The following is a 57,089-nucleotide window of genomic DNA, read 5'->3' as shown; positions in this document are numbered from 1 at the left end:
CGAGCTAGTCCTCGATTAAAAATCATCTATCTAATTTTTATTTTTGAAATTTGCAAACTGTTTTACGCTTATTAATTTTCCTTTTCTCACTCTTTTTAATCTCTGATTATTCACGAATAAACCATGATTTTGAAGTGATAATTTATATTTTTCGGGTTTTGAACTTTCATGTTTATAATAGTTATTCTTAACCAGTGCCCTAACATCTTTATAAAAATAGCAAACTTGTTTTTCTGGTTTAATTTGTAAAAAAGTAGTTTTTTTCTGATATGTGCCTTCTTCTATTTTGAAAAAAGCTTTATCTTTAGGTGATTCAGGAATCATAGTTTTATTTAAGAGATAGTGTCCTGTCTGAGAAATATTGTAAACAAAATTATTGCCATTTTTGTTATAAATAAAAGTTCCAATATAAAAATATTTTTTCTTTTGATAAGCAACTATAACAAGTCCCACTACAACCATTGCAATAATGATAATTACAACTTTTTGAAGCATTGCCGAAAGTCCTCACCTTTTTTAACCTTTTGGATAAATGATTGTACAATTAAATTCCATCAGAATAAGTATCTGTTGATGTTGTTGGCTTTATATCTGTTACATCAAATATTTGCGTACCCTTTTTTGAGATATCAATTAAATCATTGGCAAAAGCGTCAACATCAGAATAATTTTTAAAAAGTGCTTCAAGCAAAGAACCTAGATTACATCCAGATACTACAGCTAAGCCAGATTTTTCCGTAGCCAGTGTAGCCGCCACTTTATATGGAGTTCCTCCAACCAAATCTGTAAATAAAAGTGTTTCTCCATCAAAAGTATTAATTGCTTTATCCAAATTTTCTTTTAGCTTTTCGTCACTCATGCCTGAAGAAAAATCAACAAATTGCCAATTGTCTGGAACCTTAACCAGCAGGTTAAGGGCTCCTTGAATTCCTGTTGCAAATGTTCCATGGCCAGTAACAACTACATTAATCCTATTCAAATCGAACTCTCCTAGATCATCTAATTACATCCATCCAATTGCAGCCATGCAAATTGAAAGTAAAAATGTTATAACGATTAACCAAATTGGATTAATGTTCTTCTTTAATAACCAATAAAGTAAGAAAACGAAAGCAAATGGCAGGAGATTAGGAAAGATTTTATCTAATAATTGCTTTTGTAAGTTAATTACAGTTCCACCAGCATGGATATTAATAGTTAAGGACATTTTTACGTAACTGGCAATTAAAGCACCAATAACTGTTAATCCTAGAATAGATGCTACGTGAGAAATAATTTTTGAATTATCTTGTATAACGTCAATAGCCTTAGTTCCCAAATTATAGCCCAAATGAGCCAATGGTATTCTAGACCAAAATAGGAATAAATAAACTAAGAAGAATATAATCGGCCCAAGAACATTACCGTCCTTAGCAATTGAAGCACTAATACCACCAACAATAGGCATTATTGTAAACCAAAAGATAGCATCACCTATACCTGCCATTGGACCAAATAAAGCATTTTTTAATCCTTTAATTGTTTCTCTATCAACATGATTTTCTTCCATCGTCAGAAGTAAACCCATCAAAATAGGATAAAGAGGCGGTGAACTATTGATGAACTCCATGTTATCTGTCATAACGGCTTTTAATCCTTTAGGATCATCTTTATAGATTTTTTCCCAATACGGTAATTGAGCCCACGTCCAACCTGGAGAGTGCATTCTTTCATAAGAAAATGAAGCTTGAACTAGGTTAGAACGAATACCTAGCATAGAGATTTCATGTTTAGTAAAAATACTGTTCTTACTCTCTTTCTTAGATGCCATCATTCATACCTCCATTTTGATAATTATTTGCATTATCTTTAATTCTTTCTTCCAGTTTAACTTGATCACGGTTATGATAAAATTCAATCATTGCAAAAACGGCTCCTACTAAAGCTACAGGAAGGACATTAGAGAATGGGATCATTGATGCAATTACAAAACCTAGAATCAGGTATGCTAGATATTGTCCTTTTAACATTACTTTCAATAGCATTGCAAATCCTACTGCCGGTAAGATGCCACCTGCTAACTCAAAGCCATGTGTCAACCAATGTGGCATTGAATTGACCAATATTTTCATAGGTCCTTGAGCAGCATAAGCACTTAAGAAAGCTACGATACCAAAAGTCAATGTGACAATAATTAATGGAATATAATTCAAACGCTTAAACGCTTTAGCATTTCCCTCTTCAGCATATTTATCAAATTTTGTTAAGAAAAGAGAAAAACTAGAATAGAAGAATAACAGGATATATTGCATTAACATCGCAAATGGTAAAGAAAGCCCAATTGCTGTACTTGGAGAAATTTTATTCATAGCAGCGATAACCACAGTCATGATACCGCAAAGAACAGTATTAGGTGGCTGAGTTCCACCAGCTGGTGTTAGCCCTGCAAAAGCAAGTTCAGTTAATCCACCTGCAATCACTCCTAATTGTAAGTTCCCTAAAATCGCACCAGTTATTGTACAAACAATAATCGGGCGAAAAATAAAGAATGCCTGTAACCAACAATCTAGACCAGCAATCATGGCCCAAATTGCAATCAGTATTCCTTGTGTCAAAGTAATAGTCATAATACTTCACGCCTTTCAAACTATTCCAACCAGCTAATTTTTCTTTAACAATTCAGCTGTAATTGGAATTTTTTTATCTCCTGGATAGTCTTCAATAAAGATATTTATCCCTAGTTTAGTAATTTCAAGTAAGTCATTTTTATCCTTATCATCTACATAAACTTTTTTAGTTATCTCTTCTTTCCCAGGCTGAAAATGCATATTACCTACATTTACTACCTTAATCGGAACTCCATTTTTAATTAACTTAAGTGCATCTTCAGGTGTCTTAACTACTATAAAAATATGCTGTCTATCAGCAGCTTGATTGATAATATCAATAGTATGCTGAATAGTAAAAAACCTTATGCCTACACCAGATGAATCAGCCGTAGTTGCCATTAATTTTTGCTGAAGCGAATTTTCTGCAGCTTGATCATTAGCCACTAAGATCAAGTTTGCCTTGACCGCTTTAGTCCACGTTACCCCTACTTGTCCATGTACAAGTCTGTTATCGATACGTGTAAAAACAATATTTGCCGCCATTTTAAAGCCTCCTTAATTTTATAAAATCACTGCTTTATTGTTTACAAATTCCTTTTCGCCTCCTACTTGTGCCTTTTTGTTTGAATGTGTTAGTTATTGTTCATTTATCTAGTTGCTATTATATGTATTCACTTAAAAAAATGCAAGCGCTTTTCGGAATTTTTTTCAGTAATTGCTGAAAAAAATTATTTATTAGCTTTAATTTTTTCTATCAGTAAATAGTTTAATTAAACTCATAACTAAAAAGCCATGACGTTCAAGTCATGGCCTTAATGTGCGATTAAAATTTTAATTCTTTATTTTTATATTATTTTCCCGTCTTAGTCGTGGTATACGCCTTCAGCCCACTTCTTATTTTCTTCATCAAAGAAGTGTACGTTATCCTTTTGATCAGGATTTGGTTTAGCAATACCATCGATTTTGGCAATTAAATTTTGTCTTTCCGGAGTAGACTCATATTTTGCATTTAAGAATGAGTCGACAATGTCAAAAATAAAGTCACGTCCTAAAACTATACCACCAAAGCCTAAAACATTGGCATTCAATTCACGTCGAGCATATTCAGCTTGAGCAACATCACCAACCATAGCTGCACGAACTCCCTCATTTTTATCTGCAGCAGTTGAGATACCGATACCAGTACCACAAAGGACAATACCTAAATCGGCACGACCATCGGCAACATCTTCAGCAACACGTTTACCGTAAATTGGATAGTGGGTTCTGGTATTATCATGAGTACCTTCATCAATAACCTGATATCCCTCTTCTTTTAAATGATCAGAAATAGCCATTTTGACAGAAGTAACGATATGATCATTTCCTAAAGCAATGACCATATGCTTATCATTTTTAGGATCAACAAATTCTGGCTGTGGTCTATCATTATCTAGCATTAGTAAGCCTCCTTAAATCATTTCTTCAAGCATATTTAAACGCACTTGATGGCGGCCACCAGCATATTCAGTATCCAAATAATGTTGCACGATTGAATAAGCCAGTTTTTCACCGACAATACCGCTACCTAAAGCAATAGCTTTTGCACCATTGTGCATAGCAGTCATGTGTGCAGTTCTTTCTTCATTAACATTTGCGGTAACCATGCCTTTAACCTTGTTTGACGCCATGGCAGACCCTACGCCGTATTCGTCAAACATGATGGCCTTTTTAATGCCATTGTCTAAGACTTCATGAGTTACCTTTAAACTAGATTCAACAAAATCCTCAGCAGGTTTTGGAGTAACATCCAAAACATCATAGTGATGTGTCTTCAGGTAATCTTTTACTTTTTCTTTTAAGGCAAAACCTGCCTTGTCACTACCAATGACAACCTTCATAGCCAAATCTCCTCTCAAAAAATTACTTATAAATAGTCGTAAATTGACTGTAATGCTTTTCCAACTCAGGCTCAATTCCCCGATTAGTAATTAAACCATCCACATTGCGCAAATCATAAAATTGGTGAAAATCACTATGATCCAATTTAGTATAATCAGCTGCCACAAATTTTATTTGTGAATGATTCAGTCCAATACCTTCGGTTTGACCTTCTTCTAAGTTAGCAGTTGTTAAAGAAGAATCTTTAATGCCATTAACACCAACAAAACCCACAGAAAATGACATAGTTTTTAGTTCATTATTGGCCAAAGCACCTACAAAAGCACCACTAATTCTTCGGTATGAGCCACCAACCATAATTAAATCGTAATCATTCATATTATTTTTGGCAGCTTCAAATACAGGCAATGAATTAGTAACAATCCTAAGATGCTTAACTTTTAAATTAGCAACCAGCAATTCTAAAGTTGTTCCAGGACCAACGTAAATTGAATCATTTTCATGAATCAAATTACAAGCCCTTTTTGCTACTTCATATTTTTCTTTACTATGGATTTCACGTTTTTGCTCATAACTTTTTTCAGTGCGAGTTTGATCAGATAATAATTGTGCACCACCATGGACACGTAGAATCTTACTTGCCTTGTGGAGCTCATTCAGATCTCGTCTGATCGTCATATCAGAAACTTTTAAAGCTTGTGCTAATTCGTCAACTGTGACAAATTTCTGTGTTTTTACAACTTGTAAAATAGTTTTCAGTCTTTCACTCTTTAACATTAGTAACCTACTTCTTAAACTAGATTATGCAACTAACTTAGTTCATTTTAATTATAGCTGTTCTCTTTTGTTTGTCAATGTTTGAAAGTGTTCGTTAACTAAATTTGAACCTAAATATTGCGTTGGGCCATATAAGTTGATAAATACAATCCACGGCTTTTTACCAAAAACAAAATTTTATTTATTAGGAAAAGCCCTATTAACTAAACCTAGTCTATATTTTATCAAGAAAAAATGCATCTTTTAGGTTGAAAAAGATGCATTTTCTTCTATATTAATCAGCAAAACTACTTTTTAATTGACTCAGCAATTTTTTCATACTTACGAACAGTGTCATAGTCACTATCTTTGGCTTTGACATATCCTTCATGAGAATAAACCCGCTCTATAACTTTTTTACCTTCTTTAGATTTACCAATGGCAATAAATGCATTAGCTAACTTTTCCCGGAAGGATTTAGACAAACTCGGGATGACAGAAATAGTGTCATTAGGAATTTCCGTTGTGTAATAAATTGGTACAACTTGGGACTTAATCTTAGGGTTGTCTTTAATAACATTATTACGGGCATCCTCAAAAACAAAGGCTGCATCAGTATCTTTATTTAAAACATTTAGAACCGCCTGATCATGTCCAGTTGTAGTAACCAGCTTACAGCTGCGAGGAACATCCAGTCCCTTTTGTTTTAATTCAGCAACTGGAAAAATATAACCGGACGTTGAGGTTGGGCTTTGAATGGAAATTTTCTTACCTTTAAGATCCCTCCAGCTCTTAATACCAGAATCTTTTCTAACTAAGATTTCAGAATGGAAAGTATGAACTAATTTTTTAGTCCAGTTGCCATCTGGTCTAGTCAAACCAAACCGCTCTGACTGTAATAAAACATCAGCTGCATGCTGTTTATGTGCTTGTACGTAGTCATCACCCGGTAAAAAACCGACATCGATTTTTTTAGATTTCATCGCTTCTACCAATGCATTGCCACTTGTTGAAACTGAAACGTGAACTGGAATACCCAGACGTTTTGACAGCATTTTTTCTAATGGCTTGGCCTTAGTTTCGAGCGTATTGGCAGAAACACTAGGTACGAACTGCACATTGAGAGATTTTGGCGTTCCACTATCAGCTTGCTTTTTAGTTGAGTTAGAGCACCCAGCAAGAAAAGCAGTACCCAAAACTGCAATAGCGCCTACTAAAAACTTTTTAAATTTTGGCATGATTTCCTCCTAAACTGGAAATATTGCAATCAAAAAGGCCCAGCATTCACGCGAAGTGATAATGCCAGGTCTGTTCATGATCATATTAAAAAACAGCAACAACTTATTGTTTAGATAAGAAAGCCGCACTTTCCCCATAACAAGTCGCTCATAATTTTGAGTTAATACATGCATATGGAGAAATCTGCCTCTCTTTCTTAGTCTAAGAAAATAATAGCACAATATTGAGAGTTATTACAGTAGTTTCATTATCAAAAATTGTTCTTTTATTCATTTTAATTTAGAAAGCGCTTTTACAAATAAATGAGAAACTAAAATTCATCAAAACCATCATCGTTATCTTTTTTCAGGTTTACATCAGTCTTTTTCTTTTTATCCTGATCAAAGAAAATATACATAATGGCGACCATAATAACTGCAAAGATAGCTACTCCAGTAGTAGAAATTTTACTATATGCCACTAGGAAGAAGCCCAAGAAAAAGAAAGCTACCACTTTTTTATTCATCATCATTTGCGCCAGCATTGCAAAGCCTAGTAACGGAAGTAACCCAGCTGCTATATTCATTCCAGTTTGCACAAATGGTGGAATGATGTTTAATAATTTTGCTACAGTTGATGAACCAAAATAAAAAGCTAGTGGGTTGAAAATAATTCCCGGCCAATTTTGTGCCCAGCCTGATAATAACATGTCTCGCGTTATCGCGCGCGTGTTTCCTTTATCCGCATCTTTATCGCAGCGGTGAATTAGCAGCAACATCACGGGTTGTCCAACAGCAGTATTTAACGCTAACATTACCGTAGCAATCGGAATTCCTAAAGTTAAAGCAGCAGCCGCATTTGCGTGCGACTCAATTGCTAAAGAAATCCCTAAAACAGTTCCAGCTATTAAATCAGGAGGATTATATGCTCCAATTGAGACAGCACCAATCATTGCAAGTTCAAGTGTTGCTCCCATGACAATGCCGTCTTGCAAATCTCCTAGAACCAGGCCAACCAAGGGACCTAAAATTATAGGTCTTTGTAAATAGCTGGTTCCTAACAACCATTCTGAATATCCTAGAAAATTAATCAAAAATATTAGTATTGTTTTTACAATCATTTTATCCACGCTTTTTTAAAAACTATCAAAATCATCTAGTGCATTCGTAGACGTTTCATCATTTAAATTATCAAAATTAACAATTCCCTCTTTAGCAGCCTCAATACTTTTATTTATAGCATCAGAAACATTTTTTTCATTAGAAGTTAAAAACTGCAGTAAAAAAGGTAAATTAATACCAGCTACCAAGTGCAATCTATCACTAGCAGCAACAATTTTTTGTAAATCAGTATTTACACTACCACCAACAATATCTGTTCCAAAAACTATGTCATCTTTACTATTATTAATAATTGTCTGAACGGCTTGAGGAAAATCTTTACATTCTGGTGTGTAGGCACATATTGCGAACAAATCCTTTTGCTTTCCCATAATAAATTCTGTGGACATCTTTAATCCTTTTGCAAAATATCCGTGTGTTGCAATCACAAATTTTGTCATAATTCCCTCCAAAAAATTGGTCTTATTGTCATACCAGTTTTGTATTTTACTATACCTATAAAAACCCGTCATATAAGCACCTAATCCTAAAAATATTTCTTCAGAATTGCTATCACTTCAATGTTAAGCTAATATTAAGTTATCTAACATTGACAAGAAAGAGCTATTAAAATGTTCAATATTATAAATAAAAGCGAACTAATTGCCAAAGACATCGAGTTCCAAATTTCAAATAAAATTTACGCTCATTATTTGCCTTCCGAAAGGAAGTTAGCAGATAAATATTCAGTTTCCCGAAATACAATTAGAGAGGCGCTGGAAATTTTAAAAAACAAAGGAGCCATTTCTTTAATTGTTAATGATTATGTTATTAATAAACCAAAAGAAGATTTAGACTGGCTAGAGTTTTTTGGCAAGAAAACTAATCATATTACTCGTAATTATATTGTTAAGAATGAAGTTTTTGAAGCTAACAAAAAGTTTGCTCAAAAACTCGAAGTTCCACTTGCTACACAAATCCACTTACTAGTTTATAAACGGACTGTGAATGAACAGCAAGATAATATAACTTTGTCAATTGATTATATATATGCTCCAGAAAAACTAGTTAAAAATTTACCTTTAAAACAATTACAAGAATATTCTTTTTGGAATTTACTTGCTAAAAAATATCGAGGCAAAAAACTAAAAGAGTACCAGAGTTTATCAATTGAATCAGTTAACTTTGAAGATGCTAATTTATTAGATATTCCCGTTAGAAGTAAAATTCTGCAGCGCTCATCCAAAATTTTTATTGACAACGAAGCTATTTACTTTGTATCAAAGAAAATTCCGTCCAATTCACTATTAATGTCAATAGATAACAATTTAAAGAAAGAAAAAGAACAATAATGAATAATCTTTATCATGCCCCTCTTTACATTCAAATAGAGGATTTACTCGAGAAAAAAATTCTTAGTAAAAAGTATTTACCTGGGTCTAAAATACCGAGTGAACGTGACTTAGCAAGACAATATGGTGTAAATCGCATGACTGTCAAAAAAGCTATAGATTCATTGAAAAAAAAAGGATTGCTTTATCGCAAACAAGGTAGCGGCACGTTTGTTACATCAGTAACTCCAGATAAAGAAAATGTATATTTTAATTTGTCTTTTACCGACAAAAATTCTAATTCAGGAATTTCTGAATTGTTAACCAAAAACGGCATTCACTTTTCTAATGAAGTTGTTGGAACCGATCTCATTACCGGCAACGCTTTTTTTAATGAAAAACTTAAATTAAATGACGAAAGTGGGGTCTTTGCCTTACATAGAATCCGAGAAATTAAAGAACAGCCTTTTGCTATAGAATATAACTACTTACCTGCTAAATTATTTCCGGATGCATCACAAGTCGATTTTAAGAATGTAAGTCTCTACGACTATATGGACTCTAAAAAACATAGACCTGTACATTTTTCCCAATTTATTCAAATTATTCCAGCTTTAACAAAAGAAGCCCGATTGTTAAAAATTAAAAAAGGAGACCTTCTTTATTACATCATTTATTATGGTTATGATGAGCAAGGTAATGCTGTTGAATATACGGAAAGTTATCTAATTTCAGAAGAATTAAATCTACAATTTACTCTTGGTGGTATTTTAGGTGAAAAAGAAACCTATTAAGTATAGCTACATAGACTTGCTAAAAAATCGTAAAAAGATTATGACTTTTTACGATTCTTTCTTTTGCTTTAATAATCAAATTGACGATAGTAGCGACGGAAATTAAGGTCATGACCAGTATATTGTTGATACCATGATGCTAAACGATCAGTTAAAAGCGATGTTATGATCATTGGCGAGCAAATTTGTCTAAAGTCATCATCAATTCCTTCGAATACAAAATCTTTAGTGTCAAAAACTTCAAAACTATTTGTATGCTTTGGCAAAAAGCGTTCTACTCGCTCGTCTAACGCGCGATACTCATCTTCTCCTTTAATTAGGTACACTGGTAAAGTATCATCAACTAATTCTAATGCACCATGGAAAAAGTCAGCTGAAGTAACAGGGCGTGTGCGAACCCATTGCATTTCTTCCAAAATACACATTGAAAACATGCATGTTTCACCCCACAGCATCCCTGACCCAACAGTCATAGTTAATGGGGCATTGTAATATTTACGTGCAATACTCTGAGCTCTTGGCTCAAATTCTTCTCTGAATCTTAATAGATTAGGATAAAGTTGCTTCATCTGATCTGCCCAACGGTCATAATCCTTATAGTAACCCCAATTTTGATAGATACGCAAAGTTAACATAAAGTACATCAAATAGGCATTTTCACATTCAGCTAGTGAACCATTAATTGATTCTTTTAACAATTTTCCTAATGCAGATTCTGGATTTTTGGTGAAACCATATACATCAATTCCTTTTTGATTGCAGTACTTCACTGCTGCTACAATTTCCTTAGTATCACCCGAATCCGAGGAAGTAAGAACCAAAGATTTATTTGTAAGATAATTAATATCCTTTTTAACTAATAATTCACCAGCGTTTTCCAAGTAAACTGGAAAATCAGACAAATGCCGCAGGTATTCTGCTACTGGATACCATTCCATCCACGTTCCACCGATACCAATCATTACAATATTCTGATAATCGTTCTGAGATAATTTATCAGCTAATTTTTCGATATTTTCTCTTTGAGAATATACGTCTTTACCATTTTGCAAATATTTTTCTACATCAAAATTTTTCATTATTGTCATTTTATTCTCCTTTTAAATCTAAGCTCCCAGAATCTTGAAGTATGCTGCCGCTATACTTACCACCAAAATAATAAACATAATTAGCAACGGATTAAGCTTCTTCTTGAGCATCCAATAAGTTACACCAAATAAAGCAAGAGTAGCAATTCCAGGAAAAATGCCATCTAGTAGAGACTGCACTGTTGATGCACTCTTACCAACACCAATCTTGGTAATGAAATTAACACTGACCATTTCTTGAGTCATTGCACCTACAACCATCATTCCGATCATTGAGGCATATTTGGTGATTTTATCCATCATTCCCGAATTTTCGACATTATTAATTACATTCGAGCCCAGACTATAGCCTAAAAATGTACCATAATATCTAATAATGTAATGTGGAACATTGAATACTAAGAAAAATAGTATGGGGCCTAAAATACTGCCTTTAAGGGCTAATGTTGTTCCGATACCTGTTGCCAAAACTCTGAGAGTACCCCAGAAAAACGAATCACCTATACCTGATAGTGGACCCATCAAGGCTAATTTAACCGCTGAAATAGAAGTCTCATCAAAATCTTCATTGCTAGCATTGGCTTCTTCCATTGCCACAGAAATTCCAAGTGGTAAAGTCACAATATATGGCGTCATATTGTATAATTCCAAGTTACGTTTTAAAGCATGAATGAATTTATCTTTTTGGGGATATAATTTTTTCAAAATAGGCATGATTGCCCAAGTAAAACCAACATTTCCCATTCGTTCATAATTCCAAGAATGTTCATAAGGAATACTGCGCCAAAATAATTTAACTAAATCGGATTTGTTTATTTTCTTATCATATTTAGGTTTAATATTAAAACTCATCGAAACCATCACCTTCCTGTTCTACACTTGGTTGAGCATCTTTACCCTTTTGACTCTTATCATCTCTATCAAAGAAAACGTACATTATGGCAGCCATTATTACTGCAAAAATAGCTACACCAGTAGTTGATATCTTGCTATAAGCTACTAAGAAAAAGCCGAAGAAAAAGAAAGCTACAACTTTTTTGTTCATCATCATTTGTGCTAGCATTGCAAAACCCAAGAGTGGTAATAGTCCTGCAGCAACGTTCATTCCATCTTGGACAAACTGAGGTATTATATTAAGCAACTTTGCTACGGTTGAAGATCCAAAATAAAATGCTAATGGTATGAAAACCAGACCTGGCCAATCTTGAATATATCCAGCAATCAGCATATTTCGCGTAAGTGCTCTAGTATTACCCTTTTCTGCAGCACTATCACAACGGTGAATGAAAGCCAGCATTAATGGTTGACCAGTTGCAAGTCCTAAAGCCTGCATAATAGCAGCAATTGGAATACCCAATGTTAATGCTGCACCGGGAGCCGCATGAGTTTCAATAGCTAAAGAAATACCAATTATTGAACCAGAAACTAAATCAGGTGGATCATAAGCACCAATTGAAACCGCACCAATCATCGCAAGTTCAAGTGTAGCTCCCATAATTATTCCGCTCCGCAAATCACCTAAAACCAGCCCCACTAAAGGACCTAGAATGATTGGTCTTTGCAAATAACTAGTTCCAAACAACCATTCTGAATATCCTAATAATCCAACAAGAAAAATCAGAAAAGTTTTTAGTATCAATTTTTACACCTCCTTCAAAAACTTTTTAGCATCGATCTTGTTTTCAGTCGGTACCATCTGGATAAAAAGCTCCACTCCTTGATCTACAAGTTTTTGCATTATTTCTACATCATCATGATCAATAAAAATACTCTTAGTCACTTGTTTTTTGCTATCCTGATATGGCATATTGCCTAAATTAATTGCTTTTTCACCGATTGCTTCAACCAGTTTGGCCGCAATTGGCAGAGTTTCACATATGACAAACAGCTTGTATTTATCTGTAATTCCACTTTTTATTTGCTCAATGGCTTCGTCACAAGTTTTAATAACCACTTTAGTTCCAGCTGGCTTTGCTAATCTCAAGGCCTTCATGCGGAGCGGATCTTTTTTGACTGTATCACTTACTAGTAATAATGCGTCTGCGCCTAAAGCTTGTGTCCATGAAAAAGCAACCTGGCCGTGCAACAGCCTATAGTCAACGCGAATCATCTTAATCATTTTTAAACCTCCTAAACTAATTTAACTTTCATGATCTGAATCCCACTTTTTCTTGATATTTTTGATTTCTTCGTCGTAGTCATCCGTTTTAATTGCAATTTTTTGATCAAACTTGTCAAAATAAGGATGCGTAGCCCAAGCCTGAAGCTCGTCAGTCATTTTTGCTGCCACTAATTGCACTACTGGCAATGAATAATAGGGTTCAAAAAACCAGTTATTCACAGCTTGGGTTTTCAAGATTCTCTGATCTTTTTCCAAATGATTTGAACTAGTAATAAAAAACACATTTGGCGTTATTTCTTTTAATGCTTCAAAAACTTCTGAGAATCTTGTTTTCCCAGAAACAGGTATATCATCAATTAAAAAGACGGTATGATTTGGCGTTAATTGCATATCCGGCCCATGAAGAAATTCTTCTAGTTCGTAGTACATTGCAGGTCTTTTTAGCGTTTCTTGAAACTTCAATGCACCTTCCCTTGCAATTCCATAATTGGGTCCATTGCCACAGAAAAAAGTAGGGTTTCTCATTGAAAGGGCAAAATAATTATTTTGAATAAATTTTTCTGTTTCCGCCATCAACTCCTTTTGGTATGCAATAGTTTGCTGTAGTTGCTTATAAAAGTCTTCTTTTTGTTGTGAATCTAGGCTACTAATCTCACATCCCAGCAACAAAAAGAACTCAACCAGTGTTTGTACGCCAACAGTCACATAATCTACGTACTCATTACCAGGACCATAATCAAAAATTTCTTGTGAGTATTTGCTCATTTGACTATCAAGATTGCCAGTTAAAGAAACTTCAAATACATCATTTTTTTGTAAATACTGCAAGCAATTAATAATATTGGTCGAAGAACCACTCTGTGACACAACAACAATAAATGTATTTTCTTGAGGCGCAATACCAAATTGCATAACGTATTCCGGTGTATGAAGATAGACCGGCTTTTTTGTCATCTCTTGCAAAGAATCTTGAATCATTGCCAGAGCATTGTAAGAAGAACCTGATGCAATTAAAGTAATACTCAAATATTTCTTTTTTAAAAATAGATTTGCTACTCCGCTAATTAATTCATCCCTTTTTTTAAAATTTTCATCTAATTTTTCAGATGAATATTTCACATAATCTTGCATTCGCATTTTCAGCATCTCCTAAGTGGTTTCTAATATATACCATTTATCGATTTAACTATACCACTATGATCTTCTTTTGCAAGCGGTTTCTAAAAATAATATTTCAGAATTGGATCTTTTTTATTATTAACGATATTTCAGGCATAATAAAAAGACCGCTAAAAGTCGTAAGAAAACGCTGGTTTATCAGTCTTGAAATTGAAAATATTAAACTAAATACTACACTTGCTTTAAAAATACCGTCAAATAATTAAATAATTTCTGTATTCCCTATATTTAAGATCATTGCAATTCTGCACAGATTGAATATACTTCTTTAACTTATCGCAGATAACAATAAGTCTATATGTATCACAAAAGACCACACTCCCTCTGAGAACTTGCGTAGTTTGCGTTTTAAGTCATAAAAACACCTCCAAATTTTTTTCAAATTTGGAGGTGCTATCAAAAAATTCACTTTTAAAACAATATTAATTATCGTATTTTTTATCACTAATTATTTTGCCGTTACCAATTGACTTAATCTTTTGACTGCTGTCATCGCTGTCGCCAGTTTGTTTGAAAAGACCGCCAGTGTATAACATCACTTGCTTATGTTCAAAATCATCATGTTCAAAAGTGTAAGTAATCTTGTAAGTTACGCTGCTACAATTATTTGGCGCTGGAGTAATCGAAACTACAGAACATTCCATATTATATTCATTAATATCGTCATCCTTATCAAAACCAGAATTTTGAGAATGAAGTTCCTGATAACCTTTATTTTCTGCTCCACCGACAAAGTCATCCTCATCAGGAGATGTAAAGTCGTTTTCTAAAAGCTCTTCAGCATCATCTTTACTAATTAAGCCAGGCCATTCGGGTTTAATGATATTACTGCTGCTATCATCGTCATCTTCAAAGCCCATATCGTCATAATCAACAGACTCTGATTTGATAGATTTACCATCAACTTTAGTAACCACATAGATCTTCATATCATCAGTTACAGGGTAATCTTTAAACACTTTCGTGCCCTTTTTATCAAGATTGCCCACTTTTTTATCATTAATGTAAATCGTGGCAGAAGGGATACTTTTAATCATGAAATTAACAGTTTTAATATTCATGTTAATTTCTTTATTAGAAAAAATAGTGGTACTTTTATCGGCAGACAACTGATGGCCAGACGCAACTGATTTTACTTCAATGTGGTATTTACCCGGAAATAAAGGAGCAATTTTTTTATAATAGTCCTCACCACTGCCGTCAACGCCACCAAATTTTTTATTGTTGACATAAATAGTAGAATTGGCGTGATTCGTTCTAATCTGTGGTGTATAAGTCTTTAATTGCAAACAATATTTGGGGAATAAAAGTAAATAACGACCACTTTGGACCAAGCTGACATTTTCATATTCATTACCGTATTTAAAAGCATCAGCCATTTTATCTGCTTCAACGTAGTGTTCCGCATAATATTCCTGAGTTGGCTTTAGAGCTGCTGTTGTTACACGAGCATTAGGATTTTCAGAAACTACGAATTGGGCTAAATCAGAATGAGGATTTTTCAAACTGGCTGCAATCTGATTAATTTGATTATTTCTTTGATAATGATTAGAACCCCAAGCATAGAATGCCGCAAATGCAACAATCAAAACTCCCAAGCAGATTAGCAAGACCTTATTTCTTTTTTTCATGGGATGATGGACTGAGCTCGCCGTGGCTTGTGGCTGATTAACAACTGGCTGCGCGGCAGTATTTTTCTGCTGACTGCGATATTCTTTTCTACTATGCAGCGTCTGAGGCAATTTTTGACCACAGTTAGGGCAAAATTCCGCACTCGGTTTTACCTCTTTACCACAATTAGGACAAAATTTTTTATCATTCATTTCCTTCACTCTATCTACATTGAACCATTTTGCATTGACATAATTTGATTGATGATTGAATGGACCATGGAACTATAAATAATTGAATCTAAAATCATCAGACACACAAAAATAATGGCAAAAGCAATTAAAAAGCCAAAAATTTTATCATGCACTGCTCCCTGATCGCCAAATAATATAATATGCTGGCTTGCAAAGAATAAAGCTAACATTATGATAAACACGGCAATCATGAATTTAATGCTATTTAGTCCTAAAAGCATTAGTAAAAAGAATGCGGCAGAAATAATCAGATTGAAGTTGCAGGCATGGGCACCACGATTAATAAACTCAAAAAAGCTCAGCTGTCTGTCATAGACATACCGATAACCAGCATAAAAGCCGCCAATGACTATTGCTTCAAATATCACCAGTACCACAAATATTTCGAGCATAATGTTAAAGGGAACATGAAAATTCTCCCAGCCATTAATGTTGGCTCCCATGCGGTTGGCCCAGTTAATCAACGTACTTACAATAGTATTGGCACAATAATATAGACCCAACACCACAAAGGCATCTTCAATCAAAATGGTCAACCAACCATACCAACTTGCCACATTAGGACTACTAGTACCTGGATTGCGCCAGGAATCAACACACCATTGCCAGTAATTTTGAAATTGATCTCCATAATTAACTGGCTCACTGGCAGCTGGAGGCTGAGGTTCAGTCTGTTTCGGCTCTACTTGAGCAGTGTTTTCAACTGGATTAGTAGGCGCCTCTTCTACTTTTTGTACACTAACATTGCGCAAATCATAACCGCAAGACGTACAAAAATTGACGTCTTTTCCCATTATGGCGCCACATTGTGGACATTTTTTCATTGATAATTCCTTCTTAATTCCACTATTTTAGATATTTATTTACTACTTTAATTTTATACCACTATTTATGGATTATTGCATAGCATAAAATCTATAAAAAATAACATACTACCACTATTAAATTTGTTCATTGTTAGTAATAGTAAGATATTACTAAAATGCATAATACAGAGTAATTTTAAAATTATTTATAAACACTGTCAAATACTCTTTTAATCACCATCTTACTGCAATCTTATAATATATAGTTACACCGGTAATATGTAGTAAACTATAAGGTATAGATATATTGTATGTGAGGTTAAATTATGAAAATTGTTAATTTAGATAGTTATGCTCTAAACCCAGGTGATTTAGATTGGTCAGCAGTTGAAAAATTAGGTGAATGTACCTTTTACGATCGTACCCCAGTGGACGATGATGATGAAATTTTAAAGCGGATTGGGGATGCTGAAATTGTTTTAACTAATAAAACTCCACTTGACCAACATGTGCTTGAGACTGCTCCCAACGTTAAATACATTGGTGTGACTGCTACCGGTTACAATATTGTTGATACGACTGCAGCTCGTGAAGCTGGCATCCCTGTCACTAATATTCCTACTTATGGTACTGATGCAGTTGCTCAATTTACTTTTGCATTGCTACTTGAAATTACCAGTCGAGTTGGCTTACATAACAAATTAGTCCATGAAGGTCGCTGGAGCAGCAACCCTGATTTTACTTTTTGGGCTAAACCGCTAATGGAATTGAAAGGTAAAACATTAGGACTTATTGGCTTCGGTCATATAGCTAAAAAAGTGGCAGAAATAGGTCATGCTTTTTCTATGAATGTGATTTTTTGGAACCATCGGCCAAAATCAGATTTACCTGATTACGTCAAGCAGGTTGAACTTGATCAACTTTATCAACAAGCAGATATTATTAGTCTACACGTACCACAAACACCGGCAACCACTGAAATGATAAACCAAGAAGCAATTAGTCAAATGAAAGATGACGTCATTTTAATTAATACTGCTCGCGGCGGTTTAATTAATGAAAAAGACGTCGCCGATGCTTTAAATGAAGGAAAGATTGCTACAGCGGGGATTGACGTTGCCCAAAAAGAGCCTATTCCTGCTGACAGTCCACTTCTTTCTGCTAAGAATTGTTACATTACACCTCATATTGCCTGGGCGCCACGCGAAACCCGCAATCGCTTACTGGGCATTGTCGTTGAAAATCTGCAGGCATTTCTAAAAGGTGAAAAATTAAACGTCGTAAATTAAATATCATAATCAAAAACCAGTAATCTTGATTGAGTTACTGGCTTTTTTATTCTCGAAATTCATTTTCCGTGCTTGACCTTGACGCTGCGTCAACCAATATACTTAATTTTGCAAGTGAGGAGAGTTTAACCATGTCGTATTCTATCAATGAACTAGCAAAACTAGCTGGTATTTCAACACGAACTTTACGCTATTACGATAAACAGGGAATTTTAAAAGCGCGCAGGAATCCCGAAAATAATTATCGCTATTATGAAGAAAGCGAAGTTGATCAATTACAAAAAATACTATTTTTAAAGCTATTTGACTTGCCATTGGAACAAATAAAACAGGTGATGCAGTCTTCACCGAAAACCCAATATCAAGTTTTACGAAACCAGCGGGACAAAATAGTCGCTCAGCAACAATATCTAGATGATTTGATTAGGAATTTAGACAAGACACTTGCAACAATGAAGGGAGAAACACAAATGACTGACACGGAAAAATTTGCCACATTAAAAAAAGAAATGATTAACAAAAATGAAAAACAATATGGCGCAGAAATCAGGGAGAAATATGGTGACGCTCAAATAGATCTTAGTAATGAAAAATTTAGTTCTTTATCTGAAAATGAATTAGCACATTTCAAAAAACTAAGTGCTGAAATTTTAACTGAATTAAAGAACTTTGATAATACTGCTGGTGTCAAACAAGATGCTGCCAAGCACCTTTTCGACTTACACAAAGAATATTTACTGACAATTTGGCCTAAAGGCCAATATTCGGCAGAGGCGCACAAGAATCTTGCCCAAATGTATGTGTGTGACCCACGTTTTAGCAAATATTATGAAGAAGCCACGGGCAACCCTGACGCTGCGAAAATATTGAAAGCAATCATTGATTATTATGCGTAAGACTCTTTAATCTATATAAAGTTAGTTGCAAAATAAAACCTTTCAAATACAAATTCGTCAAGAATTGTTTTGAAAGGTTTTTTGTTTAAAGCGATCATATTTAATAAATACTAAATCATGATAATTTCGTTCTAATCATCAGCATCTTCATCAAAATCAATAATTTTTACTTTTGTTATATCAAGACCAGTGACGTCTTGTAAATTATACAATTTGACAAATAAATATTGCTGTCAAAACAAATATGTTCAATATTAAAAGGTTTAAACACAGTTTTTTGAAAGATATGTTTCTTAACATTATTAACGGTGGAACAAGTTGGAGTGCTACTATTATCTTTGAACCATTACAACACAGACTAATTTACTAGAGATTACTGTCATCATTTATTGCTTTACTATTAGCAAGCCAGATCTAGAATAGAGAAACAATGCCGTGATATGTATTAAGGCAATTTTTACTATTAATAAGGTCATTACGACTCCCAGAGAATTATGAAGTAGTGGTTTTTTATTTTCATAAATGGAATGCTAAATAAAATCTTATTTTTTAGATTTACTAGTTACTCAGCTATTTAGGATAGTTGCAATGGCAAACAGTTTTATTTTGCTCTTTACGATTTATAAACTCACAAAACTCTTCTTCTAAAGTTTGAGCTTCTTCTTTACTAATTTTTGACGCATTATAAAAACATCTTTCATTTGGTTTAAGCTTATTTTCATCAATGTCATCTATATACCATTTTTTGATCTTTCCATTTAATGACTCATAACCCTTATAATAATTGGGATTATTTATCATAATAAATAAATGTAATAGAGCATGTTCAACCAAATTACAATAAACAAGTTGATCAGGCATTTGGTACCTGAATCCATGATCTGGAAGACAGCTTAAGCAAGGATTATCAGCAATTGCCTTTTCTTTACATAAATCTTGAAACATATTCTCTGCAACGTGATGTACATATAATCCGTTTTTAGACTGTTCATATTTTTGATGTTTTATTTTTTTGTTTTTTCTAGAAAAATAATTCTTGTATGAATCAGCTTTAAAGTAAGGGTCAGTAACCACTTCGTACTTATATTTAAGACATTTTACTAAATCGCAATATGTAAAAGAATTACACTTCAAAATACAAAAAATTTTTTTAATATCAAATTTTTTACCACTATTATTCTCATTCATTTTATTCTTACCATCCAATTATATTTCATAAATATACTTGAATATATTATAATATAAAGTGTAAGCATTTCAAACTTTTTTACAATACAAATAATTCGCTATACATTTTAATTATATTAATCAAGATTTTTTAGTTCATTAGAGGAGAATTCATACTCTCATACTATTGGAGGAATTAACTAATATTTCAAAAAAAACCTAACATTTAATACTAAAATCGTTTTTTAAAAACATAATGAGAACTAGAAGTTGAATATTAGCAAAAAATTCTTATTTTAGTAGCAATAAATAGCTACAATACTCAAAATGTAATATTGGTTAAGTAATAATGATTCACCAGGTTTAATTAACAATTAGCATAAGTCTTTTAGAATACCTAAAATAAAAAAACTAATCACAATGAAAATTTGTTACCTTAAATAAGTATCACAATACATCTTATTAAATTTATCAATTAATAATAGATTTAAAAACGCTTTATAACAATCTTCTACAAATTTTTAATTAGTACTTCCATTTAAATTGATTCCATTAATTTATATTTATCTAGTTTACTTTTAGAATCATCAATCTCAAAATTAATTAAATTTTATTTCTATGACGCTAGAAAATTGTTATTTTGTATAGTATTAAAAATATATTATAAACTCGTGATAAAAGTTTTCCTAATTTAACTATTAAAATATCAATTAAATTATTGATAATACTTGTTTTATATATAATAATAAATTAAACATTAGCTAACAATTAAAAGTCGATGGAAAGAGGAAAATGTGAAATGGAAAAGTTAAATAAAAATTTTTTAGATTCAATAGATGGGAAAAATTTGAATTTTTTAATTGGTGCAGGTGCAAGTAGTTCAAGTTTAAAAACTATATCTCATAATGATAATGGGGCGAAAAATATACCAAGTATAGAGGACCTATTTAATAAGTATGAGAACGATAGAATTGCAGCTGCACTTTTAAAATTTATTTTCTTTTCAATGTCTGTAAAAAATGGGCTAATAACTGCCCACTCCAAACGAGACAAAGGAGTAAAAGAAAATCTTAAAAATTATAAAGTTTTTATTAAAAATGTCATTACTTTATTAAATAGTACCGGATTCGAGCGACCAAAAAGAGCAAATATTTTTACGACTAACTATGATACTTTTTTTGAACTAGCTTTTGATCAGATAGCTCATATGCATCCTTTAGCTTACTTTAATGATGGATCACGTGGCTTTTTTACACGAGAGGTAAGTTATGAGAATTACTTTTTTAATATCAGTCACAGCGGTTCAATGGATACTTACCGAAGAGAAATTCCTTCAATTAACCTATATAAGATGCATGGATCGCTTTCTTGGAATAAAAAGACAATTGATAAAGATGATATTATTATTTCCTCAAATACTAATCCAGTATTAGACAGTCTAACAAAGGCAAAAGATAATGAGTCTTTTTATGAGAAAGTTTATAAAGAAATAAATATTTTTTATATAAATCTTAAAAACCCTGGAAGCAGCAATGAGTCTGAAGAAGCGTTCAAAAAAGTTACAGAAGAAGAGTTATTAATTAACTTTGAACGTTTACTTAATAACCTAAAGAAAACTGAAATTAAGTCCGCAACAGATTCAAATACATCGTTAAAAAAGAAAGTCAGGGAAGATTTACGTAAATTTAAAGAAATTTACGACGCATTATTAGTAGTAAATCCTACAAAGACAAAATTTAAAGAGACTGTTTTTGAAGAGCAATATTATCAACTATTCCGTGCTTTTGAAGAAGAATTACAAAAGCCTAATTCAGTATTAATCGTTTTTGGCTTTTCTTTTAAGGATAAGCATATAAACGACATTCTTAAAAGATGTTTAACTAATCCGACATTACAAGTTTTTGTTGTTCCTTATAGTCAAAAAGATGAACTAAATGTTAAAGAAATATTTACTGGTTATGGAAATGTCTCTTTTTTAAAAGAAGAGAGTGAATCTAAAGATAAAGATTTAGCAAATGAAAATATAGAATATAAAAATGGGGATTTTGATGTTTTAAATGATTTTTTATCTGGAAAGAATGATTTTAATGAACACAATTGAAGAAGAGACATGTGTAGGTTTTATTATTGAAATAACTGGAGTTAAAGTAAAAGCAAGAATGCTTTCCAATAGTAATGATCTAACCTATTATAAAAATGGAGATAGTTACAGAGGAGTAGGTATAGGTGAATATGTAGGTATTCGACGTGGACCGTATAAATTGGTGGGAAAGGTTGAGCATGAATATCTTCATGACCTTGAGAAAGATCCAAATAGACAAGAATTTACGCCTAACAGATTTATTCGCGAAGTGGATATTTCCATTGTTGGGGCTTTTAAAGAAGATAAATTCTATTTTGGAATTACGATATTTCCACAAATATTTGCAGAAGTTACTCTTTTAAAATCAGAAGAAATATTTCAGGTTTTAACTGGAAATTCCAAAAAAATTAAGTTCCCACTTACCATTGGTAAAACAATACCAGAGGGAATAAATTATTCAATTGATTGGAAGAATTTTTTTAATACTCATTTTGCAATTTTTGGTAATACTGGGAGTGGCAAGTCAAATACTTTAGCCAAGCTTTACTCTGCACTATTCAGTAAAGCAAAAAATGAGAAATGGAAAATAGATAATTCAAATTTTATTTTTTTAGATTTCAATGGGGAATATACTAGAGAAAATGCACTCACTAATGAAAAGGACATTATTTACCTAGACACATCTACTAAAAATGGAAAAGACAGAATCAGTTTGCCTAATGCTGAATTTTGGGATCCAGAAATGTTAGCAATATTGTTTTCAGCCACTAAACAAACTCAAGAGCCATTTTTAAGAGCGACATTAAATTATTATAGTCCCCAAGATCAAAAAATAAGTACTGATAAAATGCTTGAATTTATTAAAACTGCTTTTAGACAAGTCTTTTTTGGAACTTATCAAAATGAAAAGACACTAAGTTTACTAAAAATTGTTTTAAATGATATTAAGCCAAATTATGATAAGATTTTACCAAAAAAATCTATGCTAGCACACTGGTTAAACTCGACATGGAATAGTACGCTTCATAAATACTATTTCATTCCTGATGCAGATTATATAAATTATTCCTATAATACTTATGGTAAAAGTACTAGTATTCAAAAAGATAAAGTTTTTTATTTTGATTCAAAAAATCATGATATTTTTTTAAAGGAAGTTAAAAAAGAACTAGAAAAACATAAGATTATTGCCGAAGAAAACTGGAAAAATAGTCCACTAAAATTGCTGTCGGCTTTAGTACACCTAGAAATGATTTATAAATTAAATTATGGTGACACACAGTTTGATTATGTTAATCCCTTGCTAAACCGTATTGAATCAAAAGCTGACATGTTTGATAAAGTAATTAAAATTACTAATGATGATAATGAAGATAACATAACTAAATACTTTTGTACTGTTATCTCTTTGCGTAATGCAAATCGAGACACTAAAGACATTATTCCTTTATTAGTTGCAAAATATATTTATCAAAAACAGAAACGATTAATTGGAAATTCCGAAAAGATTAATAGAACTACACATTTTGTCGTAGATGAAGCACATAATATACTTTCAGCAAATAATAATAGGGAAGATGACAAGTGGAGAGATTACCGACTAGATGTTTTTGAAGAAATCATTAAAGAAGGAAGAAAATTCGGATTTTATTTAACTATTGCTAGCCAGAGACCTGCCGATATTTCTGCAACTATTGTTTCCCAAATGCATAATTTTATTATTCATCGTTTAGTGAATCAGAATGATTTAAATATGTTAAGTAACACATTAAATTCCTTAGACAGAGTTTCACAGTCAGCAATACCAACATTAGCACCGGGATGTGCAATTTTTACTGGAACTAGCTTTCAATTGCCTATTATGGTAAAGGTTGATCAACTTGATGATCAAATGGCACCTAAAAGTGAAAATGCAGAACTTGATAAAGTCTGGAATATACCAAAGGATAAATCTTAATTTAATCTCAAAATACTACATAATATTTTCCAAGGGACTAAAAGCATTCATTATTATTTTTCCCACTTAATCAATCATTTCTTTAAAATCATTCCTGCTCCACAACCATAATGGATTTTGCAGGTCGGTTGGGACAAATTCAGTGCCCTGTAATTCTTTTGCCCAAGCATTAATTACATAGGTTTGCACTTTAGAACTTTCCATTTGTTCTTTGGTAATCAAGCCCAATTTATAACTTGCCCTTATTATATGCCTATCTGCAGCAATATAAATATCATTGGTATTTTTCAAAGGAACTGCAGTGCAATTGCTAAGAACATACAGCCAGTAATTGCAAAGCTTATTGCCAGACAAGTATGGAAACTTTTTTTTGGCATCTTTTTGCATAAAATGCCTTATTTTATTCACATCATTATCCAAGTTGTTAGCGAATTTGATAATATTACCGTCAGAAAGTTCTGTAAACGTCTGACATAATTTAAGCCAAATATCTGTCTGCTTATTCTTTTGCAAAGCAAGCCGATACTTATTCAAAGCTTTTTGTACTGATTCATACTCAGCATTAATAACTTTTGCCGGTATAAAAACAAAATTAGTTTCTGGATCTTCATATGTCTTCAAAGCATTTTTCCACAAAGTATAGGAATTTCTCTGATAATTTAAAGCCATTGGCAACGTGAAATAGAGCGCATTTTCATTGGTACTTGGATCTAGGTGGGGGTTGCTATCTTCAGGTAAAGTAGTATCACCTAAATCGCCATTTTGGTACATTTGATAAATTTTTCTTGCTTTTTTAAGAATTACATCTGACATAAATTGCTGACCTCACTTATTTTTCTAAACTAACACTTATTATTTACACATCAAAGCACTGAGGTATTTGTGCAAATATTTCTCTTTTTCTTCAGGATGATATTGTGTAATAAAACGCGGATGCTCAAGTGGAACTATTTTTTGAAAAAAGCGCCACTTTTTATTAATTTTGCTTAGTTCTTGATAATTTTGACCACTCCCGATGCAGTAACAAATAGAAGTATCAATTCCAAAGTTAATTTGCGTTTTAAGTGCAGAAATCATAAAAGGAGTTAACATTTCTTCAACTCGCTTATTTTCATAATAATTGCAGTTTACTTGGTTACCCTTAGAATTAGTCTTGCAAATGCCGAAGGGGCAAACAAAATTGAGGTAAAAATCATAATAAAACTTGATCCTTCCACCGTATTTATCTATGACTTCATTTAAAAAATTAGAAGCTGCATTACTGAAATGAAAATTTGCCATTGAAATTCCTGTTTCTTTTTGGAGATTTGAAGCATCTTCAAAGGGAACTCCTGTTATTGCAGAACCTCTTCTTGCCGGTGAACTGCCTAATATAAAGCGGCGCTTGTTAGTGTCATTGAAATATTTGTGATAGAAAATTTGGATCATTTGTAAAACTTGCTTTTTATTTCTGCCACTATAAGGATTAATTATTTTATATGGTTCAGGTAAATTAATTTTTACATTACCTAATTCCTGATCAAATTGAAAAACTTTATCTGAAAAAGTTTGTTTTTGTTTCATAAATGCCTGCTATCATATAAAGTTACAAAATTATATAAGCAAATTATAGCACATACGTTCGTAGCAATGCTAATTTTTTAAGAAATTTAGTAGAAATGGAGGATGTGTCCTAAATTTGGGAGTCACATCACTAACTCATTCCGACTTTCTTTTTACTCAATTAATTTTTTAAAGTAAGTGATCTTAATCCAAAAAACTTTCTTTTGGTATAACAAGGAAAGACTTTGCAATTTCACCTGTTACTTTCAGTTATCTCGTCTAAACTGTTAACAGCCTAGCACAAGGATATGTCATCAACAGGATAAATTATGGAACCAGAAAAAGACCATTCATTAACTTCAATCAAGTCATGAATGATCTTTTACTTTTAAGCATATCTATATGTATTGATGAATCTTTTTACGAAAAAATATTAAAAATCGTTTTCTTGATTAAGCAGATTGATACTTTTTAATTTGATCGTACTCTTTACCTTTTTTTGCCTTAGCATTACGAAAATCTATATCTTCCTGCAAATTCAGAAAATATTTGTCACTCACGCCAAATATCCTTCCTAATCTAATAGAAGTATCTACTGTTATTCCAATTCTGTCGTGCAATATATTTTGAATTCTTGAAGTTGGCACACCTATTAATTTTGCTAGCTTATATGCTGAAATTTGTAGCGGCTTCATAAATTCTTCCTTTAATATTTCTCCAATTGTGGGTGTTGAAATTTTAGCCATTTTATTAAACTCCTAATTAGTGATAATTAACAATTTCTACATTTGTAAAAATACTTTGCTTCTTAACAAAAAAGCAGATTCGCTATTCTTTATTAATTCCAACAATGAGCTTTCCAATTTTAATAGTGCTTAAGTTCTCAATAAGATTTAACCAAGCTCAGTGAATTTAATTACTCTAATCTTTATATTTAAGGAAAAGTATGTAAAAATTGATAATTTTTTGGACTGATTCATAAGATATCTTTTGGTGGACAATATGCAAATCTTATCAAAAATTTTTATTAGCTATTTAGTAGAAAGGTTTTCCTAATGACTCAAGTCGGTCATAAACTGATTCATAGTATTTTCGCCCATTAAAAGAAAAATCCAAAGCATTTAAATCAGATAATTTGTATTCATTTATACTATTTTCAAATTCTTTTAAGTATACATTCCAAAAAGCTACATATTCATCGTCTTTAAGTTTCTCAATTAAATCTACTTTCGAATGAAAATCAGGATTTTTACTTAGTATTGTTTTAATTGACCGATAATGGTAGCCTAAATCAGCAATCAAAACTTCCGCATCATAATCTTTTTTCCCAAAATCTTTTTTACTCTCAACTTTTTCTATTGTTTTACTAAAGTAGTCTTGAACACTCTTTTCACTAAGACCAGCTAATGTACCAGCTGGATAGGTTACATAATTATCCAATAGGTTAAAGCATGATCTAAAATAATACATCCTCTCTGTATCTATTATTTTACTTTGAGATTTTTGATAATTATCAAAAATCTCATCAATTTTTCTTATTAGGTCTTTTTCAGACATTGGAAATATAACTTCTGCTTTTCTGTTTAATTGTTTTATTTGATAATTCACATATTCTTTTTGAATTAGTTTTTTTCTTTTCTCAAATACATATTTTATAAGTTCGTTAGGTTCGTGGCGAATTTCCGACCTCATTGCATTAACTGCAGAAGTTTCTAAAATAGTTTTATTTTCCAAAAATTCATTATCACTCAAATTTTCTATATAAAATAAAAATTCTTCATAATCATTATCATTATTACTATCTTTTGTTAGAAACAATTTGGACCGCTTCTCAACAAAGTTCTGTGTTTTCCCTAAATAATTTTTAAGTTCAACTGTTGAATGAGTTGATATTAATTCATTCACAAAATACATTGATGGATTACTTCTAAAATCTGGTGGGTTACCATTTCTAGATTGAAAAATATTGTCCATGTCCAGTTCAACTTGAGTTTTCTCAATTTTTTTATCTTCTTTCTGATTATCATTAACTTCCTCATTGTCTTTTTTATCAGAATCCTTAGTATCATCTGGAAGCCAACCATGAAGAAGCAATTGATACTTTTCACGATGGAATAAGTACAAATATATAATAAATAATTCCTGATCCACTTGCACTCTGTAAATTTTACTTTTCTTTTTGTTCATACTATCGAATTCACTTTCTACATATGATAAAAAATGGTTCGCATCCCTTATTGTCCTACTTTCATATATAAATAAATTTTTTACTAAAGAAAAATCAAATTGATATTTTATGACTTTTTTAATTTCAATCTCCATTCTTTGAGAGACAAATCTAGGATTTAAAGAGTATGGTAATATAATTTTTTTATCAATAATTTTACCCAAGTAATTCTTATCTATATTTTTAATATTCCCTAAATCTCCTACAAATATTATCCTTGCTTTCTTTTTCAGATTAATATCACATCTACGTACTATGCTATTACTAATTTTTTGTAACCATTTACAATTATTATACTTAACCGCCCAAAAACTAATTTTTTCCCGAATCCATTTCCAGTTAATTTCATGAATTGCATTAAAAATTATATATAGTTCTTCTTGGGTCTTATTATCAAGTCGATCAAAATCATCAATTACAAGTACTATTGGTCTTTTTCTACCTTTGCGTAAATAAAACAGAGAAAGCTTCATAAATATACTATTCATATTCAAAAATTTATTTTCAACAAACTTAACCAAGGTAACTAAAATAATAGCGATGGCTGTAACCGGTAAAATAAATTTAGCTATATTTTTATTTTTTACAGATAATATTCCTTCATATGATAGAAATGCACTTCCACTAACCGAAAGACAAACAAAACAAAAATATATCAATGTAAAAATGGTGCTAATAAATGGGTGAATTGCCTCAAACAATTTTCTAGAAATATCTTTTTTATCTTTTGGCTTCCAAAGCTCTAGAAAAATAAATTTACATTTTCCATGTAGTTGATTTTTGACGCTTTTTAAATATTCTGTTTTTCCGCTACCCCATGAACCTTGTAGAAAATAAGTTTTTGGGTGCTTTCTAATTTCGTCAGCAAATTTTTTTGCTTCTTTTGTAGTATCAATCTGCTCTATTTTTAAAGTTTCGTTATCACCCTGCATAATATTATTTTTCCCTTAAAATTTCTAGTTTTCAATATTATTTATATACCATATCTACTTAAGTTGTTTTCTTTTAGTCTTTTTAACAAACACAGACCAATTTGCTTTCTTATATGAAATATATATTAAATTTAAAATAGGCTTGCTATAAATTACATTTTAAGTTTTTAAAGCATATAAAATTCCTTTACTAATGTTATTCATATTAATAATAACAAAAATAGTCTTACTGGTCTGCTTAGCATAATTTTTGAATACTTCTAATTCCCAGATATACTTGCAGCTTGCTGGAGACTTAAAATAAATGGTACATGTAACCCTTCCAATTTATTAAAATAGTCTTTTGGAGCACTATCTTTATATAAAAGAAAAGCCCATTTACTTGATCTAATTTCTTTTTTCATTTAAATCAACCTCCTATTAATAAGGAGAAATAATGCCATGATTCTCGGAATTTTTTATATCTTTTTATGTTAATAGTTTTTATAATAATTAATTTTCTTTCTACGTGTTTGTAGTTAAAGTTAGCAACAAAAAAAGCCATATCAGATCATTACTGATATGGTTGATATGTTCAACAGAGATTAGTTTTGGTAAAGAATGGCCAAACCTTTGATGTAATCTTGGTCAATGGCAACGTGAGTTGAGTCAATCTTTTCTATTGATTTTGTATCAGAAATTGGTTGCATTATTTCATGTTTATTTTGATCATTATGGCCTAAACCTAATGCGTGTCCTAATTCATGTAATGTTACGTCATTTAATTTTAATTTGTAATCGTCATTGGTGTATTTATTTAATCCCTTTGAGTATAAGGTTATTGTTGCTGTGCTTGCTGTTATTAATCCTTTATATATTTGACCTTCGTCATTTATAACAGTATCACCAATGACATTATTTTTGTTTTCCTTATTTGATAATCTGAAAGTTATATTTGCTTTTGTTTTTGTGGTTTTATTAATTGTTATTATATTTAATTGATTTATTTGTTTTATTGCTTGTTCAACAATGTTTTGTTGTTCTGTTGATAAATCATTATCGTTGTATGTTATTTTTATATTTGCCCAACGATCACCTTTTAAATTATATTTATCTAATATGTTGTCGGTAAAATTACTAATTTTAGGAACGTCATAATTTGATTTAGCCTTTTGAATTTTTTGTTCTTTTGGCATGTTAAATTGTTGACGTTCTTTTTTAGACATTTTGTGTCCAATGTAGCAATGTTTCTTTTTGTTGTAGACGTAAGCATAACCAAATTTAAATTGGTGCTTGTTTTTGGCGGTTATATAGTGTTTCTTTTTGGCTTTCTTTGCTTGAATAGTTGTAGGAGTGGCTACGATTGGTGTAATTGTTCCTGCCAAAGTGATCAATGAAAGCAAGGTGAAAGTTGATTTTAATAATTTTGATGAGGATTTCATCATAAATTTCTCTTTCTATGTCTTTAAAAATAGTGATTGTTTTAATTCTATGATATATTATTTGCTAAATTTTTTAAACTGTGATTTCTTATGAGCAATGACAGTTTTTGCTTTGGCATCAACCGTGACTGGTTCAACAGTAGAAATAGTTGGTGTTATTGTAATTAAGGCTAAAAGGGTGATAATTGTTGCTTTTAACTTTTTGCTGAATTTCATGATGAATTTTCCTTTCTAAATTGTATTTTGTTGTTAGTTAGCAACATAAAAGACCATACCAGTAATAATTACTGATATGGTCGATATGTTGTCAACAGGGATTAGTTTTGGTAAAGAATGGCTAAACCATTGATGTAATCTTGGTCAATTGTTGCATGAGTTGCATCAATAGTGTTTGTGTTTTTGGTATATGTAGTTGGGTTCATTATGTTATTTATGTCAGAATGAGTATGTTCTAGTCCTACGGCATGACCTAATTCATGTAAGATAATTTTATTTAATTCTAGTGGATAGTTTCCATTAGAGTGATTATTTATCGTAGGGTTGTATAATTCTATTGTTGTAGTTTCTATTAAGTTTAAATTTTTGTATGTATCATCGGTATCTTCTACTCTTGTTTTTGCAGATGCTGTTTTATTTTGTTCTACTGGAACAATGGTTATATTTGCTTTTTTAGTAGTAATAGTTAGATTAATAATATTTAAATTGTTAATTTGTTCTATTGCATCTTTAGCAATTTGCTGTTGTTCGTTTGTTAATGCTTGAATATTGACGGTTATATTGGTCTTTGACCATCTATCGCCTTCTAGGTTGTAATTTGTAATTATATTTTTAGTAAATTTCTTTACATTAGGTACATTGTAAGTGCTAGTAGCTTGCTCAACTTTTGGTTCGTCAGAGTCAGTGGTTGCAGTTTGGTGTTTCTTCATTTTATGACCGATGAAAACACCTTTCTTTTTATAATAAGTGTAGCTGTAACCGGGTTTAAATTCATCGTAGTATTTAGCAATGACGTAAGTCTTCTTTTTAGTTTTCTTAACTTTTTTGTGATGTTTCTTAGCTTTAGCTGAAACAGTAGTTAAATTAGTAATAGTTGTTGGTGCAACGGTTGTGCTAGTAGTAATAAGTGCTAAAGCGACAATGGCAATTTTGATGAATTTTTATTTAATTTGATGTTCATGATGCATTTATTCTTTCTCAAAATAACTGATAATTTAAAAAATTAAACCATACTTCCCTCAATATATCATTACTGTCAGGCTTGAAACAAGTGCCAGTAAGATTTTTTAATGCTTATATTGCTTAATATTAAAATTAGAAATAAACTTGTATCAGATGTTGTACGCAAGCTATAAATTAACGGAGGTAGAATAAATGAATATCAATCAAATAAAACGAAATTCAATAAAAGTTAAGCCCAAACTTAAATTGTTAACTTGGGTTTTAACTATAGGTACTTTAGCTGGAGCTATTGCAACAATACATTTTCAAAGCTCGTATTCTATACAAACAGTAAAAGCCGCAAGCAAAAAAGATATTGACGAATTTAAAAATTTACATGTTAGCCCTAAAACCTTTCCTAAGAAAATGCGTGGTACTTGGTATTCATGTTCAAGTGATGATAATTCATTAACAAAAACAGTTATTACTAAAAATAAGATGATTTATCGATATAAAAATGGAAAAGTAACAAATTCCCTTCACGTCTATAAAAAACATAGTCTTAACCCTAAGAGTAAGGGATATAGGCGTAATAGAATTTCATGGCTTTTTCTTAATTATGTAAAACCTTTCAAAGAAAAAAATAGGTATTATGTTGTATATAGAGGTTGGAATCAAGTCCTTGGAACTAATATTCATTATAATGTTTCAAAAATAAATGGCCATGAAATTTTAACTTTATCTTCGGGTTTTTATGTTTCCGATCATTCTTATAAATCAAAGAAACTAGCTTTAAAGTATAAACAAAAGCACTATCATAATTTTATATATCATAAAATTGCAACGGATTAACAACCAGCAAAAGTTTGTTAATCCCTAGTTAGTCCAACTATTTCTGCAATTATTTAATAACAAAAATCAGCCTTGATTTACCTTCGTAAAACGTTGATAAATCAAGGCTTATTAATTCGTATTACTCCACTTAAATTCTTGATGATAAACTGCTTGATTTAGCCAATGTTCTACCTCATCAGGCAAGTAATAAGCACGTCCACCAGGCAATTGATGAAATGGCATTCAAGCTTTTCTAAGCTTATATAATAGAGTTGTGCTGAAATTAAAATATTGGCATAAATCTTTGCCGTTTAAAATTTTCATCTTTATTTTCCTTATATAGAAAGCTCACTATTACACCGCAATCTAAACAGAGAGAAATAAAAATGCTAACTTAGAGCATAAAATGCAACCCCAAGGAGCCTGTTGCAAAGCTACTTCCGGGCGGGCTTAAGCTTGTCACTAAGGAAACAAAGAATAGCTATAACCATCAGCAAATACGATGACAGTTACAACTTGTTTTTTACCTTTATAAAATTCATAAAAAGTGCAACGACCATATTTAGGTCCACCGACTGGACTAGGCAGGCTCCCTTTATTATAACTTCTTTTTACTTTTGCATCTTTAGGAACACCAAGTTTACGTAAAGTCTTTTGAGAAATTTTAATTCGTTTTTTACTCATTCGCCAAGAGTCGGCTTTATCGGCTTTTAATATCCCAATTTTATTTTTGATTGATTTACGATATTTTTTAACATTAGTTTTTGTACTAAAACTTGCTAAATATTTATCTGCTTTTTGATAGAGTTTAATAGCCTTATTGATCGACTTTTTATTATAGGTTGAGTATTTTTCTCCTTTTTTGACAGTGGTATTGTAATATTGTTTAATTTGTTTTGCTAATTTTTTCTTTTCTAATTCTGCAGCAGTTTCAGTATGAATAGTTTTAAGATCTAAACTGCCATCAGCTTTTTTGGTTACTTTTTGCTGATTAGATAAAGTATAGTGTACTTCGTTAAAGTTATAAGTTTCTGCTGTTATATATGCATCCTCAGGAATATGCAATTTTTTTAAATCATTTACACGTAAGTATAAATTCTTATCAGTAATGTTCTTAGCTCGGTCTTTATCATAATCAAAATTTTCAGTTCCTGTAACGTACTTGGAATTATCTTCGCGTACTGCTCTTTGAGCCGCATTAATTCTTTGCTTTAATTTCTTAAGAGCCGTGAGATATTTTGAAATTTTAAGACCTTTAACTTTCTTAAGAGAATCTTTTTCACTGTCTAATTGCTCAATTCCATCATTTATAGCTGCTTTAACCTGCGAGTTTAAATCAGATATATTGCAAGCTTTTGTGGCCGTATCATAGAATGATTTTAAAAGTTTATTATATTTTTGCTTCTTTTTACTACTGACTTTAGAACTACTTAATTCAAGGCAATGATCATCGAGATCGTTTCGGAGCTTACTCATTTTTTCTAGAGTTTTTTCTACCGGATCAATTACAATTTTTGCAGCATATGCGACAGAGGTTGTTTTTGTGTAACCAAGCAGTGGCATTATTGTAATTGTGCATGCAAACAGCACTTGCAACAATTTTTTATTAATTTTCATGTTTAGTTCTCCCATAAAGATAAACACTTTCTACGTCCAATTAAAGTCCATATCTCCATCAGTATCTTTAGTGATTGTTTGATCATTTGAAAGTTTATACTCTAATTGAACGTAGTTTGGACCCATCATATCTACATTGGTATAAACTAAAATATCCGCAACCTTAACATCTGCTGGAATCTTGATGTGCTCAAAGTCTGCTAACTTTTTTAAATCATCTTCTCTTAAATATAGATTCTTCTTCTCAACAATTTTTTGTTGGTGCTTAGTTAATGAAGATTGATAATCCAAGCCGGCAAAAAGTTTTACCTTAGGAGAATTATTCGCAATTTCTGCTTTTCTAGCTTTGTTGATTTCCTTTTGATATTTTTTCAAAGTTTTTAAATACTTTGAAGCTTTAGACCATGTACATATTTTTTTATAAAGTTTGATAGAATCGATAGCACTGTTAACCAGACCATAGGTATTCGTACCTAATTTATTCATCTTAGGATATGTTTTAACTACTATTTTGTAATATGCTTTGATGAGTTTATCAGTTTTTCTTTTTTGTTTAGCGGTTACTTTTTTCCCTTGGTGCATTCTATAATCTAAGTCGTCAGCGTAGTCGCCCAGCTTATTCGCTACAGTATCAGCTATATTACCCATGTCAAATTCTTTTTGTGCTCTTTTAGAAAGAATTTCAGCAGAAACAACTTGCTCAGTAGCAACTACGGGCGTTATTAACGTCGAACACGCAATAGTTAGCATTATCAATTTCTTAATACTTTTCATTAGCTTTTACCTCCTGTAATTAACTAAAATAAGGACCCGCAAAGAGTCCCTATTTATCACCTTATTAAAAATCTACTGAATAGATTCTTTAATTGTTTTCTTCAAAACCTTTTTACTTAAGTGACATTTCTTTAATAAAGCCTTGCCGATCTTTTTTGACGTGTTCTTGCTAAATAAACCCCAATAGCGCTTTACTGTTCTACCTGGATGGCGATAACCAATTAACAAAACACGATACTTTTTTCCTTTGTAAGAAATGTTCTTAACTTTTTCATTATTAACATCTTTTACGATTTTCTTTGATTTCTTATTTTGTATTGTTTGAATCAAATCGTAATTATTCTTACCCAATTTCTTATATTCAGTTTTAATGCATTCATTTTTGGAATCTTCCCTACAATATTGAAAAAGTGTATTAGAATACGCCTTACCAGCATCAATGCTTTTTTGAGTGCCTAATATATAGAAATAATTTGAGTCGTGTTTATTTAAGTCATACCATTTACCTCTAAATGCTTTAGGTGGATCCTGATACTGCCCGTCGGCTTTAACTGTTTGCTCTTCATTCTTATTAGCAGTTGCAGCAGTGGTAATTAAGCCCACACTAGCCACTAGCGTTATTAAAACCTTTTTTATTTTCATTATCTTGCTCCTTTACACTAGAAAACGTTTGAATTTTTAAATACTTTTCAACACATATTTCAATTCAAATTTACTCAAATGACACTTTTTCACTAATTTTCTAGCATCTTTTTTACTAATTCTGTGATTAAACATTGGAGTATAGTAAATACTCTCACGGTCACCATGGTCGTCCCAATAATAAATTAAAACTTTATATTTTTTATTTTTATAGCTAGCTTTTTTAAGCTCAAACGTTGAACCCATGAACGAACTCTTACTTCCGTCCTTGTTATGCTCTTGGTTTGTTATTTTATATTTGTTTTTACCTAATTTTTTCCATTTAGCAACATTTTTTTCAACCTCAAATAACCCTTGACCCCACTTAATGACAGATGAAACAGATTTTGTATAGTTGTTCCGTGGCTTTTTTTCACCAGCATAATACCATTTACCACGCATAAATTTAGGCGTGTCCATATTCGATTCATACTTAATTTTTGCTGCATGGACTGTTTGTACTTGACTTGTACTAATACTGCCAGCACTTGCAACTAAACTTAAACTTGCAAATAATGCCACTATGGCTTTTTTTAATTTCATAGTTTTCTCCTTTTATTCTTTTATATGAAAATCCTATTCCAAAAAATCTGATACCTTGACACCATTCATGATAGTATCTGGTGTTAAGTCTATTTCTTCAAAGCCGCCCCAGCAATACTCAAACACAATTTTATCGTCTGACCAGAAATTTTTTTGTCCAGTAACCTTCTTTACATCCTTATATATTTTTGTACCGCTAGCTCCGCGAATAACGATTACCTTATTGTCACCACTTTCCAAAGTAAGATCCACTTGGCTCGCATATAGTTCTACATCAAAATTCGTCATCATTTTTCTCCTCTAGTACTCTATAACTTACTAGTGAACAAACTAGGTAATAATATTCTCTTTTTCACAAATTATATTTCTGTATATTTTGCCTTAATACGATAAACATATTGTTCATTTAATATTACTTAGTAATTCACCTCCCTTAACTAGTATTCACTGATTTGTCTTGCTTTATGCAATGCATATTTATTGTGGATTACTCCTTACAATTATTCCAGGCAGGAGGTGAACAAATTGGCATTTCAAATTAGATCAAATCGAAAAGAAACTGAAAATAAGACGATTCGTTTTCCATTGAGTCTTATTAAACAGATAGAAGAAGCAATTGAAGGAAAAGACGTTACTTTTTCTAGTTTCGTTATTCAAGCATGTGAATACGCTCTTAGTAATCTAGAAGATACATCCAAGAAGAAATAACTGAATTTCCTATAGTTCTATTTTACATTTTACATTATATTTTGCAATATTAAATATATTGCAAAATATAATTTTTATTTGTTACTTATTAATTAGTTACTGCCACATAAATACTATTCATATTAGCTGATCGTATATTGAAACAGTGTCTTATGGCTTTCTCATTGCTAGCCAAGGCACTGTTTTAATTTTTATTTTAGTTTTTATTCACTTTAAAGACTATATTTATAATTTTGTTGAGAATTAGCAATAATATTGATTTATGCTCATAATTTTTCAAAGAATAGAGCGACTAAAATGTTAAACAATAATGGTGATATGATTTGTTTAATAATCTAACTAAAATAATTTGCACACAAAAAAGTGGCTATAAATCCCGTTATATCAACCTAAAAGCCCACCTAAAAGTTTTTATCAAGAACACAGCTAAAATCGTGTTCCGTATCGTGTGAATAATTATCTTTAATAAACAAAAAACAACCTAAACTTACCAACAGAAAACGTTGATATATCAAGGTTGTTTTGCCAATTTTATTCTTCTGAATGCTGATTGCCAGAATCGATATGCGCTCTGCGTACCTTAAACATCAGCTTTAGTAATACCAAATTTATTCATTTTGTGCCACATTCTGTGCCATTTTATTAGTCCACAAAACGTTCATTTGCTTATCAATATCAGGATCAATTCCAACATAAGTTTTCATGAACATTTGTAACGAATGTCCCATTCTTTCGGCTGCCCATGGATACGACATTTTAGGTGTATTTGCTAAATTTGTACAAATTGTGTGTCTAAATGAATATGCGCTAAGGCGTTTGTTACCAGATTTTATATCTAATCTCTTACAAATCAGTTTTAGCATATCATTAATGCCATGTTGCGTAATTGGAATATTATTAGCAGTGTTGCGATAATCATGTAAATTTAAAAATACTAATCCTGATGTATTTTTGCATCCAAGCTCTTGAAGATATTCATTCTGCTTGTTCTCAAACACTTGTAAAAGTTTTATTACTTTCTCGGGTACTGGTACAAGCGTTCGTGAATAACCCTTTGGACGAGCTTTTAACGACCCATTAAAGCTTTTAGTATAATCTGACCAACTATCATTTATTTTAAAAGTCCATACATTATTACTATGAACAATGTTTTCAAACTTTAAAGCTTGCAGTTCACCAATTCGCATTCCAGTGTAGCTTTCAATTAAAATAGCTAGCCTACCAATCCAATTAGGAAGATAGTCAATCTCTTTTAAGTCATTAAAAATCAACTTTCTAATATCGGAAAGTTCTTCTGGTGTAAATATATAACATTCTTGTGTAACTGAAAAATCACTTTGTTTAAAAAAGGTTTTTAGTGCCCTTTCTGGAACTGGATTTTCCTTTATAAATCTACCTTGTAATGACTTGAAAAAGTTCCGCATATGAACAAGACGTTTAGCAATTGTGGACGAATTACTCACAGTAGTCTGGTGTTTAGTAACATAATCATGTGCATAGTCAGAAACAAGAGCTGTGGTAATCTGATTGACTCTAGTTTTGCCAAAATATTTTTTAAACGCATTAGCAGAATCTTGCCAAGATTTTAACGTTACGGGACTAATTGACTTTGCCCGTTTATTTACATATTTTTGAAATTCGTCTGCAAATACTGCTTTAGCAACGTTAACGTCTAAACCAGATTGAAAGTCTGCCCACATTCGATTTTCAGTAATTAACGCCTGCCGTTTACTACTAACAAACTTTTCAGGCCAAGATATTCTCTTGCCATTTTTTCTAGGCTGAATTCTTACTGACCATTCTCCAGCATGTTTTCCAGTAGTAATTTTTTTAATCATTATTTTGTCCCCTTTATAAAAATGAGAACAGAATAGGGATTAACCATATTCTACTCTCACTTGTTTACTTCGACCATATCTTTTTCTGATGAAAACCTGCTTGTTTTAACCAGTTTTCTACTTCTTCCGATAAATAATATGCCCTTCCCCCTGGGAATTGATGATAAGGTAATCCCGCATTTCTGAATTTATATAAAAGCGTTGTACTAAAATTAAAATTATGACAAACTTCCTTGCCGTTTAAAATTTCCATTTTTTTCAGCTCCTTTAATCTGCTTATGATTTTGAAGACTATAGCGTCTTGAATCTAAATACTTTGAGAAAAAATAAGCCCTTCTAATAATAAAACTAAGCGATTTTGGATCATTTTTTCTTGAGTAATGGACAAAATCATCAAATTCGGTAAAATTCTTTTTTTCAATAACATCAATTAGCCCATTAACAAAATCTTCTGGATCCTGATCAATTAAAAATTTTTCCAAATCAAATCCTGCGCCGCTTTCAATGTCGTTAATATCATACAGCGTTTTATCAGGGTTATCTGCATGAGTAAAATAATCGTACATGCCCTTAGGCGACATTATTACCTAAACATGTGCTGAACCATTTAAAACACCTTTTACCATTTCAGATACTTGCGAATAGGTTTTAAATAGTCAAAGTGAAACGCCCCATGCTTATGAACTTTTTTAATTTCACCTGTTTTGGAATTAATATCCTTATCATGCCAAAGATTTAAAATAAATGGTATATATAACCCTTCCAATTTATTAAAATAGTCTTTTGGAGCACTATCTTTATATAAAAGAAAAGCCCATTTACTTGATCTAATTTCTTTTTTCATTTAAATCAACCTCCTATAATAAGGAGAAATAGTGCCATGATTCTCGGAATCTTTTATATCATTTTTATGTTAATAGTTTTTATAATAATTAATTTTTCTTTCTAAATAGTATTTTGTTGTTAGTTAGTAACATAAAAAAACCATACCAGTAATAGTTACTGATATGGTCGATATATTGTTAACAGAGATTAGTTTTGGTAAAGAAGCGCTAAACGATCTATGTAATCTTGGTCGATTTTAGCATGTGTTGGGTCAATAATATCTGTGTTTTTAGTAAATATTGTTGGATACATTATACTATTTTTGTTATTTGAAATATGTTCTAATCCTAATGCGTGTCCTAATTCATGAAGAATTGTTTTATTTAATTCTAAATCATAGTTTTCATTACAACGTTCGATTATGGTTTCATTTGATAATTGTATAGTAGCGTGATCTATTAAATTAAGATTTTTATACATTTGATCAGTTGTTGGCATTTTTGAGTAACCTAGATATGCTTGTTTTGAAGTAGTTAAAGTTATTGTTATATTAGCTTTTTTATCAGTTTTTTCTAAGTTTACGATATTTAGATCATTTATCTGATTTATAGCATCTTTGATTATTTGCTGTTGTTTTTGTGTTAAGCTGTTATCATTATACGTAATTGTGGTTTTTGCCCAACGAATTCCATATAAATTATTTTTATTAAGAATATTGTCGGTAAAATTGCTAATTTTAGGAACGTCATAATTTGATTTAGCCTTTTGAACTTTTTGTTCTTTTGGCATGTTAAATTGTTGACGTTCTTTTTTGGACATTTTGTGTCCGATATAGCAATGTTTCTTTTTGTTATAAGTGTAAACATAGCCAAATTTAAATTGGTATTTATTTTTGGCTGTTACATAATTTTTCTTTTTAGCTTTCTTAGCTTGAATGATTGTAGGATTAGCTATAGTTGGGGCAATTCTTCCAGTTAAAGTAATTAATGAAAGCATGGTAACAGTTGATTTTAGTAATTTTGATGAGAATTTCATCATAAATTTCTCTTTCTATGTCTTTAAAAATAGTGATTATTTTAATTCTATGATATGTTATTTGTTAATTTTTTAAACTGTTGATCGTAAAGTCTAATATTAACTGCCTTATTATTACTTTACTCTTTATCACTAAATTATATTGGTGCTCGTAGGATCATTAGCTAGCTGGCGTTAAGTTAACAATACATAGATCATTGACTTGTTTAATGGCATCGTCAATGATTTTTTTGGTCAGCGTCACTGACATTATTGTATTTATAAGTAAGGTCAGTTTTAGCAAAGCAATAACCGCTAAGATGATATTTGTCTAAAACATTTTGAGTAAAATTGTCAATTTTGGCGTGTTGGTGTAAACATCAGGAATTGGTTTAATCTTGTAAACAGGTTTCTCGGCACATAAATACGAGTAGTATTTGTCAGAGTCCTCATATTTGATTTTCTTTCTCTTATGACTGATGTAAACGTGCTTTTTCTTATTATATTTGTAGGTATAGCCTTTTTTGAATTGTGATTTCTTGTGCGAAATGGCAGTTTTAGCTTTGGCAATAACTGTTACTGGTTCAACAGTAGAAATAGCTGGTGTCATTGTAATTAAGGATAAAAGGGTGATGGCTGTTGCTTTTAACTTTTTAGTGAATTTCATGATAATTTTTCCTTTCTAAATTGTAGTTGATGTAGTTAGCAGCCTAAAAGACCATATCAGTAATCATTACTAGTATGGTCGATATGTTGTCAACAGAGATTAGTTTTGGTAAAGAATAGCTAAACCATTGATGTAATCTTGGTCGATTGCAACATGAGTTGAGTCAATAGTATTGACTTTTTTGATGAAAAATGTAGGATACATTATTTCTGATTGGTTTGTATTGTGATCCAAACCCAATGCGTGCCCTATTTCGTGTATTGTAACTTGGTTAACAGTTAATTTATAATCATCACCTGTTGCTTTATTTATTTCATCAGTGTATAACGTTACGATATTTTGTTTGTAAACAAATAAGCCATTATACTTTTGACCTGTACCTTCTGTTTCAGTATAGCCTAAACGTGGTTCTTTTGGTGATTTGTTTGCTAATTTAATTATAATATTAGCTTTTTTCTTTTTTGTTTTTATTAATGTAACTATATTTAGTTCATTTATTTGTTGTATTGCGTTTTCAACAATTCTTTGTTGTTCGTTTGGCAATTTATTATTATTATATGTAATAGTTGTTTTTGCCCAACGGTCACCTGATAGATTGTATTTATTTAAAATGTGATCGGTAAAACTGCTGATTTTAGGAACGTCATAATTTGATTTAGCTTTTTGAACTTTTTGTTCTTTTGGTAAATTAAATTTTTGACGTTCTTTTTTAGACATTTTGTGTCCAATGTAGCAATGTTTCTTTTTGTTGTAAGTATAAGCATAGCCAAATTTAAATTGGTGTTTGTTTTTGGCGGTTACATAGTGTTTCTTTTTAGCTTTCTTAGCTTGAACAATTGTAGGCTTAGCTATAATTGGGGTAATTGTTCCAGTTAAAGTAATTAATGAAAGCATGGTAACAGTTGATTTTAGTAATTTTGATGAGAATTTCATCATAAATTTCTCTTTCTATGTCTTTAAAAATAGTGATTATTTTAATTCTATGATATATTATTTGTTAATTTTTTTAAACTTTGGTTTCTTGTGAGCAATAACGATTTTTGCTTTGGCATTGAGCAACAGAAGCAGTTGGTGTCATTGTGATTGAGGCTAAAGTGGTAATGATAGTTGCTTTTAACTTTTTAATGAACTTCATGATAATTTTACTTTCTAAATTGTGTTTTGTTGTAGTTAACAACATAAAAAACCATACCAGTAATGGTTACTGACATGGTCAATATATTGTTAACAGAGATTAGTTTTGGTAAAGAATTGCTAAACCGTTGATGTAATCTTGGTCGATAGCTGCATGAGTTGAGTCAATTGTATTTGTATTTTCAGTGTATGTAGTAGGGTTCATTATGTTGTTTACATTAGAATGGGTATGATCTAGTCCTAGTGCATGTCCTAATTCATGTAAAATGGTTTTGTTTAATTCTAAGGCGTAATTTCCATGTGAATGATTAAGAACTGTAGGGTTGTATAGTTCTACTTTTGCTGTTTCGATTAGATTTAGCTTTTTGTATGTATAGTCATTATCTTCTACTCTTGTTTTTCCTAAAGCAGTATTGTTTTGTTCTACTGAAACAATTGTTATGTTTGCTTTTTTAGTAGTAATAGTTAGATTAATAATATTTAAATTGTTAATTTGTTCTATTGCATCTTTAGCAATTTGCTGTTGTTCGTTTGTTAATGCTTGAATATTGACGGTTATATTGGTCTTTGACCATCTATCGCCTTCTAGGTTGTAATTTGTAATTATATTTTTAGTAAATTTCTTTACATTAGGTACATTGTAAGTGCTAGTAGCTTGCTCAACTTTTGGTTCGTCAGAGTCAGTGGTTGCAGTTTGGTGTTTCTTCATTTTATGACCGATGAAAACACCTTTCTTTTTATAATAAGTGTAGCTGTAACCGGGTTTAAATTCATCGTAGTATTTAGCAATGACGTAAGTCTTCTTTTTAGTTTTCTTAACTTTTTTGTGATGTTTCTTAGCTTTAGCTGAAACAGTAGTTAAATTAGTAATAGTTGTTGGTGCAACGGTTGTGCTAGTAGTAATAAGTGCTAAAGCGACAATGGCAATTTTGATGAATTTTTATTTAATTTGATGTTCATGATGCATTTATTCTTTCTCAAAATAACTGATAATTTAAAAAATTAAACCATACTTCCCTCAATATATCATTACTGTCAGGCTTGAAACAAGTGCCAGTAAGATTTTTTAATGCTTATATTGCTTAATATTAAAATTAGAAATAAACTTGTATCAGATGTTGTACGCAAGCTATAAATTAACGGAGGTAGAATAAATGAATATCAATCAAATAAAACGAAATTCAATAAAAGTTAAGCCCAAACTTAAATTGTTAACTTGGGTTTTAACTATAGGTACTTTAGCTGGAGCTATTGCAACAATACATTTTCAAAGCTCGTATTCTATACAAACAGTAAAAGCCGCAAGCAAAAAAGATATTGACGAATTTAAAAATTTACATGTTAGCCCTAAAACCTTTCCTAAGAAAATGCGTGGTACTTGGTATTCATGTTCAAGTGATGATAATTCATTAACAAAAACAGTTATTACTAAAAATAAGATGATTTATCGATATAAAAATGGAAAAGTAACAAATTCCCTTCACGTCTATAAAAAACATAGTCTTAACCCTAAGAGTAAGGGATATAGGCGTAATAGAATTTCATGGCTTTTTCTTAATTATGTAAAACCTTTCAAAGAAAAAAATAGGTATTATGTTGTATATAGAGGTTGGAATCAAGTCCTTGGAACTAATATTCATTATAATGTTTCAAAAATAAATGGCCATGAAATTTTAACTTTATCTTCGGGTTTTTATGTTTCCGATCATTCTTATAAATCAAAGAAACTAGCTTTAAAGTATAAGCAAAAGCACTATCATAATTTTATATATTAAAATCGCAACGGGTTAACACCCAGCAAAAGGCCGTTAATCCCAAGTCAGTCCAACTATTTCTGCAATTATTTAATAACAAAAATTAGCCTTGATTTACCTTCGTAAAACGTTGATAAATCAAGGCTTATTAATTTAAACGATTTTTCTGAATATTAGTTGCTTATCAGAATTTGGAAATGAACTTTTATATAAAAATGTTTCCTTTGTTTTAAAAACTTACTAATCGTCTCATCTAATTGGCATACCGATAAATTTTTTATTTATGAAAAATAACTCTTTTGAATCAAATGATTTTCTCAAAATAATTTTATTTATGGTTTAAACGAACCAATAGCTTCTCTTGCCCCTTCTCCCGTCACAAAAAATGACGATATTCCAATATAATGAACAGAATATTCATCACCTCTACGACTAATACTAAGACCAAAATAAGAGTATTCATCATGTTCATTTATTTCGTGACCAGCATTGCTCAACAAATTTCCAGCATGAAGCCATTCAGTATAACAACTTTTCTTTGAATAATCTCCGCCATCATAACCAAATATCATTTCAATTAAGCCATCATAAATCTCTGACTTAAGCTCAGAAATTGTCATTTTTTTAGTGCTTTCGAATCCAGTCAGATCTTCAATGTAATTGTTATCTATATTTAAACCATTCTTCTTAGCAGCGCGAACTATTCCCTCAATATAATGATCGCCAGGATCAAAAACTGACTTTTTATTTTTAGTATATTCCTGAGCAATATCATCTGCAATTCTTTGGGTACCTTCACTTTTAATCCATGGTTTTAAATTTAAATAACTTCGTGCTTCATTAATTAATCTCAAAGTATAAGAAGTAATTTCATCACTTTGCTTCCTAGTCATCTTAGTAGGATCAATTTTGGTTTTATCATCACTAGCACTTTCAGAATGTTTAAACTCATTCTGTTTAACTCCTAACATGCAAGCTTGGATAAATTCTTTACTTGGTTTATTTTCATATGCATTGGTCAACCGATCATAAGTATAGCCTGCTGGTAATTTAATTGTTGCCAAGGAATAAACTTTTTCTTTACGTTTTTTCTTATGATGCTTAACTCTTACTTTTTTCTTTGATTTAATCTTCGCCTCGACTTGGACTATTGGTGTAAATGAATTATCCACCACACTAAATTCCAGAATTCCAATTGTTATGACACTAAGCAACACTAAAAAGATTTTTCTATTACATGACTTCATCATTCAACCCTCTAAAATAAAAATTTAATATGAGATTATCCATCCTTCTGATATTCTCACTGAATCTCTATAACTTAGCCTTAGTCTATGTCGATTACCTTGAAACCAAGTTGAAAACACCATGTTAATATTTGGATATTTGATGTTTTTCCATATAAGGTTTCCAGATTTTGCTGCTTCTTCACTTAAATAACAGTTTTTAGAATATAATTCATATACAAGCGTATTATTGGCTTGAGGAACAAATTTATATTTTTGATAGACTAAAACTCTGTATTTTCTGCTTTTATATTTAATACTTTTTACCCAAAACCTATAGCCGCTATTACTGCTAATCGGTACAACGTAAATATCTTTTTTCTCTTGTTTATATACATGTTTACTGCTATTTATTAATTTCATTCGCTTTTTATTAATTGTCCACTGAAGATTTTGTGGACTAAACCATTGTCCACGAAGCTTTTTAGGTATTGTTTTCAGTCTTTTTCCAATTAATTTTTCTTTTTCAGTAGTATTAGCAATCTGAGTTTTTTTAACCTTAAAAGCTAATTTCTTTGTTTCTTTTTTATCTAACTTACTGTTATGTTTATGCCATTTTCCTTCAGAAAAATTTGAATTAAATTTATAACCTCGCCGTTTTAAACCGGATACTAGGAATTTTATGTATTTATAATCATTTGAATCTGGCGACCCATTTCTAAATGGTCCGTAATTAATTTGATAGTCTGGATAAAAAGTAAGAACATACTTTTCTTTTTCCTTAGCTTTAACGGTTTGTGGATTCATAGCATTGATTGGATTAGTTTCAGCAATACCACCAAAAATTCCTATTACTGAAATAGAAACTAATAGTTTAAGTATTTTGTGCTTGCTTTTCATTTTTTATTTCACCAGCCAAATTTATCATCAAAGAACAATATAATTTACAAATATTTCTCTTCTAATGCTTCTGAATAATCTTTATAAGTTTCATAAGCTTCTTTATTTTTGCCTTTATTAATCAGGTTAATACACTTTTGTACTAAGTCCGTATACATTTTCTGATAAACAGAAGCTTTATTAGGCAAAGAATTTATTTTTGCTACAATCTTTGGTGCAATTACATAATATTTTTTAGCAGCTTCCTTCATTTCAGTTGAAGTCTGCATAAAACCATCTCTAAAACTTCTTAACGTTTCTAATTCATAACAGTCATCCGGTTTACCAAAATAATCAACACATGCAGTGGTCAAGTAGCAGCCTCCTGTCCTACCATTTTTTTCATCAACCCCATAATTTATTGCAGGTACACCATTCATCGTTGTAGTTTCATCTGGATAAATTTCATCTATCTTTGCACCATTTTTATCATATAAAGCAATTGAATCATAACTTTGAGCACTGACATTATAAACATTAATGTATTTTTGAGTTCTCTGGTTTCCATTTTGCGGTTTCATATACATATATACTTCATGGTCAGTTAAAAATTCCGGTCTTGACATAACCTCTCTTGCAAATTTTTCTAAATCACTGTAACTCATTAACTTTCTCCTTTAACATTTCCAAATCTTACTATTGAACAAACTAGGCAATAAAAGCTCCTACTCTAAAAATGTATTTAGTATATTTAAGCTCTATTGCAAAAGTATATTGTGTTTTTAGTAATACTTACTTATTCACTTCCGCTGACTATCTTTCATTATCTTGTCTTGCTATTTGCAATGCATATTTATAATAGATTACTCCTTACAATGATTCCAACAGGAGGTAAACAAATTGGCATTTCAAATTAGATCAAATCGAAAAGAAACTGAAAATAAGACTATTCGCTTCCCGCTAAGTCTTATTAAGCAGATAGAAACAGCAATTGAAGGAAAAGATGTTACTTTTTCTAGTTTTGTGATTCAAGCATGTGAATATGCTCTTAGCAATCTAGAAGACACACCTAAAAAGAAGTAACTAAATTTCCTATAGTTTCATTTTACATTTTGCATTATATTTTGCAATTCTTTTTGTATTATAAAATATAATGTTAATTTGCAGATTTATAATTGACCAAGGGAGTACTATACCTAGTCGATTACCAGATTATACACAAAAAAGCAGCGTATTGCAGCATTCACATCGTGAGTCTCAACGCTGTTTTTGTTTTATTTTAGTCTTTATTTACTTTAAAGACTATATTTATAATTCTGTTGAGAGACGGTAACACAATCCATATATACTGGCCATTTTCCTGCATACTGCTATCTTTTTGACACTTAAGCTGTAATTTTTTTATTTAAGAGATTGTATTCTGATTGTCATTCACATGTAATGCACCGTACAGTTTTTTGCCTCTTTGTTTGATAATATCTGTAATTGCTAATAGGTAGTTTTCATCAATGAAATCAGCAGTATTAGTAAATTTTTTAAAATAATCTTTTTGAAATACTATAGCTTTCTTCAACTTATCAGTACTCTTAAAATCATTCTTAAAATTACTATTATAAAGTTCATTCAGTACAATTAGAAATTTATCAAAGAAATCATTGTACGGCTCCTGAGCTCTCTTAGGATTAATTCCACCTTGAACTGGCAAGATAAAGAAATTTCCTAGTTGATAATTATTACAGAGTTGATAATATGGTTTGCCCTTTTTATCAGTTTCTTCAAACTCGAAAATCTGGCCTTCATTATGCGGCGTACATTTTTTTATAATACCAATAATTTCTAACTGTGTCTTTCGGTCTAAAAAGCGATAATACTTACCATAATACTTTTTTACCGCTATTCGATAGGTATTTAGCGTATCACCTGCATGTTTTTTTTCATCAAACCAAGGAAAAAGCTTATGATAAATGCTATTTGTTAGCTCCGTTCGATCCGCTTCTTCTCCTTGAGTTAAAAAATCGAATCTTACTGCCTGTTCCTCATTTAGAGATAAAAAATTTTCTAAAGTTATTTTATTAATTCCAGAATAATCTTTAAGTTTCATTACACACCTCTAATAAAATCACTTGTCTCTTTGAAATATAAAGTTATCACCCATATTGCTACAGAAAATTGTTATCCGCTCTTTTCTAGTATCAACAGCCTTTGTAAATCGACCATGTACTTGACTCTCAATAGGAATATTCCGCGGATAAAAATCAAAGCTCCACGTAATCGCACCTTCAGAAGATGCAGTAAGCGGAGAATATTTTGTTCTATTGGCTTTTGATGGAACAGTAAACTTTAGTTTCCGTTTAAACTTTTTAGCATCATTAGGATCGGTCATTTTTTTACCTCGAACAAGTTCATATTTACCCAAAAACATCTTATTTTTAGTAACTCTTAGATTCTGAATATATACTTTATTCATCTTTCGCCAAGTAATTCCCTTGCCGTCATACCGATTATTTGTAAACGCAACTTCTTTCCATTCACCAGCAATGCTAGAATAATTGCCTTTTCTAATTTGAGCTAAATTCATCTTATGGCTTAGCTTGTTGCTAACTGCCTCAACTTTATGAGGAGCATTGTTATTACTATTTTTTTGAATTGTATCTTTTTGCTTTACTTTTTTGTTAACTTGAACCACTTTTACAGAACTTCCATTAGAGTTAGTCTTATGATTTGCTCTGCATCCCTCGAACAAACTGCTACATATTAGCAACCCAGTTATCATCTTTATTTTTTTATTCAAAATATCTTCAACCCTTTTCGTTTTACGCCTCGCAAGACAGTTTAAGAATATAACTGTCTTGCAGCTTATATGAACAACGCCTTTTGTCATTACATACGCTTTGACATTCAAATTGTCAGTCATGATGAGACAAAATCTTAAAGAAATGGAAAGTAAGTCCGTCGGATTTTATCTTTAGTCTTTTGAATTAATTATTTCAACATGTGAATACGCATTTAAACAAATGAAATAGTAATCAAAAATATATCCACTTCTTTAGCAATATATTTTACTATTTGCATTGCAAAATGCAATGCAAAATAAAAATGTGAATAGTATTGTAGCTTAATTTAAATGTATTGTTTTTGCTAAGGAAAAACAATACTCTGTTTGAGGCATATCTATTTGCACACAAAAAAGTGGCTATAAGTCCCGTTATATCAACCTAAAAGCCCACCTAAAAGTTTTTATCAAGAACACAGCTAAAATCGTGTTCCGTATCGTGTGCATAATTATCTTTAATAAACAAAAAATAACCTTAACTTACCAACAGAAAGCGCTGATATATCAAGGTTGTTTTACCAATTTTATTCTTCTGAATGCTGATTGCCAGAATCGAACTGGCGACCTTTTCTTTACGAGGGAAACGCTCTACCAACTGAGCTAAATCAGCAACTTTCACAACGTTTAAATTATACCAAAACAAAAAAAGTCGTGCAATCGAATGCGCGACTTTTATTTTATTTCCAATCTAGGCAAAGCTCTTGTTTGTGCAACAATTCTGGCAACTCGTCACGATCAATTCTTTTATCGTTTAACTTGTCACTAGTTATTTGCTTGGTAAAAGAATCAATACGTCTATTAGCATCCCGCAAGTCATAGTAAGTGGTAACGACTTGGTCATAGTCTTTCAAGTCTGCCACTTTAAAATCACGCGGATACTCATTTTCAAAAGTTGTAAATGCTAGTGGCAAGCGCGGTTTCAATTGTGGTTCTTGATCAGGAATACCCACTTGCATCCCTAACGCTGGAAATGTCAGCTTAGGCAAGTCTAGCACTTCCAACATTTTTAACGGGTGATCATTAATGGTGCCAAGAGGCACATAACCTAAATTCATACTTTCAACAGCATTAGCCACATTTTGCCAAGCAAGTAATGTGTCATCCATCCCCTGAAAGAAAATGTCAGTGGTATGAACACGTCCGTCATCTTTACCTAACTGGCGGCGAATTTGTTGGTTGCGGTATAGATCTACTACAAAGACAAACAAATCACCTTCAGCACCAACATATTTTTGTCCGCACAATTCTCTGATTTTTGCCCTTTTACCTTCATCAGTAATATGAAGCATTGTAGCATTTTGCATAAACATGCTCGTTGCTGTATGTTGAAAAACGGTGTACAAAGTATTTAATTGTTCTTCACTTAGTGTTTGATCTTTAAATTTTCTGATAGAGCGATGATTAATTTGCTGGTTAATTGTGGAATTATGAATCATTTTGATACTTCTTTCTTGCTATCTTACTAAAAGTAACTTTATTGCAAAATGATTTTACTGTCAATAATTGTCTTTTAAATTAACAGACTGTGCTAAAATTTAGACAGAAGATCATTACCATATAATAATTGGAGGAATTTATGCGCGTTTTAGTTATCGGCGGTGCCGGGTATATTGGCTCAGTAGCTGTAAAGAAATTAATTGAACAAAATAATGATGTTGTTGTCCTTGACGCTTTGTACACTGGACACAGAAAGGCAGTCAACCCTAAAGCCAAGTTTTACCAAGGAGATATTGAAAACAAGTTTTTAGTCAGTCAAATATTGCGTCAAGAAAAAATTGAGGCAGTTATGCACTTTGCCGCTTATTCTTTAGTGCCTGAATCCGTGCAAAAGCCACTGAAATACTATGATAATAACGTTTCAGGTATGATCGCACTCCTGGAGGCCATGAAAGATGCCGATGTAAAATACCTCGTCTTTTCTTCCAGCGCTGCCACATACGGCATCCCTAAGAAATTGCCAATTACTGAAGATTCACCACTTAATCCGATCAGTCCTTATGGCGAAACCAAAGTAATGATGGAAAAAATTATGCACTGGGCAGATAAAGCTGATGATATCAAATCAATTGCACTGCGCTATTTCAACGTTGCTGGTGCTGCAAGTGATGGGTCAATCGGAGAAGATCATTCTCCGGAAACGCATTTAATTCCTAATATTTTAAAAAGTGCTGTCAGTGGCGATGGTAAATTTACCATTTTTGGTAATGACTACGACACTAAAGATGGCACTAATGTCAGAGATTACGTTCAAATCGAAGATCTCATCGACGCGCATGTACTGGCACTAAAATACTTAGTTAAAACCAACAAATCCGATGTTTTCAACCTAGGAACTGCTCACGGTTATTCCAACTTAGGGATCTTACAGGCGGCTCGTAAAGTTACCAATATTGAAATTCCATATACTATGGGACCACGACGTGCAGGTGACCCTGACAGTTTAGTTGCCGATTCAACCAAAGCCAGAACTATTTTAGGCTGGGAGCCACAACACGAGAGCGCTGAAGATGTAATGGCAAGTGCATGGAAATGGCACCAAACTCATCCTCAAGGATATGCAGATAAATAATAAAATTGCTGGTAAAATTTACCAGCAATTTTTTTGACTAATTTTGAGGGTTAAATGTGATATATAATTCCATATCACAGAACTTATCGTGATACTTAACCTCATCTTTAAGCCTGGCCACATATTCAAAGTGCAGTCTTTCAGCAATAGCTCTACTAGGTTTATTATTATGATCTGCCAATAATTTAATGCTGTGTAATCCAAACTGGTTGAATGATACGTCTACTAACTTTTTAACGGCATGGGTCATGATTCCGTTACCCTGATATTTTTGCCCCAGCCAATAGCCAATTTCGCCGCTTTCATTTTTTAACTTAATATTGTGCAGGTCAACCATTCCCGCTGGTTTGCCATTGACAAGAACAACTAGGACCAGTTTCTTATAATTAGCGGTGTCAACTCGCATTGCCTTAATAAAATCAACTTCATCTTTGACACTCGTAATTTTACCGGCCCAGGGTAAGAAGTGTGCCAGCTGATCACGGTCATGGACAATAATTTCGTATAAAGCATCCGCATGACCGACTTCCGGTAATACCAAACTAATCTCCAAGTTATTAACAGTAAATTGGCCAATGGTAAACATTAAATCTTCCTCCTTAATTTATTTTTAATAAAATATATGATACTACAATTTGTCTTTAAATAAAGCCCTTTTTAACATAACAAAATTTACAATTTAGCGAAATTTTAGTTTGGTTAAAAACATACACTTATGTATAATGCTATAATTTAATAATGTAACTAATTTTTAAGTATTTGGAGTGATTTAATGAGCGAAGAAGAGGAAAATAACGGTTCTGGTTACGAACGAACCTTGACTAACGCGCATATTCAATTGATTGCCCTGGGTGGGACAATTGGTACTGGTTTATTTCTAGGCGTAGGTAATAGTATTAGACGAGCCGGTCCCAGTGTCATTTTGATTTATGTCGTTGTCGGTATTTTCTTATTTCTACTAATGCGAGCTTTAGGTGAGCTCATAGTTTCAGACTTATCCAAGCATACCTATATTGATTTTATTGAAAAGTACTTGGGTAAAAACACTGGATTTATTTCAGGTTATCTCTACTGGATCAGCTGGGTAACTCTGGGTATGGCAGAAATGACAGCCTTGGGAATATATTTTCAATACTGGTTTCCCCATTTGCCTACATGGGTACCTGGCTTAGTAACCATCGCAATTTTACTATTTATCAATTTGCTTTCTGCGCGGCTTTTCGGTAATTTGGAGTTTAGTTTTGCCATAATTAAAATTGTGACCGTTATTGCATTCGTGATTTTAGTGGCCTATTTGTTAATAACTGGTGGAAAAACCTCTTTTGGACCCGTTACTCTTGCTAACTTATCCACACATGGTGGCTTTTTTGCTAAAGGCGGCACCGGGTTCTTTTCCGGTTTTCAGATGGTTATCTTTAGCTTTGTTGGAGTTGAACTAGTCGGATTAACTGCTGCAGAGGCGCAAAACCCCAAAGTAACAATTAGAAAGGCTATTAATGAGGTTCCACTACGAATAATTTTATTTTATGTGCTTGCTATCATCGCTATTTTAGTAGTGATTCCATGGAATAAAGTAGCAACTAACTCTAGTCCTTTTGTACAGACATTAGCTGCCACTGGCATCCGCAATGCCGGCTCAATTATCAATTTTGTGGTTATTTCTGCTGCTGTTTCCTCGACTAACAGTATTTTATACAGTGCAGGCAGATTGCTATTTTCCGTAACTTTTAACGGTAAGGGAAAATTTAACCAGACATTTGGTCACCTGAGAAGACAATTACCACAAAATGCACTGACCTTATCGGCTTGCTTAATGGCGTTAGCACCTTTTGTTATTATTGTCATCGGCAATGAGGCATTTAATTTTATTTCTTCTACCTCTACCAGTATGTTTTTAATTATTTGGTGTCTAATGCTTTTAACTCATATTGCCTACCGCAAAAAGACACCTGCACAAAAACTTACCGATTTTAAAATGCCTGGTTTCCCTTTTTTAGATTACATGACTTTAATCTTTTTTATTTTGATGATTGTTTTACTATTAATTTTACCTGCAAACAGGATTTCTATGATTTCAGCTCTGTTAATCTTTACAGTTTTGTCAACCGTATCTAAAATTTGGCACAAAGAAAAGAAGGCATAGCAATTCAAGCTTTACAACAGAAAGTTGCTGATGAATTAGGTGTTGTCGGAGAAATAAGTATTAAAACCAAGAATTAAGTAAAAAAATTCCTAGACAATTAATTTTGTCTAGGAACTTTTTTATTTATGCATTATTCTTCTTTTGATTTTTTGCCATAATCCCAGTGCCTGTCGCATGCGATTGGCAGATACATATTCACGAATAGCGCGCAAAGTCTTTTTATTATTTCGTGTTGTAAAAATAAATTTTCCATTTGCACGGGTGCGAATTTCAAAACGAGGTATATAGCGTCCGTGAAAATAGACATCCGCCACCACATAGGTAACTTCTGACCACGGAATTTGGACGTAATCAGAGATATTACGGTCATTATAAAATTCAAATGCCTTATCTCCGACCATTACTTTACCGTATGTCGACAATGCGCGAAACCAAGTCGCATTTGCCGTTAAATCAACTTTGGTGTTTCTTGATTCAACCATTTTAGCTTAAAGCACATGCAGAACGTGCAAAACGACACCAACAATGAAGATGGCAATAATAATTACGATTGGTGAAACTTTCTTCTTTAGCAACCACATACACAGGAAAGTCAAAAGTAGTCCAGCTAAACCAGGGATTAAACTATCCAAGTTGTTTTGCAAAGTAGTAACTTTAAACTTGGTTAAAGACAAGCCATTTGCCTGATCAATTAAAGCTTGTTGAATACCTTTAGCACCGGCTGGAAGTGAGCCCCAATCAATATAGCCACCCTTTTGGACAGGCGTCTTTGAAACAATCGGAGTGAACTTAATGTTAACCCAGCGTTCAATCAGGGAGCCTAAAACAAACATACCCATCATCGAAGCTCCACGGGTTACCTTTTGCAATAGACCACCAGACATATCATTAGTAATTGCAGAACCGGCTTTGTAGCCAAATTCTTGTGTATACCACATGAAGGCTAATCTAATTACGTTCCAAATAACGAAGAACAAAATTGGTCCTAAAATGTTGCCTTGAATAGCCATTGAGGCACCTAAGGCACCAACAATTGGCCGTACAGTGTACCAGAATACAGGGTCACCGACACCTGCTAAAGGTCCCATCATTCCAACCTTAACACCTTGAATAGCTTCATCTTCAACTTTGGCTCCATTAGCCTTATCCTCTTCTAAGGCTAAAGTAACACCTAGAATTGGCGATACTAAGTAAGGGTGAACGTTGAAGAAGACCAGGTGTCTCTGCAAAGCAGCTGCCATATCTTCTTTTTTAGGATAAAGTTTTCTCAAAGCAGGAATAAGTGAATATGCGTACCCACCGTTCTGCATTCTTTCGTAGTTCCATGAAGCTTGCAAAAATTGTGAGTGCCACATAACTTTGAAGCGGTCGGCTTTAGTTAATTTTATTTTTTTATCAGCCATTATAAAATCCTCCTCTTAAATATCACTCTAATAGTCATCTATGATATCGCCGAGTGGATCGCCGGTACCCTCATTATCAGAACTTGAACTGCCGTTATTGCCACCTTTTGACTCTAAAGCTAAGTACATGAGCGCCATCGCTAAACCGATTGCACCCAATGCAATCAAAGTTAGATCTTTAATAGCTGCCAAAGCAAAACCGATGGCAAAGAACGGCCAAACTTCACGACTAGCCATCATGTTGATTACCATTGCGTAACCAACGGCAACAACCATGGCACCACCTATTGACATACCATCACTAAGCCATGCTGGCATTAAGCCCAGCCAGTATCTAACTTGTGAAGCAGGAATAGCTAACAGCAGTGCAGCCGGAATAGCGATTCTCAATCCCTGCAGACAAACATCAAGCCATTGCCACATATTAATTTTACGCCAATCGCCTTTTTTAGCATCGGCATCCATAATGTGTACAATACCAGTAGAAATTGTCCGAACGATCATAGTCAAAAATAGTCCGGCAACGGCCAGAGGCATGGCAATACCAGTAGCCATACCAATGCCCTTTGTTCCTTGACCACTTTGAACCAAGATGATAGCGGAAGCTACTGAAGCCAAAGCAGCATCAGGAGCAACAGCAGCACCAATATTTGCCCAGCCCAAGGCGATCATTTGTAAATAGCCACCTAAGATAACACCCAAAACCAGATTACCGGTTACCAGGCCGATTAGTGTACAAGCAACCAATGGTTGGTGGAATTCCCATTGGTCCAAGATGCCTTCCATACCTGCAAGAAAGGCAACTATGACAACTAAAATCATTTGAATAGCATTCATTTTTTACTCCTATTCTCTTACTTGTTTTGTTCATCAAGCAAACTTTGAGCTTTATTTAAAATAGCTTCCATATTGCCCTCTTTATCAGTTGGAACTTTACGCACATCATACTTGATTCCCATTTTTTCAAGTTCGTGGAAAGTATCAACATCTTCTTGATTCATGGACAATACATTGTTAGCATTGACATCGCCTACTTTATAGGACATTGAGCCAACATTGACTGTCTTAATGTCGACGCCTGCTTTTATGACTTTTAAAACATCTTCTGGATTTTCAAAAAGCAGTAAGGCATGTGTGTTACCAAAGCGGGGATCTTTAGCGATCTCTACCATCTTTTTCAACGGAACAGTATGCGCTTTGACACCAGCAGGAGCAGCTTCACGAATCATGCTTTTACGCATTTCGTCTTTTGCTACACTGTCAGAAACAACGATAACTCGGTCAGGGTGCATGGTTGGTATCCAGCCAGTTGCCACTTGTCCGTGTAGCAATCGGGAATCAATCCGAGCTAAAACAAACTTAATATGACCATCACCAACAACAGTACCTTCAGGAATAGATTTCTTACTCTCTTTATTTTCAGAATTTGATTCCTTTTTTGTTTCTGTAGAATCTTTTGGCATTAATTCTGCAGGTTTAGTTTTAATTCCATCCTTAGCTGGCTCAACAATCACCGTTGCAATTTGATGAACGGTAATGTCAGGGTTTGTCATCCTCTGAGTTAGTGCTTCAACAACCATTGGTAAATTCATACCAGTGACAACCGCCCAATTTGGATGTTTTTCAAGCAAAGCATTTGCTTGATTAAATGGCGTACCTCCCCACAAATCAACTATTAACAGTACTTCATCTTGATTTTCAAATGAAGCAATTGCTGTTTCCATTTTGCTTCTTATATCATCAGGCCCTTCATCGGGCTTCAAAATGACATGAGCAAAATTGTCTTGTTCGCCAAACAGCATTTGCGCAGACTGCGCAATTCCATCGGCAAATCCACCATGGCTGGCTAAAACAATTCCTACCATGAGATTTCCTCCTTTAGATAAATGTATCCGCTAATATTGTACCGTGAAACAGGCTCTGTGTCACATTTTCTAACCATTACCTAACATTTTTCTAATATATAAGGACTAACACTTTATGCTTAATAAATAGACAAAAAAAGAGAACCCGCAGGTCCTCTTTTCTCTCTTTGCTCGCTCCGGCTGTCAGACTCGAACTGACGACATCTTGATTAACAGTCAAGCGCTCTACCAACTGAGCTAAGCCGGATTGCTAAAAAGCACGGCAGCGTCCTACCCTCGCAGGCAGTCTCCCACCAACTACTCTCGGCGTGAAGAAGCTTAACTGCTGTGTTCGGCATGGTTACAGGTGTTTCCTTCTTGCTCTTGCCACCGTACTTTTTCT

Annotated in this window: 62 protein-coding genes, 2 tRNA genes, 1 rRNA gene and 1 pseudogene; 12 read left to right on the top strand and 54 right to left on the bottom strand. The window is 32.3% G+C overall.

Features of this window, described 5'->3' with window-relative positions; genetic code table 11:
• Positions 1–30: 30 nt before the first annotated feature.
• The 11 genes from F5ESL0261_RS02130 to F5ESL0261_RS02080 form a co-directional block, all read right to left on the bottom strand.
• Entirely contained in the window at positions 31–495 is a 465-nt protein-coding gene (locus F5ESL0261_RS02130) for a hypothetical protein (protein ID WP_122052013.1), read from the bottom strand.
• A 49-nt stretch (positions 496–544) separates the two neighbouring features.
• The gene (locus F5ESL0261_RS02125; RefSeq protein ID WP_122052012.1) at positions 545–979 is read right to left on the bottom strand and encodes a PTS sugar transporter subunit IIA; all 435 of its coding nucleotides are present in this window, start codon (positions 977–979) and stop codon (positions 545–547) included.
• Positions 980–1,003: 24 nt separating this feature from the next.
• Positions 1,004–1,813, bottom strand: coding sequence for a PTS galactosamine transporter subunit IID (agaD, locus tag F5ESL0261_RS02120; RefSeq protein WP_122052011.1), 810 nt, complete (start codon positions 1,811–1,813; stop codon positions 1,004–1,006).
• On the bottom strand, positions 1,800–2,606 hold the full coding sequence (gene agaC / locus F5ESL0261_RS02115; protein WP_122052010.1) for a PTS galactosamine transporter subunit IIC: 807 nt from the start codon (positions 2,604–2,606) through the stop codon (positions 1,800–1,802). Before agaC ends, agaD begins: the two co-directional genes overlap by 14 nt.
• Positions 2,607–2,639: 33 nt before the next feature.
• Entirely contained in the window at positions 2,640–3,131 is a 492-nt protein-coding gene (gene agaB, locus F5ESL0261_RS02110) for a PTS galactosamine transporter subunit IIB (protein ID WP_122052009.1), read from the bottom strand.
• A gap of 320 nt (positions 3,132–3,451) precedes the next feature.
• Positions 3,452–3,970, bottom strand: coding sequence for a galactose-6-phosphate isomerase subunit LacB (gene lacB, locus F5ESL0261_RS02105; RefSeq protein WP_045928903.1), 519 nt, complete (start codon positions 3,968–3,970; stop codon positions 3,452–3,454).
• Between the two features lie 69 nt (positions 3,971–4,039).
• On the bottom strand, positions 4,040–4,468 hold the full coding sequence (gene lacA / locus F5ESL0261_RS02100; protein ID WP_122052008.1) for a galactose-6-phosphate isomerase subunit LacA: 429 nt from the start codon (positions 4,466–4,468) through the stop codon (positions 4,040–4,042).
• A gap of 22 nt (positions 4,469–4,490) precedes the next feature.
• Positions 4,491–5,246 (bottom strand): DeoR/GlpR family DNA-binding transcription regulator, encoded by a 756-nt coding sequence (locus F5ESL0261_RS02095; protein WP_122052007.1) that lies wholly within the window; start codon positions 5,244–5,246, stop codon positions 4,491–4,493.
• 287 nt (positions 5,247–5,533) lie between these two features.
• Complete coding sequence (locus F5ESL0261_RS02090) at positions 5,534–6,463, bottom strand: phosphate/phosphite/phosphonate ABC transporter substrate-binding protein (protein WP_109585914.1); 930 nt, start codon at positions 6,461–6,463, stop codon at positions 5,534–5,536.
• Positions 6,464–6,774: 311 nt separating this feature from the next.
• A complete protein-coding gene (locus F5ESL0261_RS02085; RefSeq protein WP_122052006.1) occupies positions 6,775–7,563 on the bottom strand; it encodes a PTS sugar transporter subunit IIC in 789 nt (262 codons plus the stop codon).
• A 15-nt stretch (positions 7,564–7,578) separates the two neighbouring features.
• Positions 7,579–8,004 carry a PTS sugar transporter subunit IIA gene (locus F5ESL0261_RS02080; RefSeq protein ID WP_158595192.1) on the bottom strand — a complete coding sequence of 142 codons (426 nt, stop codon included), beginning with the start codon at positions 8,002–8,004 and terminating at the stop codon, positions 7,579–7,581.
• Between the two features lie 171 nt (positions 8,005–8,175).
• Here F5ESL0261_RS02080 and F5ESL0261_RS02075 point away from each other — a divergent pair, with 171 nt between their 5' ends.
• Complete coding sequence (locus F5ESL0261_RS02075) at positions 8,176–8,895, top strand: GntR family transcriptional regulator (protein WP_122052005.1); 720 nt, start codon at positions 8,176–8,178, stop codon at positions 8,893–8,895.
• A complete protein-coding gene (locus tag F5ESL0261_RS02070; protein ID WP_109585910.1) occupies positions 8,895–9,668 on the top strand; it encodes a GntR family transcriptional regulator in 774 nt (257 codons plus the stop codon). The genes F5ESL0261_RS02075 and F5ESL0261_RS02070 overlap by 1 nt, the downstream gene beginning before the upstream one ends.
• A 68-nt stretch (positions 9,669–9,736) precedes the next feature.
• On the opposite strand, the gene F5ESL0261_RS02065 is transcribed toward F5ESL0261_RS02070, so the two are convergent.
• The 7 genes from F5ESL0261_RS02065 to F5ESL0261_RS02035 all read right to left on the bottom strand — a co-directional run bounded on the left by F5ESL0261_RS02065 (position 9,737) and on the right by F5ESL0261_RS02035 (position 16,746).
• A complete protein-coding gene (locus F5ESL0261_RS02065) occupies positions 9,737–10,756 on the bottom strand; it encodes an SIS domain-containing protein (RefSeq protein WP_109585909.1) in 1,020 nt (339 codons plus the stop codon).
• An 18-nt stretch (positions 10,757–10,774) separates the two neighbouring features.
• Positions 10,775–11,608, bottom strand: a complete 834-nt coding sequence (locus F5ESL0261_RS02060) for a PTS system mannose/fructose/sorbose family transporter subunit IID (protein ID WP_122052004.1) — start codon at positions 11,606–11,608, stop codon at positions 10,775–10,777.
• Positions 11,598–12,395: a PTS sugar transporter subunit IIC gene (locus F5ESL0261_RS02055; protein WP_122052003.1), complete on the bottom strand. Its 798-nt coding sequence runs from the start codon at positions 12,393–12,395 to the stop codon at positions 11,598–11,600. The genes F5ESL0261_RS02060 and F5ESL0261_RS02055 overlap by 11 nt, the downstream gene beginning before the upstream one ends.
• 3 nt (positions 12,396–12,398) lie before the next feature.
• The gene (locus F5ESL0261_RS02050; protein WP_109585906.1) at positions 12,399–12,875 is read right to left on the bottom strand and encodes a PTS sugar transporter subunit IIB; all 477 of its coding nucleotides are present in this window, start codon (positions 12,873–12,875) and stop codon (positions 12,399–12,401) included.
• Between the two features lie 21 nt (positions 12,876–12,896).
• Positions 12,897–14,015 (bottom strand): SIS domain-containing protein, encoded by a 1,119-nt coding sequence (locus tag F5ESL0261_RS02045; protein WP_158595191.1) that lies wholly within the window; start codon positions 14,013–14,015, stop codon positions 12,897–12,899.
• Positions 14,016–14,479: 464 nt separating this feature from the next.
• Positions 14,480–15,880, bottom strand: a complete 1,401-nt coding sequence (locus tag F5ESL0261_RS02040) for a zinc ribbon domain-containing protein (protein ID WP_122052001.1) — start codon at positions 15,878–15,880, stop codon at positions 14,480–14,482.
• A 14-nt stretch (positions 15,881–15,894) separates the two neighbouring features.
• Positions 15,895–16,746, bottom strand: a complete 852-nt coding sequence (locus tag F5ESL0261_RS02035) for a zinc ribbon domain-containing protein (protein WP_109585903.1) — start codon at positions 16,744–16,746, stop codon at positions 15,895–15,897.
• A gap of 308 nt (positions 16,747–17,054) precedes the next feature.
• Between F5ESL0261_RS02035 and F5ESL0261_RS02030 the strand changes: the two genes are divergently transcribed.
• Positions 17,055–18,017, top strand: a complete 963-nt coding sequence (locus F5ESL0261_RS02030) for a D-2-hydroxyacid dehydrogenase (RefSeq protein ID WP_122052000.1) — start codon at positions 17,055–17,057, stop codon at positions 18,015–18,017.
• Positions 18,018–18,148: 131 nt separating this feature from the next.
• Positions 18,149–18,913 (top strand): MerR family transcriptional regulator, encoded by a 765-nt coding sequence (locus F5ESL0261_RS02025; RefSeq protein WP_122051999.1) that lies wholly within the window; start codon positions 18,149–18,151, stop codon positions 18,911–18,913.
• Between the two features lie 570 nt (positions 18,914–19,483).
• On the opposite strand, the gene F5ESL0261_RS02020 is transcribed toward F5ESL0261_RS02025, so the two are convergent.
• A complete protein-coding gene (locus tag F5ESL0261_RS02020; protein ID WP_147446221.1) occupies positions 19,484–20,101 on the bottom strand; it encodes a hypothetical protein in 618 nt (205 codons plus the stop codon).
• Between the two features lie 778 nt (positions 20,102–20,879).
• Between F5ESL0261_RS02020 and F5ESL0261_RS02015 the strand changes: the two genes are divergently transcribed.
• Together F5ESL0261_RS02015 and F5ESL0261_RS02010 are read left to right on the top strand one after the other, a co-directional pair.
• Positions 20,880–22,181 carry an SIR2 family protein gene (locus F5ESL0261_RS02015; RefSeq protein WP_158595190.1) on the top strand — a complete coding sequence of 434 codons (1,302 nt, stop codon included), beginning with the start codon at positions 20,880–20,882 and terminating at the stop codon, positions 22,179–22,181.
• Positions 22,168–24,120 (top strand): ATP-binding protein, encoded by a 1,953-nt coding sequence (locus F5ESL0261_RS02010; protein ID WP_158595189.1) that lies wholly within the window; start codon positions 22,168–22,170, stop codon positions 24,118–24,120. Before F5ESL0261_RS02015 ends, F5ESL0261_RS02010 begins: the two co-directional genes overlap by 14 nt.
• Positions 24,121–24,186: 66 nt before the next feature.
• Here the strand turns inward: F5ESL0261_RS02010 and F5ESL0261_RS02005 are convergent, their stop codons facing one another.
• The 8 genes from F5ESL0261_RS02005 to F5ESL0261_RS01975 all read right to left on the bottom strand — a co-directional run bounded on the left by F5ESL0261_RS02005 (position 24,187) and on the right by F5ESL0261_RS01975 (position 31,168).
• Positions 24,187–24,933, bottom strand: a complete 747-nt coding sequence (locus tag F5ESL0261_RS02005; protein ID WP_122051995.1) for a hypothetical protein — start codon at positions 24,931–24,933, stop codon at positions 24,187–24,189.
• Between the two features lie 39 nt (positions 24,934–24,972).
• A complete protein-coding gene (locus tag F5ESL0261_RS02000; protein WP_122051994.1) occupies positions 24,973–25,683 on the bottom strand; it encodes a uracil-DNA glycosylase family protein in 711 nt (236 codons plus the stop codon).
• A 431-nt stretch (positions 25,684–26,114) separates the two neighbouring features.
• On the bottom strand, positions 26,115–26,408 hold the full coding sequence (locus tag F5ESL0261_RS01995) for a HigA family addiction module antitoxin (RefSeq protein ID WP_122051993.1): 294 nt from the start codon (positions 26,406–26,408) through the stop codon (positions 26,115–26,117).
• 289 nt (positions 26,409–26,697) lie between these two features.
• Complete coding sequence (locus F5ESL0261_RS01990) at positions 26,698–28,821, bottom strand: P-loop NTPase fold protein (RefSeq protein WP_122051992.1); 2,124 nt, start codon at positions 28,819–28,821, stop codon at positions 26,698–26,700.
• A 260-nt stretch (positions 28,822–29,081) separates the two neighbouring features.
• Positions 29,082–29,225, bottom strand: a complete 144-nt coding sequence (locus tag F5ESL0261_RS01985) for a Rep family protein (protein ID WP_122051991.1) — start codon at positions 29,223–29,225, stop codon at positions 29,082–29,084.
• Between the two features lie 180 nt (positions 29,226–29,405).
• On the bottom strand, positions 29,406–30,245 hold the full coding sequence (locus tag F5ESL0261_RS01980; protein ID WP_122051990.1) for a matrixin family metalloprotease: 840 nt from the start codon (positions 30,243–30,245) through the stop codon (positions 29,406–29,408).
• 54 nt (positions 30,246–30,299) lie between these two features.
• A complete protein-coding gene (locus F5ESL0261_RS10115) occupies positions 30,300–30,458 on the bottom strand; it encodes a hypothetical protein (RefSeq protein WP_158595188.1) in 159 nt (52 codons plus the stop codon).
• A 101-nt stretch (positions 30,459–30,559) separates the two neighbouring features.
• A complete protein-coding gene (locus tag F5ESL0261_RS01975; protein WP_122051989.1) occupies positions 30,560–31,168 on the bottom strand; it encodes a matrixin family metalloprotease in 609 nt (202 codons plus the stop codon).
• A 445-nt stretch (positions 31,169–31,613) separates the two neighbouring features.
• Between F5ESL0261_RS01975 and F5ESL0261_RS01970 the strand changes: the two genes are divergently transcribed.
• Positions 31,614–32,252 (top strand): hypothetical protein, encoded by a 639-nt coding sequence (locus F5ESL0261_RS01970; protein ID WP_122051988.1) that lies wholly within the window; start codon positions 31,614–31,616, stop codon positions 32,250–32,252.
• Between the two features lie 444 nt (positions 32,253–32,696).
• On the opposite strand, the gene F5ESL0261_RS01960 is transcribed toward F5ESL0261_RS01970, so the two are convergent.
• The 5 genes from F5ESL0261_RS01960 to F5ESL0261_RS01940 all read right to left on the bottom strand — a co-directional run bounded on the left by F5ESL0261_RS01960 (position 32,697) and on the right by F5ESL0261_RS01940 (position 36,137).
• On the bottom strand, positions 32,697–33,851 hold the full coding sequence (locus F5ESL0261_RS01960) for a hypothetical protein (RefSeq protein WP_122051987.1): 1,155 nt from the start codon (positions 33,849–33,851) through the stop codon (positions 32,697–32,699).
• A gap of 30 nt (positions 33,852–33,881) precedes the next feature.
• Positions 33,882–34,625 carry a hypothetical protein gene (locus F5ESL0261_RS01955; protein WP_122051986.1) on the bottom strand — a complete coding sequence of 248 codons (744 nt, stop codon included), beginning with the start codon at positions 34,623–34,625 and terminating at the stop codon, positions 33,882–33,884.
• Positions 34,626–34,697: 72 nt separating this feature from the next.
• Positions 34,698–35,267, bottom strand: a complete 570-nt coding sequence (locus F5ESL0261_RS01950) for a hypothetical protein (RefSeq protein ID WP_122051985.1) — start codon at positions 35,265–35,267, stop codon at positions 34,698–34,700.
• Between the two features lie 36 nt (positions 35,268–35,303).
• The gene (locus tag F5ESL0261_RS01945) at positions 35,304–35,849 is read right to left on the bottom strand and encodes a hypothetical protein (protein ID WP_122051984.1); all 546 of its coding nucleotides are present in this window, start codon (positions 35,847–35,849) and stop codon (positions 35,304–35,306) included.
• Between the two features lie 33 nt (positions 35,850–35,882).
• On the bottom strand, positions 35,883–36,137 hold the full coding sequence (locus F5ESL0261_RS01940; RefSeq protein ID WP_122051983.1) for a hypothetical protein: 255 nt from the start codon (positions 36,135–36,137) through the stop codon (positions 35,883–35,885).
• A gap of 237 nt (positions 36,138–36,374) precedes the next feature.
• Here F5ESL0261_RS01940 and F5ESL0261_RS01935 point away from each other — a divergent pair, with 237 nt between their 5' ends.
• The gene (locus F5ESL0261_RS01935) at positions 36,375–36,557 is read left to right on the top strand and encodes a YlcI/YnfO family protein (protein WP_045927578.1); all 183 of its coding nucleotides are present in this window, start codon (positions 36,375–36,377) and stop codon (positions 36,555–36,557) included.
• A 608-nt stretch (positions 36,558–37,165) separates the two neighbouring features.
• On the opposite strand, the gene F5ESL0261_RS01930 is transcribed toward F5ESL0261_RS01935, so the two are convergent.
• The 8 genes and pseudogenes from F5ESL0261_RS01930 to F5ESL0261_RS01900 form a co-directional block, all read right to left on the bottom strand.
• A complete protein-coding gene (locus tag F5ESL0261_RS01930) occupies positions 37,166–38,395 on the bottom strand; it encodes a site-specific integrase (RefSeq protein WP_122051982.1) in 1,230 nt (409 codons plus the stop codon).
• 64 nt (positions 38,396–38,459) lie between these two features.
• Positions 38,460–38,648, bottom strand: a complete 189-nt coding sequence (locus F5ESL0261_RS01925) for an AlpA family transcriptional regulator (protein WP_122051981.1) — start codon at positions 38,646–38,648, stop codon at positions 38,460–38,462.
• Positions 38,614–39,239: pseudogene (locus F5ESL0261_RS01920) on the bottom strand (replication protein). The gene F5ESL0261_RS01925 and the pseudogene F5ESL0261_RS01920 overlap by 35 nt, the downstream one beginning before the upstream one ends.
• Before the next feature lie 188 nt (positions 39,240–39,427).
• A complete protein-coding gene (locus tag F5ESL0261_RS01915; RefSeq protein ID WP_158595187.1) occupies positions 39,428–40,255 on the bottom strand; it encodes a matrixin family metalloprotease in 828 nt (275 codons plus the stop codon).
• 310 nt (positions 40,256–40,565) lie between these two features.
• A complete protein-coding gene (locus tag F5ESL0261_RS01910) occupies positions 40,566–40,901 on the bottom strand; it encodes a hypothetical protein (protein WP_122051979.1) in 336 nt (111 codons plus the stop codon).
• Between the two features lie 99 nt (positions 40,902–41,000).
• Positions 41,001–41,834, bottom strand: coding sequence for a matrixin family metalloprotease (locus F5ESL0261_RS01905; protein WP_158595186.1), 834 nt, complete (start codon positions 41,832–41,834; stop codon positions 41,001–41,003).
• A gap of 73 nt (positions 41,835–41,907) precedes the next feature.
• Complete coding sequence (locus F5ESL0261_RS10250; RefSeq protein WP_255409673.1) at positions 41,908–42,036, bottom strand: hypothetical protein; 129 nt, start codon at positions 42,034–42,036, stop codon at positions 41,908–41,910.
• Between the two features lie 99 nt (positions 42,037–42,135).
• Positions 42,136–42,744, bottom strand: coding sequence for a matrixin family metalloprotease (locus F5ESL0261_RS01900; protein ID WP_122051977.1), 609 nt, complete (start codon positions 42,742–42,744; stop codon positions 42,136–42,138).
• A 445-nt stretch (positions 42,745–43,189) separates the two neighbouring features.
• Here F5ESL0261_RS01900 and F5ESL0261_RS01895 point away from each other — a divergent pair, with 445 nt between their 5' ends.
• Positions 43,190–43,810: a hypothetical protein gene (locus F5ESL0261_RS01895; RefSeq protein WP_122051976.1), complete on the top strand. Its 621-nt coding sequence runs from the start codon at positions 43,190–43,192 to the stop codon at positions 43,808–43,810.
• Between the two features lie 311 nt (positions 43,811–44,121).
• Here the strand turns inward: F5ESL0261_RS01895 and F5ESL0261_RS01890 are convergent, their stop codons facing one another.
• From F5ESL0261_RS01890 to F5ESL0261_RS01880, 3 genes are read right to left on the bottom strand one after another with little or no spacing between them, the layout of a single operon-like run.
• A complete protein-coding gene (locus F5ESL0261_RS01890; protein ID WP_122051975.1) occupies positions 44,122–45,039 on the bottom strand; it encodes an SEC10/PgrA surface exclusion domain-containing protein in 918 nt (305 codons plus the stop codon).
• A 21-nt stretch (positions 45,040–45,060) separates the two neighbouring features.
• Entirely contained in the window at positions 45,061–45,915 is an 855-nt protein-coding gene (locus F5ESL0261_RS01885) for a hypothetical protein (protein WP_122051974.1), read from the bottom strand.
• A gap of 44 nt (positions 45,916–45,959) precedes the next feature.
• On the bottom strand, positions 45,960–46,559 hold the full coding sequence (locus F5ESL0261_RS01880; RefSeq protein ID WP_122051973.1) for a CFI-box-CTERM domain-containing protein: 600 nt from the start codon (positions 46,557–46,559) through the stop codon (positions 45,960–45,962).
• A 235-nt stretch (positions 46,560–46,794) separates the two neighbouring features.
• On the opposite strand from F5ESL0261_RS01880, the gene F5ESL0261_RS01875 reads away from it, so the two are divergent.
• Positions 46,795–46,977 carry a YlcI/YnfO family protein gene (locus tag F5ESL0261_RS01875; RefSeq protein WP_122051972.1) on the top strand — a complete coding sequence of 61 codons (183 nt, stop codon included), beginning with the start codon at positions 46,795–46,797 and terminating at the stop codon, positions 46,975–46,977.
• A gap of 322 nt (positions 46,978–47,299) precedes the next feature.
• On the opposite strand, the gene F5ESL0261_RS01870 is transcribed toward F5ESL0261_RS01875, so the two are convergent.
• The 4 genes from F5ESL0261_RS01870 to F5ESL0261_RS01855 all read right to left on the bottom strand — a co-directional run bounded on the left by F5ESL0261_RS01870 (position 47,300) and on the right by F5ESL0261_RS01855 (position 50,163).
• Positions 47,300–47,995 (bottom strand): hypothetical protein, encoded by a 696-nt coding sequence (locus tag F5ESL0261_RS01870; protein WP_122051971.1) that lies wholly within the window; start codon positions 47,993–47,995, stop codon positions 47,300–47,302.
• 18 nt (positions 47,996–48,013) lie between these two features.
• A complete protein-coding gene (locus tag F5ESL0261_RS01865) occupies positions 48,014–48,580 on the bottom strand; it encodes a DUF6287 domain-containing protein (protein ID WP_147446220.1) in 567 nt (188 codons plus the stop codon).
• Between the two features lie 684 nt (positions 48,581–49,264).
• Positions 49,265–49,337 (bottom strand) — tRNA-Thr (locus F5ESL0261_RS01860).
• A 67-nt stretch (positions 49,338–49,404) separates the two neighbouring features.
• Positions 49,405–50,163 (bottom strand): NADPH-dependent oxidoreductase, encoded by a 759-nt coding sequence (locus F5ESL0261_RS01855; RefSeq protein ID WP_122051969.1) that lies wholly within the window; start codon positions 50,161–50,163, stop codon positions 49,405–49,407.
• 140 nt (positions 50,164–50,303) lie between these two features.
• On the opposite strand from F5ESL0261_RS01855, the gene galE reads away from it, so the two are divergent.
• On the top strand, positions 50,304–51,296 hold the full coding sequence (gene galE / locus F5ESL0261_RS01850) for a UDP-glucose 4-epimerase GalE (protein ID WP_122051968.1): 993 nt from the start codon (positions 50,304–50,306) through the stop codon (positions 51,294–51,296).
• A 37-nt stretch (positions 51,297–51,333) separates the two neighbouring features.
• On the opposite strand, the gene F5ESL0261_RS01845 is transcribed toward galE, so the two are convergent.
• Entirely contained in the window at positions 51,334–51,882 is a 549-nt protein-coding gene (locus F5ESL0261_RS01845; RefSeq protein ID WP_122051967.1) for a GNAT family N-acetyltransferase, read from the bottom strand.
• A gap of 186 nt (positions 51,883–52,068) precedes the next feature.
• On the opposite strand from F5ESL0261_RS01845, the gene F5ESL0261_RS01840 reads away from it, so the two are divergent.
• Positions 52,069–53,439 (top strand): amino acid permease, encoded by a 1,371-nt coding sequence (locus F5ESL0261_RS01840; protein ID WP_122051966.1) that lies wholly within the window; start codon positions 52,069–52,071, stop codon positions 53,437–53,439.
• 119 nt (positions 53,440–53,558) lie between these two features.
• On the opposite strand, the gene F5ESL0261_RS01835 is transcribed toward F5ESL0261_RS01840, so the two are convergent.
• The 6 genes from F5ESL0261_RS01835 to rrf all read right to left on the bottom strand — a co-directional run bounded on the left by F5ESL0261_RS01835 (position 53,559) and on the right by rrf (position 57,081).
• A complete protein-coding gene (locus tag F5ESL0261_RS01835) occupies positions 53,559–53,921 on the bottom strand; it encodes a DUF956 family protein (protein ID WP_122051965.1) in 363 nt (120 codons plus the stop codon).
• Positions 53,922–53,927: 6 nt separating this feature from the next.
• Positions 53,928–54,842: a PTS system mannose/fructose/sorbose family transporter subunit IID gene (locus F5ESL0261_RS01830; protein ID WP_046331632.1), complete on the bottom strand. Its 915-nt coding sequence runs from the start codon at positions 54,840–54,842 to the stop codon at positions 53,928–53,930.
• A gap of 27 nt (positions 54,843–54,869) precedes the next feature.
• Positions 54,870–55,679, bottom strand: a complete 810-nt coding sequence (locus F5ESL0261_RS01825; RefSeq protein ID WP_046331631.1) for a PTS mannose/fructose/sorbose transporter subunit IIC — start codon at positions 55,677–55,679, stop codon at positions 54,870–54,872.
• A gap of 17 nt (positions 55,680–55,696) precedes the next feature.
• Positions 55,697–56,707, bottom strand: coding sequence for a mannose/fructose/sorbose PTS transporter subunit IIA (locus tag F5ESL0261_RS01820; protein WP_122051964.1), 1,011 nt, complete (start codon positions 56,705–56,707; stop codon positions 55,697–55,699).
• 174 nt (positions 56,708–56,881) lie between these two features.
• Positions 56,882–56,954: transfer RNA gene (locus F5ESL0261_RS01815), tRNA-Asn, on the bottom strand.
• A 10-nt stretch (positions 56,955–56,964) separates the two neighbouring features.
• Positions 56,965–57,081: ribosomal RNA gene (gene rrf, locus F5ESL0261_RS01810) — 5S ribosomal RNA — on the bottom strand.
• Positions 57,082–57,089: the final 8 nt, after the last annotated feature.

It is taken from the genome of Lactobacillus sp. ESL0261 (assembly GCF_003693025.1).
GTDB classification, from domain to species: Bacteria; Bacillota; Bacilli; order Lactobacillales; family Lactobacillaceae; genus Lactobacillus; species Lactobacillus kullabergensis.
This window is presented reverse-complemented; position numbering and strand designations above follow the sequence as displayed.

Bases quoted from the DNA above. Each gene is read 5' to 3' on its own strand.
- lacB (WP_045928903.1), bottom strand. From the start codon at position 3,970: ATGGTCATTGCTTTAGGAAATGATCATATCGTTACTTCTGTCAAAATG.
- F5ESL0261_RS01980 (WP_122051990.1), bottom strand. From the start codon at position 30,245: ATGATGAAATCCTCATCAAAATTATTAAAATCAACTTTCACCTTGCTT.
- F5ESL0261_RS01915 (WP_158595187.1), bottom strand. From the start codon at position 40,255: ATGAAATTCTCATCAAAATTACTAAAATCAACTGTTACCATGCTTTCA.
- F5ESL0261_RS01845 (WP_122051967.1), bottom strand. From the start codon at position 51,882: ATGTTTACCATTGGCCAATTTACTGTTAATAACTTGGAGATTAGTTTG.
- F5ESL0261_RS01825 (WP_046331631.1), bottom strand. From the start codon at position 55,679: ATGAATGCTATTCAAATGATTTTAGTTGTCATAGTTGCCTTTCTTGCA.
- F5ESL0261_RS02040 (WP_122052001.1), bottom strand. From the start codon at position 15,880: ATGAATGATAAAAAATTTTGTCCTAATTGTGGTAAAGAGGTAAAACCG.
- F5ESL0261_RS01995 (WP_122051993.1), bottom strand. From the start codon at position 26,408: ATGGCTAAAATTTCAACACCCACAATTGGAGAAATATTAAAGGAAGAA.
- F5ESL0261_RS02060 (WP_122052004.1), bottom strand. From the start codon at position 11,608: ATGAGTTTTAATATTAAACCTAAATATGATAAGAAAATAAACAAATCC.
- F5ESL0261_RS02045 (WP_158595191.1), bottom strand. From the start codon at position 14,015: ATGCGAATGCAAGATTATGTGAAATATTCATCTGAAAAATTAGATGAA.
- F5ESL0261_RS01950 (WP_122051985.1), bottom strand. From the start codon at position 35,267: ATGAAAATAAAAAAGGTTTTAATAACGCTAGTGGCTAGTGTGGGCTTA.
- galE (WP_122051968.1), top strand. From the start codon at position 50,304: ATGCGCGTTTTAGTTATCGGCGGTGCCGGGTATATTGGCTCAGTAGCT.
- F5ESL0261_RS01835 (WP_122051965.1), bottom strand. From the start codon at position 53,921: ATGGTTGAATCAAGAAACACCAAAGTTGATTTAACGGCAAATGCGACT.
- F5ESL0261_RS02085 (WP_122052006.1), bottom strand. From the start codon at position 7,563: ATGATTGTAAAAACAATACTAATATTTTTGATTAATTTTCTAGGATAT.
- F5ESL0261_RS02030 (WP_122052000.1), top strand. From the start codon at position 17,055: ATGAAAATTGTTAATTTAGATAGTTATGCTCTAAACCCAGGTGATTTA.
- F5ESL0261_RS01990 (WP_122051992.1), bottom strand. From the start codon at position 28,821: ATGCAGGGTGATAACGAAACTTTAAAAATAGAGCAGATTGATACTACA.
- F5ESL0261_RS02095 (WP_122052007.1), bottom strand. From the start codon at position 5,246: ATGTTAAAGAGTGAAAGACTGAAAACTATTTTACAAGTTGTAAAAACA.
- F5ESL0261_RS10115 (WP_158595188.1), bottom strand. From the start codon at position 30,458: ATGAAATTCAGCAAAAAGTTAAAAGCAACAATTATCACCCTTTTAGCC.
- agaB (WP_122052009.1), bottom strand. From the start codon at position 3,131: ATGGCGGCAAATATTGTTTTTACACGTATCGATAACAGACTTGTACAT.
- F5ESL0261_RS02020 (WP_147446221.1), bottom strand. From the start codon at position 20,101: ATGAATGAGAATAATAGTGGTAAAAAATTTGATATTAAAAAAATTTTT.
- F5ESL0261_RS02010 (WP_158595189.1), top strand. From the start codon at position 22,168: ATGAACACAATTGAAGAAGAGACATGTGTAGGTTTTATTATTGAAATA.
- F5ESL0261_RS02025 (WP_122051999.1), top strand. From the start codon at position 18,149: ATGTCGTATTCTATCAATGAACTAGCAAAACTAGCTGGTATTTCAACA.
- F5ESL0261_RS02090 (WP_109585914.1), bottom strand. From the start codon at position 6,463: ATGCCAAAATTTAAAAAGTTTTTAGTAGGCGCTATTGCAGTTTTGGGT.
- F5ESL0261_RS02075 (WP_122052005.1), top strand. From the start codon at position 8,176: ATGTTCAATATTATAAATAAAAGCGAACTAATTGCCAAAGACATCGAG.
- F5ESL0261_RS02080 (WP_158595192.1), bottom strand. From the start codon at position 8,004: ATGACAAAATTTGTGATTGCAACACACGGATATTTTGCAAAAGGATTA.
- F5ESL0261_RS01885 (WP_122051974.1), bottom strand. From the start codon at position 45,915: ATGAAAAGCAAGCACAAAATACTTAAACTATTAGTTTCTATTTCAGTA.
- F5ESL0261_RS01905 (WP_158595186.1), bottom strand. From the start codon at position 41,834: ATGAAATTCTCATCAAAATTACTAAAATCAACTGTTACCATGCTTTCA.
- F5ESL0261_RS01975 (WP_122051989.1), bottom strand. From the start codon at position 31,168: ATGAAGAAACACCAAACTGCAACCACTGACTCTGACGAACCAAAAGTT.
- F5ESL0261_RS10250 (WP_255409673.1), bottom strand. From the start codon at position 42,036: ATGAAGTTCATTAAAAAGTTAAAAGCAACTATCATTACCACTTTAGCC.
- F5ESL0261_RS02035 (WP_109585903.1), bottom strand. From the start codon at position 16,746: ATGAAAAAATGTCCACAATGTGGCGCCATAATGGGAAAAGACGTCAAT.
- F5ESL0261_RS01900 (WP_122051977.1), bottom strand. From the start codon at position 42,744: ATGAAGAAACACCAAACTGCAACCACTGACTCTGACGAACCAAAAGTT.
- F5ESL0261_RS01855 (WP_122051969.1), bottom strand. From the start codon at position 50,163: ATGATTCATAATTCCACAATTAACCAGCAAATTAATCATCGCTCTATC.
- F5ESL0261_RS01910 (WP_122051979.1), bottom strand. From the start codon at position 40,901: ATGAAATTCACTAAAAAGTTAAAAGCAACAGCCATCACCCTTTTATCC.
- F5ESL0261_RS02050 (WP_109585906.1), bottom strand. From the start codon at position 12,875: ATGATTAAGATGATTCGCGTTGACTATAGGCTGTTGCACGGCCAGGTT.
- agaC (WP_122052010.1), bottom strand. From the start codon at position 2,606: ATGACTATTACTTTGACACAAGGAATACTGATTGCAATTTGGGCCATG.
- lacA (WP_122052008.1), bottom strand. From the start codon at position 4,468: ATGAAGGTTGTCATTGGTAGTGACAAGGCAGGTTTTGCCTTAAAAGAA.
- F5ESL0261_RS02130 (WP_122052013.1), bottom strand. From the start codon at position 495: ATGCTTCAAAAAGTTGTAATTATCATTATTGCAATGGTTGTAGTGGGA.
- F5ESL0261_RS02015 (WP_158595190.1), top strand. From the start codon at position 20,880: ATGGAAAAGTTAAATAAAAATTTTTTAGATTCAATAGATGGGAAAAAT.
- F5ESL0261_RS01895 (WP_122051976.1), top strand. From the start codon at position 43,190: ATGAATATCAATCAAATAAAACGAAATTCAATAAAAGTTAAGCCCAAA.
- F5ESL0261_RS01890 (WP_122051975.1), bottom strand. From the start codon at position 45,039: ATGATGAAGTCATGTAATAGAAAAATCTTTTTAGTGTTGCTTAGTGTC.
- F5ESL0261_RS02005 (WP_122051995.1), bottom strand. From the start codon at position 24,933: ATGTCAGATGTAATTCTTAAAAAAGCAAGAAAAATTTATCAAATGTAC.
- F5ESL0261_RS01955 (WP_122051986.1), bottom strand. From the start codon at position 34,625: ATGAAAAGTATTAAGAAATTGATAATGCTAACTATTGCGTGTTCGACG.
- F5ESL0261_RS02000 (WP_122051994.1), bottom strand. From the start codon at position 25,683: ATGAAACAAAAACAAACTTTTTCAGATAAAGTTTTTCAATTTGATCAG.
- agaD (WP_122052011.1), bottom strand. From the start codon at position 1,813: ATGATGGCATCTAAGAAAGAGAGTAAGAACAGTATTTTTACTAAACAT.
- F5ESL0261_RS01940 (WP_122051983.1), bottom strand. From the start codon at position 36,137: ATGACGAATTTTGATGTAGAACTATATGCGAGCCAAGTGGATCTTACT.
- F5ESL0261_RS01945 (WP_122051984.1), bottom strand. From the start codon at position 35,849: ATGAAATTAAAAAAAGCCATAGTGGCATTATTTGCAAGTTTAAGTTTA.
- F5ESL0261_RS01880 (WP_122051973.1), bottom strand. From the start codon at position 46,559: ATGAGTTACAGTGATTTAGAAAAATTTGCAAGAGAGGTTATGTCAAGA.
- F5ESL0261_RS01840 (WP_122051966.1), top strand. From the start codon at position 52,069: ATGAGCGAAGAAGAGGAAAATAACGGTTCTGGTTACGAACGAACCTTG.
- F5ESL0261_RS02070 (WP_109585910.1), top strand. From the start codon at position 8,895: ATGAATAATCTTTATCATGCCCCTCTTTACATTCAAATAGAGGATTTA.
- F5ESL0261_RS01930 (WP_122051982.1), bottom strand. From the start codon at position 38,395: ATGATTAAAAAAATTACTACTGGAAAACATGCTGGAGAATGGTCAGTA.
- F5ESL0261_RS01870 (WP_122051971.1), bottom strand. From the start codon at position 47,995: ATGAAACTTAAAGATTATTCTGGAATTAATAAAATAACTTTAGAAAAT.
- F5ESL0261_RS01830 (WP_046331632.1), bottom strand. From the start codon at position 54,842: ATGGCTGATAAAAAAATAAAATTAACTAAAGCCGACCGCTTCAAAGTT.
- F5ESL0261_RS01970 (WP_122051988.1), top strand. From the start codon at position 31,614: ATGAATATCAATCAAATAAAACGAAATTCAATAAAAGTTAAGCCCAAA.
- F5ESL0261_RS01985 (WP_122051991.1), bottom strand. From the start codon at position 29,225: ATGAAAAAAGAAATTAGATCAAGTAAATGGGCTTTTCTTTTATATAAA.
- F5ESL0261_RS01960 (WP_122051987.1), bottom strand. From the start codon at position 33,851: ATGAAAATTAATAAAAAATTGTTGCAAGTGCTGTTTGCATGCACAATT.
- F5ESL0261_RS01820 (WP_122051964.1), bottom strand. From the start codon at position 56,707: ATGGTAGGAATTGTTTTAGCCAGCCATGGTGGATTTGCCGATGGAATT.
- F5ESL0261_RS02065 (WP_109585909.1), bottom strand. From the start codon at position 10,756: ATGACAATAATGAAAAATTTTGATGTAGAAAAATATTTGCAAAATGGT.
- F5ESL0261_RS01925 (WP_122051981.1), bottom strand. From the start codon at position 38,648: ATGGAAATTTTAAACGGCAAGGAAGTTTGTCATAATTTTAATTTTAGT.